The organism is Streptomyces sp. B5E4 (assembly GCF_039871555.1).
In the GTDB taxonomy this organism is placed as follows: domain Bacteria; phylum Actinomycetota; class Actinomycetes; order Streptomycetales; family Streptomycetaceae; genus Streptomyces.
The window spans coordinates 56472-113043 of the sequence record NZ_JBDPMI010000027.1; the positions used below are offsets into that span (position 1 = coordinate 56472).

52 protein-coding genes and 2 pseudogenes (2 of these 54 only partly in view) are annotated in these 56572 nt (G+C 73.2%); 33 read left to right on the top strand and 21 right to left on the bottom strand.

Features of this window, described 5'->3' with window-relative positions:
• Both ABGA99_RS27930 and ABGA99_RS27935 read right to left on the bottom strand, forming a co-directional pair.
• A protein-coding gene (locus ABGA99_RS27930; RefSeq protein ID WP_347583677.1) for a sensor histidine kinase KdpD crosses the window boundary here: on the bottom strand, positions 1-2525 show its 5' portion. It extends 25 nt beyond the left edge of the window; 2525 of the gene's 2550 nt are visible here — the first part of the coding sequence; the start codon lies at positions 2523-2525; the stop codon falls past the left edge of the window.
• Positions 2526-2887: 362 nt separating this feature from the next.
• Positions 2888-2965: pseudogene (locus tag ABGA99_RS27935) on the bottom strand (GNAT family N-acetyltransferase); the annotation flags it as partial.
• 586 nt (positions 2966-3551) lie between these two features.
• Here ABGA99_RS27935 and ABGA99_RS27940 point away from each other — a divergent pair.
• The 5 genes and pseudogenes from ABGA99_RS27940 to ABGA99_RS27960 form a co-directional block, all read left to right on the top strand.
• A complete protein-coding gene (locus ABGA99_RS27940) occupies positions 3552-4058 on the top strand; it encodes a hypothetical protein (protein WP_347580168.1) in 507 nt (168 codons plus the stop codon).
• A 92-nt stretch (positions 4059-4150) separates the two neighbouring features.
• The gene (locus ABGA99_RS27945; RefSeq protein ID WP_347580169.1) at positions 4151-4996 is read left to right on the top strand and encodes a DUF4097 family beta strand repeat-containing protein; all 846 of its coding nucleotides are present in this window, start codon (positions 4151-4153) and stop codon (positions 4994-4996) included.
• Positions 4997-5062: 66 nt separating this feature from the next.
• On the top strand, positions 5063-6046 hold the full coding sequence (locus ABGA99_RS27950) for an ATP-binding cassette domain-containing protein (protein WP_347580220.1): 984 nt from the start codon (positions 5063-5065) through the stop codon (positions 6044-6046).
• Positions 6043-6834 (top strand): ABC transporter permease, encoded by a 792-nt coding sequence (locus ABGA99_RS27955; RefSeq protein ID WP_347580170.1) that lies wholly within the window; start codon positions 6043-6045, stop codon positions 6832-6834. The genes ABGA99_RS27950 and ABGA99_RS27955 overlap by 4 nt, the downstream gene beginning before the upstream one ends.
• Positions 6835-7028: 194 nt before the next feature.
• Positions 7029-7206, top strand: a pseudogene (locus tag ABGA99_RS27960) (site-specific integrase); the annotation flags it as partial.
• 26 nt (positions 7207-7232) lie between these two features.
• Here the strand turns inward: ABGA99_RS27960 and ABGA99_RS27965 are convergent.
• The gene (locus ABGA99_RS27965; protein WP_173534870.1) at positions 7233-7793 is read right to left on the bottom strand and encodes a hypothetical protein; all 561 of its coding nucleotides are present in this window, start codon (positions 7791-7793) and stop codon (positions 7233-7235) included.
• A 126-nt stretch (positions 7794-7919) separates the two neighbouring features.
• Between ABGA99_RS27965 and hemL the strand changes: the two genes are divergently transcribed.
• From hemL to ABGA99_RS28010, 9 genes are all read left to right on the top strand, one after another.
• On the top strand, positions 7920-9284 hold the full coding sequence (gene hemL, locus ABGA99_RS27970; RefSeq protein ID WP_347580171.1) for a glutamate-1-semialdehyde 2,1-aminomutase: 1365 nt from the start codon (positions 7920-7922) through the stop codon (positions 9282-9284).
• Positions 9285-9303: 19 nt separating this feature from the next.
• Positions 9304-10014 (top strand): histidine phosphatase family protein, encoded by a 711-nt coding sequence (locus tag ABGA99_RS27975; protein ID WP_347580172.1) that lies wholly within the window; start codon positions 9304-9306, stop codon positions 10012-10014.
• Positions 10015-10144: 130 nt separating this feature from the next.
• Complete coding sequence (locus ABGA99_RS27980) at positions 10145-10744, top strand: TlpA disulfide reductase family protein (protein WP_347583678.1); 600 nt, start codon at positions 10145-10147, stop codon at positions 10742-10744.
• A 12-nt stretch (positions 10745-10756) separates the two neighbouring features.
• Positions 10757-11512 (top strand): cytochrome c biogenesis protein CcdA, encoded by a 756-nt coding sequence (locus ABGA99_RS27985; RefSeq protein ID WP_347580221.1) that lies wholly within the window; start codon positions 10757-10759, stop codon positions 11510-11512.
• Between the two features lie 3 nt (positions 11513-11515).
• Positions 11516-13438: a cytochrome c biogenesis protein ResB gene (locus ABGA99_RS27990; RefSeq protein ID WP_347580174.1), complete on the top strand. Its 1923-nt coding sequence runs from the start codon at positions 11516-11518 to the stop codon at positions 13436-13438.
• Positions 13435-14532 (top strand): c-type cytochrome biogenesis protein CcsB, encoded by a 1098-nt coding sequence (gene ccsB, locus ABGA99_RS27995; protein WP_347583679.1) that lies wholly within the window; start codon positions 13435-13437, stop codon positions 14530-14532. Before ABGA99_RS27990 ends, ccsB begins: the two co-directional genes overlap by 4 nt.
• An 82-nt stretch (positions 14533-14614) precedes the next feature.
• Positions 14615-14974, top strand: coding sequence for a cupin domain-containing protein (locus ABGA99_RS28000; RefSeq protein WP_347580176.1), 360 nt, complete (start codon positions 14615-14617; stop codon positions 14972-14974).
• Between the two features lie 5 nt (positions 14975-14979).
• Positions 14980-15273, top strand: a complete 294-nt coding sequence (locus ABGA99_RS28005; protein WP_347580177.1) for a hypothetical protein — start codon at positions 14980-14982, stop codon at positions 15271-15273.
• Between the two features lie 101 nt (positions 15274-15374).
• Positions 15375-16166 (top strand): phytanoyl-CoA dioxygenase family protein, encoded by a 792-nt coding sequence (locus ABGA99_RS28010; RefSeq protein ID WP_347583680.1) that lies wholly within the window; start codon positions 15375-15377, stop codon positions 16164-16166.
• 29 nt (positions 16167-16195) lie between these two features.
• Here ABGA99_RS28010 and thrS read toward each other — a convergent pair whose 3' ends face one another.
• Together thrS and ABGA99_RS28020 are read right to left on the bottom strand one after the other, a co-directional pair.
• Entirely contained in the window at positions 16196-17455 is a 1260-nt protein-coding gene (gene thrS, locus ABGA99_RS28015) for a threonine--tRNA ligase (protein ID WP_347583681.1), read from the bottom strand.
• Positions 17456-17617: 162 nt separating this feature from the next.
• Positions 17618-18619: a helix-turn-helix domain-containing protein gene (locus tag ABGA99_RS28020; protein ID WP_347583703.1), complete on the bottom strand. Its 1002-nt coding sequence runs from the start codon at positions 18617-18619 to the stop codon at positions 17618-17620.
• 114 nt (positions 18620-18733) lie between these two features.
• On the opposite strand from ABGA99_RS28020, the gene ABGA99_RS28025 reads away from it, so the two are divergent.
• Together ABGA99_RS28025 and ABGA99_RS28030 are read left to right on the top strand one after the other, a co-directional pair.
• The gene (locus ABGA99_RS28025) at positions 18734-19453 is read left to right on the top strand and encodes an alanyl-tRNA synthetase (RefSeq protein ID WP_347583682.1); all 720 of its coding nucleotides are present in this window, start codon (positions 18734-18736) and stop codon (positions 19451-19453) included.
• Between the two features lie 3 nt (positions 19454-19456).
• Positions 19457-19861 (top strand): cupin domain-containing protein, encoded by a 405-nt coding sequence (locus tag ABGA99_RS28030; RefSeq protein ID WP_347580182.1) that lies wholly within the window; start codon positions 19457-19459, stop codon positions 19859-19861.
• A gap of 10 nt (positions 19862-19871) precedes the next feature.
• Here the strand turns inward: ABGA99_RS28030 and ABGA99_RS28035 are convergent, their stop codons facing one another.
• The gene (locus tag ABGA99_RS28035) at positions 19872-20474 is read right to left on the bottom strand and encodes a TIGR03086 family metal-binding protein (RefSeq protein ID WP_347580183.1); all 603 of its coding nucleotides are present in this window, start codon (positions 20472-20474) and stop codon (positions 19872-19874) included.
• Between the two features lie 64 nt (positions 20475-20538).
• Here ABGA99_RS28035 and ABGA99_RS28040 point away from each other — a divergent pair, with 64 nt between their 5' ends.
• On the top strand, positions 20539-21348 hold the full coding sequence (locus tag ABGA99_RS28040; RefSeq protein WP_347580184.1) for a helix-turn-helix domain-containing protein: 810 nt from the start codon (positions 20539-20541) through the stop codon (positions 21346-21348).
• 128 nt (positions 21349-21476) lie between these two features.
• Here the strand turns inward: ABGA99_RS28040 and ABGA99_RS28045 are convergent, their stop codons facing one another.
• From ABGA99_RS28045 to ABGA99_RS28065, 5 genes are all read right to left on the bottom strand, one after another.
• Positions 21477-22073 (bottom strand): TIGR03086 family metal-binding protein, encoded by a 597-nt coding sequence (locus tag ABGA99_RS28045; RefSeq protein ID WP_347580185.1) that lies wholly within the window; start codon positions 22071-22073, stop codon positions 21477-21479.
• Positions 22070-23071, bottom strand: coding sequence for a sigma-70 family RNA polymerase sigma factor (locus tag ABGA99_RS28050; protein ID WP_347583683.1), 1002 nt, complete (start codon positions 23069-23071; stop codon positions 22070-22072). The genes ABGA99_RS28045 and ABGA99_RS28050 overlap by 4 nt, the downstream gene beginning before the upstream one ends.
• Before the next feature lie 121 nt (positions 23072-23192).
• Entirely contained in the window at positions 23193-24026 is an 834-nt protein-coding gene (locus ABGA99_RS28055; RefSeq protein WP_347580187.1) for an NAD(P)H-binding protein, read from the bottom strand.
• A gap of 148 nt (positions 24027-24174) precedes the next feature.
• Positions 24175-25473 carry an MFS transporter gene (locus ABGA99_RS28060; RefSeq protein WP_347583684.1) on the bottom strand — a complete coding sequence of 433 codons (1299 nt, stop codon included), beginning with the start codon at positions 25471-25473 and terminating at the stop codon, positions 24175-24177.
• On the bottom strand, positions 25470-26051 hold the full coding sequence (locus ABGA99_RS28065; protein ID WP_347583685.1) for a GNAT family N-acetyltransferase: 582 nt from the start codon (positions 26049-26051) through the stop codon (positions 25470-25472). The genes ABGA99_RS28060 and ABGA99_RS28065 overlap by 4 nt, the downstream gene beginning before the upstream one ends.
• A 542-nt stretch (positions 26052-26593) precedes the next feature.
• On the opposite strand from ABGA99_RS28065, the gene ABGA99_RS28070 reads away from it, so the two are divergent.
• Positions 26594-27343, top strand: coding sequence for an SDR family NAD(P)-dependent oxidoreductase (locus ABGA99_RS28070; protein WP_347583686.1), 750 nt, complete (start codon positions 26594-26596; stop codon positions 27341-27343).
• Positions 27344-27475: 132 nt separating this feature from the next.
• Here ABGA99_RS28070 and ABGA99_RS28075 read toward each other — a convergent pair whose 3' ends face one another.
• Entirely contained in the window at positions 27476-28678 is a 1203-nt protein-coding gene (locus ABGA99_RS28075; RefSeq protein ID WP_347580191.1) for a transposase, read from the bottom strand.
• A gap of 152 nt (positions 28679-28830) precedes the next feature.
• Between ABGA99_RS28075 and ABGA99_RS28080 the strand changes: the two genes are divergently transcribed.
• The 5 genes from ABGA99_RS28080 (at position 28831) to ABGA99_RS28100 (ending at position 34850) form a co-directional block, all read left to right on the top strand.
• The gene (locus ABGA99_RS28080) at positions 28831-30750 is read left to right on the top strand and encodes a glycoside hydrolase family 15 protein (protein WP_347583687.1); all 1920 of its coding nucleotides are present in this window, start codon (positions 28831-28833) and stop codon (positions 30748-30750) included.
• The gene (locus ABGA99_RS28085) at positions 30743-31351 is read left to right on the top strand and encodes a histidine phosphatase family protein (protein WP_347580193.1); all 609 of its coding nucleotides are present in this window, start codon (positions 30743-30745) and stop codon (positions 31349-31351) included. Before ABGA99_RS28080 ends, ABGA99_RS28085 begins: the two co-directional genes overlap by 8 nt.
• A gap of 167 nt (positions 31352-31518) precedes the next feature.
• Complete coding sequence (locus ABGA99_RS28090; protein WP_347583688.1) at positions 31519-32505, top strand: hypothetical protein; 987 nt, start codon at positions 31519-31521, stop codon at positions 32503-32505.
• Positions 32506-32641: 136 nt separating this feature from the next.
• Positions 32642-33325: a DUF3558 family protein gene (locus ABGA99_RS28095; RefSeq protein ID WP_347580195.1), complete on the top strand. Its 684-nt coding sequence runs from the start codon at positions 32642-32644 to the stop codon at positions 33323-33325.
• Between the two features lie 124 nt (positions 33326-33449).
• Positions 33450-34850 carry a DUF2637 domain-containing protein gene (locus ABGA99_RS28100; RefSeq protein WP_347583689.1) on the top strand — a complete coding sequence of 467 codons (1401 nt, stop codon included), beginning with the start codon at positions 33450-33452 and terminating at the stop codon, positions 34848-34850.
• A 28-nt stretch (positions 34851-34878) separates the two neighbouring features.
• On the opposite strand, the gene lysS is transcribed toward ABGA99_RS28100, so the two are convergent.
• Positions 34879-36600, bottom strand: coding sequence for a lysine--tRNA ligase (gene lysS, locus ABGA99_RS28105; RefSeq protein ID WP_347583690.1), 1722 nt, complete (start codon positions 36598-36600; stop codon positions 34879-34881).
• A 129-nt stretch (positions 36601-36729) separates the two neighbouring features.
• Here lysS and argS point away from each other — a divergent pair, with 129 nt between their 5' ends.
• The 3 genes from argS to ABGA99_RS28120 all read left to right on the top strand — a co-directional run bounded on the left by argS (position 36730) and on the right by ABGA99_RS28120 (position 40446).
• Positions 36730-38511: an arginine--tRNA ligase gene (gene argS / locus ABGA99_RS28110; RefSeq protein ID WP_347583691.1), complete on the top strand. Its 1782-nt coding sequence runs from the start codon at positions 36730-36732 to the stop codon at positions 38509-38511.
• Between the two features lie 91 nt (positions 38512-38602).
• Positions 38603-39445 (top strand): alpha/beta hydrolase, encoded by an 843-nt coding sequence (locus ABGA99_RS28115; protein ID WP_347583692.1) that lies wholly within the window; start codon positions 38603-38605, stop codon positions 39443-39445.
• A 5-nt stretch (positions 39446-39450) separates the two neighbouring features.
• Positions 39451-40446 (top strand): zinc-binding dehydrogenase, encoded by a 996-nt coding sequence (locus ABGA99_RS28120; protein ID WP_347583693.1) that lies wholly within the window; start codon positions 39451-39453, stop codon positions 40444-40446.
• Between the two features lie 23 nt (positions 40447-40469).
• Here the strand turns inward: ABGA99_RS28120 and ABGA99_RS28125 are convergent, their stop codons facing one another.
• Positions 40470-41084 (bottom strand): XRE family transcriptional regulator, encoded by a 615-nt coding sequence (locus ABGA99_RS28125; RefSeq protein ID WP_347580201.1) that lies wholly within the window; start codon positions 41082-41084, stop codon positions 40470-40472.
• Positions 41085-41139: 55 nt separating this feature from the next.
• On the opposite strand from ABGA99_RS28125, the gene ABGA99_RS28130 reads away from it, so the two are divergent.
• The 4 genes from ABGA99_RS28130 to ABGA99_RS28145 all read left to right on the top strand — a co-directional run bounded on the left by ABGA99_RS28130 (position 41140) and on the right by ABGA99_RS28145 (position 45227).
• The gene (locus tag ABGA99_RS28130) at positions 41140-42237 is read left to right on the top strand and encodes an NAD(P)/FAD-dependent oxidoreductase (RefSeq protein ID WP_347583694.1); all 1098 of its coding nucleotides are present in this window, start codon (positions 41140-41142) and stop codon (positions 42235-42237) included.
• A gap of 41 nt (positions 42238-42278) precedes the next feature.
• On the top strand, positions 42279-42929 hold the full coding sequence (locus tag ABGA99_RS28135; RefSeq protein ID WP_347583695.1) for a class I SAM-dependent methyltransferase: 651 nt from the start codon (positions 42279-42281) through the stop codon (positions 42927-42929).
• A gap of 121 nt (positions 42930-43050) precedes the next feature.
• On the top strand, positions 43051-44553 hold the full coding sequence (locus ABGA99_RS28140; protein ID WP_347580204.1) for a hypothetical protein: 1503 nt from the start codon (positions 43051-43053) through the stop codon (positions 44551-44553).
• A 14-nt stretch (positions 44554-44567) separates the two neighbouring features.
• Positions 44568-45227 (top strand): NUDIX hydrolase, encoded by a 660-nt coding sequence (locus ABGA99_RS28145; RefSeq protein ID WP_347583696.1) that lies wholly within the window; start codon positions 44568-44570, stop codon positions 45225-45227.
• Between the two features lie 69 nt (positions 45228-45296).
• Here the strand turns inward: ABGA99_RS28145 and hemB are convergent, their stop codons facing one another.
• The 6 genes from hemB to ABGA99_RS28175 all read right to left on the bottom strand — a co-directional run bounded on the left by hemB (position 45297) and on the right by ABGA99_RS28175 (position 51934).
• The gene (hemB, locus tag ABGA99_RS28150) at positions 45297-46313 is read right to left on the bottom strand and encodes a porphobilinogen synthase (protein ID WP_347583697.1); all 1017 of its coding nucleotides are present in this window, start codon (positions 46311-46313) and stop codon (positions 45297-45299) included.
• Between the two features lie 147 nt (positions 46314-46460).
• The gene (locus ABGA99_RS28155; RefSeq protein WP_347583704.1) at positions 46461-48089 is read right to left on the bottom strand and encodes a uroporphyrinogen-III synthase; all 1629 of its coding nucleotides are present in this window, start codon (positions 48087-48089) and stop codon (positions 46461-46463) included.
• A 101-nt stretch (positions 48090-48190) separates the two neighbouring features.
• A complete protein-coding gene (gene hemC / locus ABGA99_RS28160) occupies positions 48191-49237 on the bottom strand; it encodes a hydroxymethylbilane synthase (RefSeq protein WP_347580207.1) in 1047 nt (348 codons plus the stop codon).
• Positions 49234-50697 (bottom strand): glutamyl-tRNA reductase, encoded by a 1464-nt coding sequence (locus tag ABGA99_RS28165; RefSeq protein ID WP_347583698.1) that lies wholly within the window; start codon positions 50695-50697, stop codon positions 49234-49236. The genes hemC and ABGA99_RS28165 overlap by 4 nt, the downstream gene beginning before the upstream one ends.
• Positions 50694-51506 carry a redox-sensing transcriptional repressor Rex gene (locus ABGA99_RS28170; RefSeq protein WP_347580209.1) on the bottom strand — a complete coding sequence of 271 codons (813 nt, stop codon included), beginning with the start codon at positions 51504-51506 and terminating at the stop codon, positions 50694-50696. The genes ABGA99_RS28165 and ABGA99_RS28170 overlap by 4 nt, the downstream gene beginning before the upstream one ends.
• 143 nt (positions 51507-51649) lie before the next feature.
• A complete protein-coding gene (locus ABGA99_RS28175) occupies positions 51650-51934 on the bottom strand; it encodes a glutaredoxin family protein (RefSeq protein WP_347583699.1) in 285 nt (94 codons plus the stop codon).
• A 192-nt stretch (positions 51935-52126) separates the two neighbouring features.
• On the opposite strand from ABGA99_RS28175, the gene ABGA99_RS28180 reads away from it, so the two are divergent.
• The 3 genes from ABGA99_RS28180 (at position 52127) to ABGA99_RS28190 (ending at position 55692) form a co-directional block, all read left to right on the top strand.
• Positions 52127-53104, top strand: coding sequence for an HAD-IB family hydrolase (locus ABGA99_RS28180; protein WP_347580211.1), 978 nt, complete (start codon positions 52127-52129; stop codon positions 53102-53104).
• A gap of 338 nt (positions 53105-53442) precedes the next feature.
• Positions 53443-54249: an ECF subfamily RNA polymerase sigma factor, BldN family gene (locus tag ABGA99_RS28185; protein WP_347580212.1), complete on the top strand. Its 807-nt coding sequence runs from the start codon at positions 53443-53445 to the stop codon at positions 54247-54249.
• 231 nt (positions 54250-54480) lie between these two features.
• On the top strand, positions 54481-55692 hold the full coding sequence (locus ABGA99_RS28190; RefSeq protein ID WP_347583700.1) for a DUF5667 domain-containing protein: 1212 nt from the start codon (positions 54481-54483) through the stop codon (positions 55690-55692).
• A gap of 10 nt (positions 55693-55702) precedes the next feature.
• On the opposite strand, the gene ABGA99_RS28195 is transcribed toward ABGA99_RS28190, so the two are convergent.
• Positions 55703-56572 carry the 3' portion of a lysophospholipid acyltransferase family protein gene (locus tag ABGA99_RS28195; protein WP_347580214.1) on the bottom strand. 312 nt of this gene lie beyond the right edge of the window, so 870 of the gene's 1182 nt are visible here — the last part of the coding sequence; its start codon lies beyond the right edge, outside the window; its stop codon occupies positions 55703-55705.

Here is a 56572-nt window from a genome sequence, read left to right on the forward strand (position 1 = left end):
TCGGCCGGTACGGGCTTGTGTCCCGGTGCGGCGCGGAGGGTGAGGACCATGGTCAGGCCCCCACCCGGGGTGTCCTCCGCGGTCAGAGTGCCCCCGACGGCCTCCGCGAAGCCGCGGGCCACCGCCAGGCCCAGGCCCACGCCCGCGTCGCGCGGTGCGTCGCCGTACCGCTGAAACGGCTCGAAGATGCGGTCCTTCTCGCTGTCGGGTACCCCCGGACCGCGGTCGACGACGCGCAGCTCGACCCGGTCGCCGAGCGCGCTCGCCCGGATGGTCACGCGCCGGCCGCGCGGTGTGTACTTGGCCGCGTTCTCCACGACGTTCGCGACCGAGCGCTCCAGCAGCCCCGCGTCGACGCGCACCATGGGCAGTGTCTCGGGGATGTGCAGCGCCACGTCGTCCCTCGGCACGCCCGCAAGTGCCCGGGGAACCACCTCGTCGAGGTCGACGGAGCGCAGCAGCGGCGTGACGGTGCCGGTCTGGAGCCGGGACATGTCGAGGAGATTGCCGACGAGGGCGTTGAGCCTGTCCGTGCTCTCCTCGATGGCCGCGAGCAGTTCGGCCTCGTCCTCCTCCGACCAGGCCATATCCGGTGAGCGCAGCGAGGTGACGGCGGCCTTGATGGCGGCGAGCGGGGTGCGCAGGTCGTGGCTGACGGCGGCGAGCAGCGCGGTGCGGATGCGGTTGCCCTCGGCCAGTTTGCGGGCCTCCAGCGCCTGTGCCGACAGCCGCTGCCGGTCCAGCAGCGACGCGGCCTGCGCGGCGAAGGCGCCGAGGACCCGCCGGTCGTCGGCGGGCAGCTTGCGGCCGGTGAGGGCGAGGACCATGGAGTCGCCGACGGGCATGTCGGCGTCGGCATGCTCCGGGCTGTCCAGGTGTCGGGTGGTGACGCCGACCCGGCCCGCGCAGACCCACCGGTCCTCGGCCGGCTCCCGCTCGAAGAGCGCGGCGGACTCCATGGCAAACGTCTCCCGTACCCGCTCCAGCAGCGATTCGAGCGACGCCTCGCCGCGCAGCACGCTGCCGGCCAGGAGCGAAAGGATCTCGGACTCGGCGCGCAGCCGGGCGGCCTGGGAGGTGCGACGTGCGGCGAGGTGCACGACCGAGGCGACGCTGACGGCGATGGCGAAGAAGACGACGATGGAGACGATGTTGTGGGCCTCGTCGATGGTGAACGTGCGGACGGGCGGGGTGAAGTAGTAGTTGAGCAGCAGCGAGCCGAAGGACGCGGAGGCCAGCGCCGGCAGCATGCCGCCGAGCAGTGCGGCGACGACGGTGACCATCAGCATCGCCAGCACCTCGTTGGCCAGCCCGAGGGTGCTGTCGAGCCTGAGCATCACCGCGGAGAGCAGCACGGGCCCGGCGGCACCGACGAGCCAGCCGGCGACGATACGGCCGCGGCCGAGGCGGGCGCCGCGGGCCATCGGCAGCCCGCGGCCCTTGGCGACCTCGCCGTGGGTGACGATGTGCACGTCGAGGTCGGGCCCGGACTCGCGGGCGACGGTCGCGCCGACGCCGGGGCCGAAGGCGTACTGCCAGGCCTTGCGGCGGCTGGAGCCCAGCACGATCTGGGTGGCGTTGACGCCGCGGGCGAACTCCAGCAGGGCGTCCGCCGCGTCGTCGCCGATGACGTGGTGGAACGTACCGCCCAGACCTTCGACAAGGGTGCGCTGGGCCTCCAGTTCCCTGGGTGAGCCGGCGGACAGGCCGTCGCTGCGGGAGATGTGGGCCGCCATGATCTCCCCGCCGGCACCCTTGGTCGCCAGGCGCTTGGCCCGGCGTATGAGTGTGCCGCCCTCCGGTCCGCCGGTCAGGGCGACAACGATGCGCTCGCGGGCCTGCCAGGTGTCGCGGATGTGGTGCTCGCTGCGGTATTCGCGCAGGTAGTCGTCGACGCGGTCGGCGACCCAGAGCAGGGCCAGCTCGCGCAGGGCGGTGAGGTTGCCGGGGCGGAAGTAGTTGGACAGCGCGGCGTCGACCTTGTCCGGCGCGTAGATGTTGCCGTGCGCCATCCGGCGGCGCAGCGCCTCGGGCGACATGTCGACCAGCTCGATCTGGTCCGCCTTGCGTACGACTTCGTCGGGTACGGTCTCCCGCTGCCGGATGCCGGTGATGTTCTCCACCACGTCGCCCAGGGACTCCAGGTGCTGGATGTTGACCGTGGTGATGACGGTGATGCCGGCGTCGAGGAGTTCCCTGACGTCCTGCCAGCGCTTCTCGTTGCGGGAGCCGGGGATGTTGGTGTGCGCCATCTCGTCGACGAGCACCACTGCGGGACGCCGGGCCAGCACGGCGTCGACGTCCATCTCCTCGAAGGCCGCGCCGCGGTAGTCGAATTCCCTGCGCGGAATCTGTTCGAGCCCGTGCAGCAGCACCTTGGTGCGCGGCCGCTCGTGGTGCTCCACGAAGCCCACAGCGATGTCCGTACCGCGCTCCAGCCGGCGGTGCGCCTCGGAGAGCATCGCGTAGGTCTTGCCGACGCCCGGCGCCGCGCCCAGGTAGATCCGCAGTTTGCCGCGTCCCATGGCCCCTCGTCCTGTCCGGCTGTCCCGCGCCCCGGCAGGCCGGCCGTCGTGTACGAGCGGACGGTGGCCGAGGACGGACGAATCCAGACAACCGCGCCGCCACGGCGCAGTGCCCGTCGTTGACGTCTCCCTGACGGCAACGCGCCGTGCTTTGACACACCCCTGACGGGCGTACGTCGCCCCCGCCCGTGCCCACGGGCGTACGCCTCGGCCCGCAGTCAGGACGAGCGCGCCCGCACGGCCCCCGACCGGTCGGCGCCCACGGCCGCGCCCACGGCGAAGTGGGCGTAGTCGCGAACGAGCGGGAAGCCGGTCGTCCACGCCGGGACCATGGTCATCCGCAGATCCCGCGAGCAGGTCCAGGAGGCGGCCCGCCCGCGGTCGCGGACATCGCCGCACAGGGCGGTGGCGCAGGACGTGGCGAGCCCTCGGCGGCGGTGCTCGGGGAGGGTGACCGCGGCGGATCCTGTCCACCGTCGCCTTCTCCCTCGCCACGGGCAACGGCCAGACCTCGATGGGCAACGCCGGCCCGCACGGCCTGACCGAACGGATCTCTGCCTACACCAGCAACGCCAACAGCAACGGCAGCGCGATGGGGGGCTTCAACAGCGCCACCGACTTCCACAACCTGCTCATGTCGGTCGCCCTGCTGATCGGCCGCTACGGCCCCCTCGCCTGCGTCCTCGCCCTCGCGGGCCTCCTGGCCCGGCAACACCCCACAGCGGTCACGGTGGGCACCCTGAAGGCTCAGGGCCCCAACTTCGTCGTCCTGACCACGGCGGCGGCCCTGCTGCTGGCGCTGCTCAACGTCCTGCCGGCGCTGTCGCTGGGGCCGATCACCGCGGGGGTGACCAGACGGGGCGGGTACGTGGCACCACTCGGCGCCACAGGACGCCAGATGGCGCCACTCTGGCTCAGGAGGCTGGCGGCACATTTATGCAGGTGGAGTCGCACGCATCGAGATGATGTCACGAGGTGCGCCATTCCGACTTGCATCTTGAGCCAAGTTGGTGCCATAGTGGCGCTATGGACCTCACCCCGTATGTCGAGACCCTGCACCGCGAACTCGCGGTCGCCGCCGAGGCCGGGGGTGAGGAAGCCCGCGAGCTGGCCGAGCGGCTCACCGCGCCGCTGGAGTCGGCGACCCGGCTGATCATGCTCAACGTGCTCTCCGCCGCGATGGACGAGATCACGCGCGAACTGGCCCCCGGTTCCGTTGACGTACGGCTGCGCGGGCTGGACCCCGACTTCGTGGTCACGCCGCCGCCCGCCGACGGAGCTGTCGCCGAGCCCGCCCCGGCCCTGGCGCCGCCCCCCGTCGACGGGGACGACGACGGCGGCACCGCCCGCGTCAACCTGCGACTGCCGGCCCGGCTCAAGGCGCGCGCCGAGGAGGCGGCGGTCCGCGAGGGCCTGTCGGTCAACGCCTGGCTCGTACGGGCCGTGGCGGCCGCGGTCGACGGCGGCGCACGGCCACGGGCGGCGGAGAAGACCCAGACGATCGGTCAGAGCTTCACGGGCTGGGTGCACTAGCCGCCCCCGCCCGCACCACACCACACCACGAACTCACCCGCCGCGCCCCACCTTCGTGGCCGGCCCCCCAGACCGATGAGGACGGTACAGCCATGCCTTCTTTCGACACCCCGGAACCGATCTCCGTCATCGCTCACGTGGAAGCGGGTTCCCTCCGCTTCACCGCCGGCGAGCGCCCCGACACCCTCGTGGAGGTGCGGCCGCGCGATCCGAAGAAGGACCTGGACGTGCGGACCGCGGAGCAGACGGAGGTCACGTACGCGAGCGGCACCCTGACCGTGCGCACGCCCAAGCCGCGCTACCTCCTCGGCCGTACCGGCACCGTCGACATCGCGGTCGAACTGCCCGCGGGCTCACGTATCGACGTGACCGGCCGCTGGGCCCAGGTGCTCGGCGAGGGCCGGCTCGGCGAGACCCGGGTGAAGACCGCGTCCGGCGACACCCGCCTCGACACCACCGGCTCGCTGCAGTTGACCGCGGCGCACGGCTCGATCAACGTGGACCGGGTCGAGGGCAGGGCCGAGATCACCACCAGCACCGGCAGCCTGCGCGTCGGCACCGTCGAGGGCCCCGCGGACCTGAAGAACGCGCACGGCACGACGACGGTCGGCGCCGTGACGGGTGAGCTGCGAGTGCGCGGCGGGCACGGGGACATCGACATCGCGAGCGCCGAGGGCTCGGTCGCCGCGACCACCGCCTACGGCACCCTGCGCGCGGCCGATGTGGCCCGCGGCAACGTCCAGTTGGAGACCTCGTACGGTGCGATCGAGGTCGGTATCCGCGCGGGCACGGCCGCCTGGCTCGACGTCAGCTCCGGCTCCGGGCAGGTGCGTAACACGCTCACCGCGTCCGAGGCGCCGGCGAAGACCGAGGAGACGGTCGAGGTCCGCGCCCGTACCCGCAACGGCAACATCGACATCCGCCGCGCCCGCGCCTGAACGCAAGCCCTCACCCACTCCGCCCCCAGCCCCTGAAAACGGGAGGACTCCATGCCTATATCTGTCATGCCCACGTCCAAACGGCAGGACGGTCCGCAGCCGCCCGCCGCGGTCTCCGCCCTCGGCCTGCGCAAGTCGTACGGCGACAACAACGTCCTCGACGGCATCGACCTGCTCATCCCCGCCGGGTCGGTGTTCGCGCTGCTCGGCCCGAACGGGGCCGGGAAGACGACCGCCGTGAAGATTCTCTCCACGCTCATCGCCGCAGACGGCGGGCAGGCCCAGGTGGCGGGCCACGACATCGCCACATCACCGGACGGGGTGCGCGCCGCGATCGGCGTGACCGGGCAGTTCTCCGCCGTCGACAACCTGATCACCGGCGAGGAGAACATGCTCCTCATGGCGGACCTGCACCACCTGCCCAAGCACGAAGGGCGACGGGTCACCGCCGAGTTGCTGGCGCGCTTCGACCTCGTCGACGCCGCGAAGAAGCCCGCCCAGAGCTACTCCGGCGGCATGAAGCGGCGCCTGGACATCGCGATGACGCTGATCGGCAACCCGCGGATCATCTTCCTCGACGAACCGACCACCGGCCTCGACCCGCGCAGCCGGCACAACATGTGGCAGATCATCCGCGAGCTGGTCGCCGACGGCGTGACCGTCTTCCTCACCACCCAGTACCTGGACGAGGCCGACGAACTCGCCGACCGCATCGCGGTCCTCGACGGCGGCCGGATCGTGGCGGAGGGAAGCGCAGAAGAGCTGAAGCGACGCATCCCCGGCGGCCACGTCCGGATCCGCTTCACGGAACCGGCGGCGTACCACGCGGCTTCCGCCGCGCTGCGCGACGCGGTCCGCGACGACGACGCGCTGGCGCTCCAGATCCCCAGCGACGGCAGCCAGCGCGAGCTGCGCACCGTTCTCGACTCACTGGACGCGGCCGGCATCGAGGCCGACGAACTGTCCGTGCACACCCCCGATCTCGACGACGTGTTCTTCGCCCTGACCGGCGCCACCATCCCCCACCAGACCGAGGAGGCCGGGCAATGAGCTCTCTCTCCCTCGCCGTACGCGACTCGTCCACGATGCTGCGCCGCAACCTGCTGCACGCACGGCGCTACCCGTCCCTCACACTCAACCTGCTGCTGACACCGGTCGTCCTGCTCCTGCTTTTCGTCTACGTCTTCGGCGACGTGATGAGCGCGGGCATGGCCGGCGGCGTCGCCGACCGCTCCGCGTACATCGCCTACCTGGTGCCGGGCATCCTGATGATGACGGTCGGCGGCACCGTGGTCGGCACCGCGGTGTCCGTCGCCAACGACATGGCCGAGGGCATCGTCGCCCGCTTCCGCACCATGCCCATCCACCGCGGCTCGGTGCTCGTCGGCCACGTCGTCGGCAGCGTGCTGCAGTCGGTCGTGAGTGTTGCCCTCGTCGGCGCCGTCGCCGTGGCCGCCGGCTTCCGCGCAACGGATGCCACCCCCCTGGAGTGGCTGGGGGCCTTCGGGCTGACCGCGCTGGTCGCCATGGCGCTCACGTGGATCGCGGTGGGAATGGGCATGGTCAGCCCGAACGCCGAGGCCGCCAGCAACAACGCCCTGCCGCTGATCATCCTGCCCTTCATCTCCAGCGCCTTCGTCCCGGTCGAAGCCATGCCGGGCTGGTTCCGGCCGGTCGCCGAATACCAGCCCTTCACCCCGGCCATCGAAACCCTGCGCGGCCTGCTGCTGGGCACCGAGATCGGCCACCACGGATGGCTGGCCGTCCTCTGGTGCCTGGCCCTGACCGCACTCGGCTACCTCTGGTCCACGTCGGTGTTCAACCGCGACCCGAGATAACCGATACGGCCGGGCGACCGACCGGCCCGTCTCGGGGTAACGACGAGGTCCCGCCCAGTGACAGGCCGCTGGGCAGGGCCCCGCTTCATCTGGTGGCGAAAGATTCGACCACCCCCTGCACGCGACGGGCGGTGCCACGACGGCAGCGCTCACGCCGGTCACGGAGCAATCGCGCCATGGCTTGCGGGCGAGACTGGAAGCGCGCGCTCGTCGTCGCCGAAGTCATCCCGCCCCGCGAGCGCGGGGCGAAGTACATGGCCGCCCGACGACGGCATGCATGCCCTCCGGCACACGTACGCCTCGGTGCTCCTCGACGCCGGGGAGAGCATCAAGGCGCTCTCCGAGTACCTCGGGCACTCCGACCCCGGCTTCAGACCGTGAGCCCACTCAATCGCAGGTCAGGGCCACACTAGGCAGTATGGCTGGTGGCCTGCCTCATGCAGCCTGTCGGCGAATTCCTGCCATTCGTGGAGCATCCGGTAGACGTCGAAGGCGTCGCGGGGGCCACCCCTGTCGGGGACCGTGGACCAGATGAAGGCGGCGGCGCCGACTTCTTCCTCGCCGATGCCGCGGAGGGGGTCGACCACCGTCATGGGCAGGCGGACCACCGCGTAGTCGGGGTGGAGGACGACGAGTTCCAGGGGCGGGACCTTGTGGAGCGGTATGCCCTCGATGCCGGTGAGGACCATCGCGGACATCGTCTCGGGCTTCACCTTGGCGAAGAGCCCGCCCTGGCCGAGTTCGTCGCCGCCGAGTTCCTCGGGGCGCATGGAGATCGGCACGCGGGCCGCCGTCGCGCCGTCGGGCGCGCCGAAGTACTTGTATGTCACGCCGCCCGACCGGCCGTCGTTTTTGTTCACGCCCTCGCCGCCGTGGTTCACCCGACGATGGCGTCCTGACCTGGCGCGCCGGGGCCCTCGGTCATCGGTCCCTTCGCCCAGTTCGCCACCGCGATGCATATCTCCACCCGACTGCTCTCAGATGTGCACTGCCCCCGCCGCGCAACCCGATCATCGTCTCAGCTACATCCCCAGCAGCGGGCCCGCGAAACACCCCGACGCGGGTCGCCTTGCGACTCTGAGACCATGGCTTGCGTGACTTATCCGTACCAGGCTCCAGTCTCGCAGAAGCTCTACGACCGTGCGGCCGCCGTGACGCCCGGCGGCGTGAACTCTCCGGTGCGCGCGTTTCGCGCCGTGGGCGGTACGCCCCGGTTCATGGTGTCGGGGAAGGGTCCGTACCTGACGGACGCCGACGGTCGCGAGTACGTCGACCTCGTGTGTTCGTGGGGACCGATGATCCTCGGCCATGCGCACCCCGAGGTGACCGCCGCGGTGCAGGAGGCCGTCGCGCGCGGGACGTCGTTCGGTACCCCCGGTGCCGGCGAGGTCGCGCTCGCGGAGGAGATCGTCTCCCGGGTCACCCCTGCTGAGCAGGTACGACTCGTTTCCTCGGGCACCGAGGCAACGATGTCGGCGATCCGGCTGGCGCGCGGGTTCACCGGCCGGACGAAGGTCGTGAAGTTCGCCGGCTGCTACCACGGGCACGTCGACGCGCTGCTCGCCGCGGCCGGCTCCGGGGTCGCCACCCTCGGGCTGCCGGACACGCCCGGGGTCACCGGCGCGCAGGCCGGCGAGACGCTCGTACTGCCGTATAACGATTTGGCAGCCGTCCGCGCGGCGTTCGAAGAGCACCCCGACGACATCGCCTGCGTGATCACCGAGGCGTCCCCCGGGAACATGGGTGCGGTGCCGCCGCTGCCCGGTTTCAACCAGGGGCTGAGGGACCTGTGCGCCGAGCACGGCGCGCTGTACGTGTCCGACGAGGTGATGACCGGCTTCCGCACCTCCAAGGCCGGCTGGTACGGAGTCGACGGCGTGACCCCGGACCTGATGACCTTCGGCAAGGTCATGGGCGGCGGCTTCCCCGCCGCCGCGTTCGGCGGCCGGGCGGACGTCATGGCGCGGCTCGCGCCGGCCGGGCCCGTGTACCAGGCGGGCACGCTCTCCGGGAACCCCGTCGCCACCGCCGCCGGGCTCGCGCAGCTCCGCCTGCTGGACGACGCGGCGTACGACACGCTGGACGCCGTCTCGCGGCAGCTCCGCGGGCTGGTCACGGAGGCGCTGGCCAAGGAGGGCGTGGCGCACCGGGTGCAGACGGCGAGCACCATGTTCTCCGTCTTCTTCACCGACGCCGACTCCCCCGTCACCGACTACGAGGGGGCGAAGGCGCAGCGTACGGAGCAGTTCACGGCGTTCTTCCACGCCATGCTCGCCGAGGGCGTGTACCTGCCGCCGTCCGCCTTCGAGTGCTGGTTCGTCTCCACCGCTCTCGACGAGGGTGCGATGGAGCGGATCGCCCGGGCGCTGCCGGTCGCGGCCCGCGCGGCGGCCGAAGCGGGCGCCGACACGGGCGCCGAAGCCGGGGGCGGGTCACGGGGTGGAGAGTAGGACGTCCAAAATGGCTGACATGCGCGGTAAAGATGAAGAGAATCTCACCGTCGTGCACGTGGTTCGCCACGGCGAGGTCCACAACCCGGACGGCGTCCTCTACGGCCGCAACCCCGGCTATCACCTCTCCGACCTGGGCCGGCGGATGGCCGAGCGCGTGGCCGAGTACCTTGCCGCGCGCGACGTCCGCTACGTCGTCGCCTCCCCGCTGGAGCGTGCGCAGGAGACCGCCGCGCCCGTCGCGAAGGCGCACGGCCTGGAGGTCGCCACCGACGACCGGCTCATCGAGGCGGCCAACGTCTTCGAGGGCAAGGCGTTCGGCGTCGGGGACGGCGCGCTGCGCAAGCCGGCGAACTGGAAGTACTTCACCAACCCGTTCCGCCCCTCCTGGGGCGAGCCGTACATCGAGCAGGTCGTACGGATGACGGGCGCGCTGCAGTCAGCCCGCGAGGCCGCCCGCGGCCACGAGGCCGTCTGCGTCAGCCACCAACTGCCCATCTGGATCCTGCGCAGCTTCGCCGAGGGCCGGCGGCTGTGGCACGACCCGCGGTCGCGGCAGTGCACGCTGGCGTCGCTGACGACGTTCACGTTCGACGGCGACGACATCGTCTCCGTCGGCTACGGCGAGCCGGCCCGCGACCTGGTGCCGCCGCACCTCCTCGCGGGGGCGCAGCGCAAGTTCGGCCGCGGCGCCATCCGCGGCGCGGCCGCCAACGCCCCGCGGGCGTAGTGCACGGGCGGCGGGCGCCGCGCCCGCCCCGGCCCCGTACGCGGCCTCTCTGAGCAGCCCCTCTACCCCGCCGTGCGGCACTAGAGGGGGGTGGAGAAGATCCCTCTCCGGGCCATGCGAAACTTTTCACATGATTTCTGCGAGGAGGCTCCACCGCCGGACCCTCGCGGCCGCAGCCGCGGTCGTCGTCGGCGCGCTGGCGCTGACCGCGTGCGGCGAGGACGCGACGTCGTCCGGTGGCAGCACCCAGTTCGTCAGCGGCACCGGCCAGCTCAACGTGGTCAAGGCGAGCGACCGGCTCGCCGCGCCGGACATCTCCGGCGAGACCACCGACGGCGAGCAGCTCGCGCTCGCCGATTACCGCGGCAAGGTCGTCGTCCTCAACGTGTGGGGCTCCTGGTGCGCCCCCTGCCGCGCCGAGGCGCCGAACCTGCGCAAGGTCTCCGAGGACACCGCCGACCGCGGCGTGCAGTTCGTCGGCATCAACACCCGCGACCTCGACGTGGCCAACGCCCAGGCGTTCGACCGCTCCTTCAAGATCGAGTACCCGAGCCTGTACGACCCGTCCGGGAAGCTGATCCTGAAGTTCCCCGAGAACAGCCTCTCGCCGCAGGCCATCCCCTCCACGCTCATCCTCGACCGGGAGGGGAAGATCGCCGTACGGGCCCTCAAGCCGCTCTCCGAGAAGGAGCTGCGCAAGGCGCTCGAACCGGTCATCGAGGAGAAGTGACCTGAGGCCATGATGGAGCCGAACCAGACCGTGCTGACGGGGGCCCTGCTGCTGGCCCTGCCCATCGCGGTGCTCGGCGGCCTGGTCTCCTTCTTCTCTCCCTGCGTGCTGCCGCTCGTCCCGGGCTATCTCAGCTACGTCACCGGGGTCAGCGGCACCGACCTGGAGAACGCCCGCCGCGGCCGGGTGGTCGCCGGCGCCGCGCTCTTCGTCCTCGGCTTCACCGCGGTCTTCGTCTCGACGGGCGCCTTCTTCGGGAGCGTCGGCAACAACCTGCTGGAGCACCGGGAGACGATCTCCAAGGTCGTCGGTGCGCTGACGATACTGCTCGGGCTGACGTTCATGGGCGGCCTGGGCAGCAGGCTCGGCGGCTTCACGCAGCGGGAGTTCCGGATCCACAAGCGGCCCGCGGTGGGTCTCGCCGGGGCGCCGATGCTCGGCATGGTCTTCGGCATCGGCTGGACGCCGTGCATCGGGCCGACGCTGATGTCGGTGCTCGCGCTCTCCACGCACGAGGCCAGCGCCGGCCGCGGCGCGCTGCTCACGGTCGCGTACTGCCTGGGCCTGGGGCTGCCGTTCATCTTCGCCGCCCTCGCCTTCCGGCGTGCGCTCGGGGCGTTCGCCTGGGTCAAGCAGCACTATGTGTGGGTCATGCGAATCGGCGGCGGCATGCTCGTCGTGACCGGCATCCTGCTGCTCACGGGCGCCTGGGACCGCATCATCAACGAGATGCAGGTCTGGACGTCGAACTACACGGTGGGGATCTGAGCCATGACCACGACCGACGAGCGCGAGCTGACGGCCGCCGCGTCCCAGTTGTCCACGGCGCCGGTCGACGACTCGCCGCAGAGCCCGGTGCCGCAGGGCGGTTCGTTCGGACGCGAGCTGGTGGCGTGGGCACGCTGGTTCTGGCGGCAGCTCACGTCGATGCGGGTGGCGCTGATACTGCTGTTCCTGCTGTCGCTCGGCGCCATTCCCGGCTCGCTGATCCCGCAGAACTCGGTCGACGAGATCGCGGTCGGCCAGTTCCGCGAGCGGCACGGGACGCTGGCGCCGATCTACGACAAGCTCCAGCTCTTCGACGTCTACAGCTCGGTGTGGTTCTCGGCGATCTACATCCTGCTGTTCATCTCGCTCGCCGGCTGCATCATCCCGCGCTCCTGGCAGTTCGTCGGCCAGCTCCGCGCCCGCCCGCCGCGCGCCCCGCGGAACCTGACGCGGCTGCCCGCGTACACGACCTGGGAGACCGAGGCCGACGCGGCCGAGGTGCGCGAGGCCGCGGAACGGATCCTGCGGCGGCGCCGGTTCCGCTACGCCGCGGCCCCGGCCGGCGACGAGGGCGCGATCTCCGCCGAGAAGGGCTATGTGCGCGAGGCCGGCAACCTGCTGTTCCACATCGCGCTCTTCGTCCTCCTCGTCGCCTTCGCCACCGGGAACCTCTTCCGCGTCGAGGGCGGCAAGCTGATCGTCGAGGGCGACGGGTTCGCCAATACCCTCACGCAGTACGACGACTTCCAGGACTCCGCCTTCGGCGCCGACCTCGACTCGTTCGGCTTCACGCTGGACGACTTCACGGCGACGTTCGAGAAGGACGGGCCGCAGCGCGGCACGGCGCGCGAGTTCTACGCCGAACTGACCTGGTGGAAGGGCGCGGCGGGCGAGCAGCACCGGGCACGTGTCGAGGTCAACCACCCGCTGCAGATCGACGACACCAAGATCTTCCTCATCGGCCACGGCTACGCGCCGGTCGTCACGGTCCGCGACGGCCAGGGCGACGTGGCGTTCAGCGGCCCGGTCGCGTTCCTCCCGCAGGACGGCAACCACACCTCCACCGGCGCGATCAAGGTCCCGGACTACCGGGACGAGAACGGCGAGCAGACCCAGATCGCCTTCCAGGGCTTCTTCACCCCGACGTTCGGCGGCTACAGCAGAGAGGGCATGGTCTCGCAGTTCCCGGGGCCCGAGTACCCCGCGCTGTTCCTCAACGCCTACCGCGGCGACCTCGGCGTGGACTCCGGCGTGCCGCAGAACGTGTACCAGCTCGACACCGAGCGGCTGAAGCAGTTCAAGGACAAGAACGGCGAGCCACTGAAGAAGGCGCTGCGGCCGGGCGACACGTTCACGCTGCCGAACGGGGCGGGTTCGCTGAAGTTCGAGCGGCTGGAGCGGTGGGCCAGCTTCCAGGTCTCCCAGCAGCCCGGCAACTACTGGGCGCTGGGCGGGTCGATCCTCGCGATCGTCGGCCTCGCCGGGTCGCTGTTCATTCAGCGCCGGCGCGTGTGGCTGCGTACGACGCCGGGGGCGGACGGCCGTACGGTCGTGGAGCTGGCAGGGCTGGGGCGCAGCGAGAGCGCGCGGCTGCCGGAGGAGCTGGCGGACCTGGCGGTGGCGCTGCAGACGGAGGGGGCGCCGGCGGTGGCCGCCGCGGACGACACCGGGAAAACCGAGATCACCGACGACAGAGCGGACACAGCGGACACGGCGGACACGGCGGCGGACGGGGAGCGGCCCGGCGGCACCGCGGACAAGTCCGGCGCGGCCGGGGGTGGGTCCACGGCGGCCGGTGCGAAGTCCGTAGAGTCCGAAGCCACAGCGGAGGCCAAGCCGGAAGCCACGGCAGAAGAGACCGAGTCAGAAGAACCCGACGAGCCCGAAGGGCCCGAAGCCAAGCCCGATGAAGGAGCGCGCGCGTGAACATCGCTGCCGCGGCCGACCAGAACCTGGCGGACATCAGCAACGTCCTCATCTACTCGGCGATGGCCGTCTACGCCCTCGCCTTCTTCGCGCATGTCGGGGAGTGGGTCTTCGGCAGCCGTAGCCGCGTGGCCACGACCGCCGCCGCGCTCACCCCGCGGCAGGCGGCAGGCGCGGACGCGCCCGCCGTGTCCGTCACGGTCAAGCAGCGCGGCGGCGGCACCACCGTGCTGGAGCGCCCGAAGGTCGTCACCCGCGGTTCCTCGGGCACGCGCGACGTCCCCGACGGGCCGGGCGCCGCGGGCGGCGACGAGCAGGGCGACCTCTACGGCCGCGTCGCCGTCTCCCTCACGGTGCTGGCCTTCGCGCTGCACGCCGCCGGGGTACTGACGCGCGCCCTGTCGGTGCAGCGGGCGCCGTGGGGCAACATGTACGAGTTCTCCACGACCTTCTCCATGGTCGCGGTGGCCTCGTACCTCGGCTTCCTGGCGGCCCGCAAGAACATCCGCTGGATGGGCCTGCCGCTGGTCACCACGGTCCTGCTCGACCTGGGCCTGGCGGTGTCGGTGCTCTACACCGAGAGCGACCAGCTCGTGCCGGCGCTCGACTCGTACTGGCTGTGGATCCACGTCTCGCTCGCCATCGCCTGCGGGGCGCTGTTCTACCTCGGCGCGGTCGCGACGGTCCTCTACCTCTTCCGCGACCGCTACGAGGCGAAGCTCGCGGACACGAAGGGCCCGCAGCCCGGTTCGTTCGCGCGCTCGGTGCTGAGCCGGATGCCGGCGGCGGCGTCGCTGGACAAGTTCGCGTACCGGGTGAACGCGGCGGTCTTCCCGTTCTGGACCTTCACCATCGTGGCGGGCGCGATCTGGGCCGAGAGCGCCTGGGGCCGCTACTGGGGCTGGGACCCCAAGGAGGTCTGGTCGTTCATCACGTGGGTCGCGTACGCCTGTTACCTGCACGCCCGCGCCACGGCCGGGTGGAAGGGCCGCAAGGCCGCGTATCTGGCGATCGTCGCGTTCCTCTGCTTCCTCTTCAATTACTACGGCGTCAATATGTTCGTCGACGGTCTGCACTCGTACTCCGGTATCTAGAACCCGCCCGCGAACCTCGCTCTGGTTGCTGCCCTGGGCGCGTGCAGCGCACACTGGAAGGGTGAAGGAGGGAGGTATCGCGATGCTGGAAGTGAAGACCACCGAGAAGCCCGACGAACGTCGCGACTTTCCGCGCGGTCACCTCGAAGCCGTACACATGACCGGCCTGGATTTCGCGGTCGCCACGTTCGAGCCCGGCTGGCGCTGGACGGAGTCGGTGAAACCCCTGGCGGGTACCGAAACCTGCATGGTGCACCACAACGGATACGTCGTTCAGGGCCGCATGCACATCCTCATGGACGGCGGCCAGGAGTCCGAGGTGGGGGCCGGGGACGTCTTCGTATGCCCGCCGGGGCACGACGCCTGGGTCGTGGGTGACGAACAGGTCATCCTCTACGACTTCGCCGGCGGCATGGCGACGGAGTACGCGAAGGGAAGCTGAGGACGATGACGTTCGTGCAACTCATCGAATACGAATCGGAGCGCGGCGAAGAACTGGACCGCGCCATGGACGAATGGATGACGGCGACCGAGGGCAAGCGCACGATGTCGCGGGAAATGCACGGCCGGGACCGGGGAGACACCCGGCATTACGTGGACATCGTCGAATTCCCGTCGTACGAGCAGGCGATGATCAACAACGACCTTCCGGAAACCAAGCGCATCGCGGAACGCTTCCGCGAGCTGTGCAGCTCCGAGCCCAGGTTCGTCAACCTGGACGTCGTCGGCGACCGCTCCTGACGCGGGCACCCGCCGGCAGATGAGCTGCCCGGCCGCTGCGGTGCGCCCGCAGTCACGACGGCCTCTGGCCCCGGGCGGCCCCCCGCGGTCATCCTGGGGCCATGGTCACCTCCAACGGCTACGTCCTGGACGAGTCCCCGCACCGTCTCGGTGAGTTGAACCCCGTGCCGGACGCTGAGCGGGGTGATCGCGAGGCGCTGTGGGGGCGGCTGCGGCGGGACGGCTACCTGTGGCTCCGGGGAGCGCTCGGCCCCGATGCGGTACGGGAGTTCCGCCGCTTCTACTTCGCGCAGGTCGACCCCGAGCTGTCCCGCGGCGAGCAGCGCGCGGCGCTGTTCGGGCGGGTGGTGCCGGGGCCGGAGTACGCGGAGTTCTGCGTGCAGCCCGCGGTGCGGGACTGGTACGCGTGGTTCCTTGGCGGTGAGACCTTCCTGCACCGGCGCAAGATCCTGCGCCACACCCGGCCCGGCGAGGCCGGCGTCGGCACGGCCACGCAGGCGCACTACGACCTCGTCTATCTGCGCGAGGGTACGGACCGGGTGCTCAGCTCGTGGATCCCGCTCGGCGACTGCCCGGTGGAGCTGGGCGGGCTGGTGTACCTGGAGGGCAGCCATGTACGGGTCCTCGCGGAGGAGGCGGCGGGCACCCTGAAGCGCCCGGCCGCCTCCCTGACGGCCGACCTGCCGGCGCTGGCGGAGGAGCACGACGCCCGGTGGCTCCTGGCCGACTACGCGGCCGGAGACATGGTCGTCCACTCCGCGCACATGGTGCACGCCTCGCTGGACAACACCGCCGCCACGTACCGGCTGTCGACCGACATCCGCTACCAGCGCGCCGACCAGCCCATCGACTGGCGCTGGCAGGAGCACTGGCACGACCTCGACGGGCTCTGACCCGCCGGGCTCCCGGCCCGGCGGGCCGGTCAGCCGGCGGCCTCCTCCCGGGCCGGCCACAGCTCCGGACGCCGCGCCGCCACCGCCGCCGCCATCCGCGCCACGGCCTCCGCCACCGGCAGCGGCGCGGGACGCCGCCCGTCGCGCAGCCGCAGCGCCGCCGACCCGCCCGCCGCCTCCCGGGCGCCGACCACCACCTGGTACGGGGCCAGCCGCGCACCCCGGACCCGCGCCCCCAGGGTGCCCCGCTCGGGTCCCGCCAGCTCCGCCCGCAGCCCCGCCGCCACGCACCGCCGCAGCAGCGCCTCCGCCGGCGCCGCCTCCGCCTCCCCCACCGGCAGCACCACCGCCTGCACCGGCGCCAGCCAGGGCGGGAACGCCCCCTGGTGCACCTCCAGGAGCTGCGCCACCGCCCGCTCCGCGCTGCCGACGACGGAGCGGTGCACCATCACCGGGCGGTGCCGCCCGCCGTCCGCGCCCACGTACGCGAGGCCGAAGCGCGCGGGCTGGTGGAAGTCGACCTGCACGGTGGACAGGGTCGCCTCGCGGCCGGCCGCGTCGAGCACCTGCACGTCGATCTTCGGCCCGTAGAACGCCGCTTCACCCTCCTCGGCCTCGTAGTCGATCCCGGCCGCGGCGAGCGCGTGTTCCAGCAGCGCCCCCGCCCGCTGCCACAGCTCGGGGTCGCGCACGTACTTGGCGCCGGCGCCCGGCAGCGAGAGCCGGTAGCGGGCGGCGTCCAGGCCCATCGCCGCGTACGCCTCGCGGATCAGCCGCAGTGCGGCCAGCGCCTCGTCGGCGACCTGCTCCAGGGTGCAGAAGACGTGCGCGTCGTTGAGCTGGATGGCCCGGACGCGGGTGAGGCCGCCGAGGACGCCGGACAGCTCCGCGCGGAACATGCCGCCCAGCTCGGCGACGCGCAGCGGGAGTTCGCGGTAGCTGCGCTCGCGGGAGCGGTAGATGAGGGCGTGGTGGGGGCAGAGGCTGGGGCGGAGCACGACTTCCTCACCGTCCGGGCGGCCGTCGGGGTCGCCGCCCAGGCGCATGGGCGGGAACATGTCGTCGCGGTAGTGCTCCCAGTGGCCCGACAGCTCATACAGCTCGCGCTTGCCGAGCACGGGTGAGTAGACGCGCTGGTAGCCGGCGCGGCGCTCGACGTCGGCGACGTACTCCTCCAGCGCCTGCCGCACGGCGGCGCCGGCGGGCAGCCAGTACGGGAGTCCGGCGCCGATGAGGGGGTCGGTGCCGAAGAGGCCGAGTTCGCGGCCGAGGCGGCGGTGGTCTTTCACGGTGGGGCTCCTCGCGGGTCGGTGGGGGCGGTGGCCGCCCGCGGGGATGTGCATGCCGAAGCCCCGGGGCGATCGCCCCGGGGCTTCGGCTGGGTCGTGGGTCAGCGCGCCGGGACGGTGTCCGGCGTCGTCGTCTGCACAGCGCGCTTCATGCGGAGGAGGCTAGCAGGGGCGGGGCGCGGGTCCCGCCCCTTTTTCGGGTACGGAGCCGGAGCCGGGCCCGGGGGCCGCGGCGCCCGCCGGACCGAAGCGGGCCCGGTACGCCGACGGGCTCAGCCCCGTACGCCGCCGCACCTGCGTCCGCAGGTTCGCCGCCGTGCCCAGCCCGCTCGTCCGCGCCACCACCTCCAGCCGGTACTCGCCGCGCTCGATCAGCCGGCACGCCAGCGCCACCCGCTCCCCCGTCAGCCACGCCAGCGGCGTGGTGCCCAGCTCGCGGGCGAAGCGCCGGTGCAGCGTGGCGGGGCTGACGGCGGCGTACCCGGCCAGGTCGGCGACGGTCAGCGGCCGGTCGAGCCGCTCCACCGCCCAGGCGAGGACCGGGGCGAGCGAGGCGTCCGGCACCGCCGGCACCGGGCGCTCGATGAACTGCCGCTGGCCGCCGTCGCGGTGGGCGGCGAAGACGAGCCGGCGGCTGACGTGGTTGGCCACCTCGGCGCCGTGGTCGCGGCGGATCAGGTGCAGCCCCAGGTCCAGGGCGGCGGCGCTGCCGGCCGCGGTGAGCACGTCACCGTCGTCGACGAAGAGCACGTCACGCCGGACCCGTACGGCCGGGTGACGGGCGGCGAACCGGTCGGCCCAGCGCCAGTGGATCGCCGCCGGCCGGCCGTCGAGCACGCCGGCGGCGGCCAGGGCGTACGCGCCGGTACAGAAGCTGACGAGCCGGGCGCCGCGGTCGGCGGCGCGGCGGATGGCGGCGACGACGGGGGCGGTGGGCGGGGTGTCGTCGGGGCGGTTGGGAACGATCACGGTGTCCGCGGCGTCGGCGGCGGCCAGCCCGGGGACGCCGGAGAGCGTGAAGAAGCCGTCGTGCATGCGCACGCCGGGGGCGGGGGCGCAGAGCGTGAAGTCGTACCATTCGATGTCCAGCTCGGGGCGGCGCAGCCCGAAGAGCTCGGTGGCGATGCCCATCTCGAAGGGGTTCGACCCGGCGTCCACGAGCATGGCGACACGGTGCGGCCCGCGCGCCGTACGCCCCGGGCCCGGCTGCGAGGATCCTTGCGGCATGTGCGATTCATAGCACTCCCGGCCTTCGCCTGTCACGCGCAGGATGGGACCGTGATCGAACAGCACCACCTCTACCTTGAGGACACCTACCGCTTCACCGTCACCACCGCCGTCGTCGACGCGGGCGACGCCGGGGACGGCCCGTGGCTCGCCCTCGCCGAAAACGTCTTCCACCCCCAGGGCGGCGGCCAGCCCGCGGACACGGGCACGGTCGACGGCGTGCCGGTACGCCCGTACAAGGCGACGGGCACCGGCGCACCCCCGGGCGCCCGGGCGGCGCACGTCGTACGCCTCGGCCACCCCGGCGACCGCAACTTCGCACCCGGCGAGCTGGTCACCGCGGCCGTCGACCGCACCGCCCGGCTCCGCCACGCCGCCCTGCACACCTGCGGTCACGTCGTCGACGGCTTCGTCCGGCAGGCGGGCTACCGGCACCGGGTGAGCAACCACTTCCCCGGCCAGGCCCGCATCGAGTTCGACGCGGGCGACGGCCCGCGGCCGGACCTGGCGCGGCTCGCGGCCGAGGTCGAGGAGCGCACCCGGCAGGCGATCGACGCCGGCCTGAGGGTCGGCGCGGAGCAGCGGGACGGGCGCCGGCTCGTCACCGTCGCGGGGCTGCCCGCGGATCCGTGCGGCGGCACCCACGTGACGTCGCTCGACCGGCTCACGGGCTTCGCGCTGCGTTCGGTGAAGGTCAAGGGCGGGGTGCTGAAGGTCGGTTACCGCGTCGAGCACAAGGCCGGGCACATGGCCGGGCAGAAGGAGGACTGAACCGTGAACAGTGAGGCCGTCGAACCCGTGGCCCTGCGGGACGCGCTGGAGCGCATCGCGGAGCCGTGGAGCCCGCACGTCGTCGCGCGTGTCAACGACTACGACGTCAAGATCGCCCACGCCGAGGGCGAGCACCTGTGGCACGTACACGAGCACACCGACGAGTTCTTCCTCGTCGTCGAGGGCGAGCTGCGCATCGGCCTGCGGGAGCCGGGCGGCGGCGAGCGTACGGTCACGCTGCCCAGGGGCGCGGTGTTCACCGTGCCGCGCGGCGTCGAGCACCGGCCGGTGGCCGCGCCCGGCACGGCGATCATGATGTTCGAGCCGGCCGGCACGGTGAACGTCGGCGACCGCCACGAGGCGGTGCCGGCGCACATCCCGTCGACGACCGGCTTCGAGCTGGCGTAGCGCCCCGGGGTCAGCCGGCCGGGTGCCGCGGGTCGCGGCCCGTCGCGGCCAGGGCGCGGTCGAAGGCGGGAGCGTCCCGCGGTACGGGCACGGCGTCGGCGAAGCCGTCGTACTGCCGGTACATCTCGCCGTGGTCCTCCGCGACCCGCAGCACCAGCGCCGCCACCCCCGCCGACGCCCGGAACTCCTGCCCGGTCGCCCGCGCCACGTCCCAGCCGTGCACCGCCATCTCCTTGACGATCACCGCCGCCACCTCCGGCGCGGGCATCGCCAGGAAGCCGAGGTCGACGTCGCCCTCCCAGGCCGCGGGCGCCGCCCAGGCGGCGAGGGCCCGGTCGAGCTGCGCGGCGTACGCCTCCGCCCAGCCGGGCTCCGCGGCGAAGTCCCGCTTCGGCATCTCCTCGGGGAGCGGGGTGCGCAGGGCCCGGTGCTCCAGGCCGTGGGAGGTGAAGCAGACCCAGTGGTTGACGAGGGCGCGTACGTCCCACTCCGCGCAGGGCGTGGGGCCCGCCAACTGCTCCGGCCGTACCCCCCGGGCCACGCGCGCCGCCTCGGCGGCGCACTCCCTCATCAACGCGTACACCTCGGCGTTCCGGCTGTTCTCGCTGCTCATACGGGCGAACGTACGGCGGGCGGCACGGCCGGTCTTGAACAAACGCGACAGCTACGCTGCGCGTATGCCCGGCTCCGGATTCGACGACGCGCACGGCGTCCTGCACCCCGGCGAGCACGCCCGGCTCGCCTCGCTGGACCGACGCCGGCCCGGTGCGGCGCTGGCGCCTTTCGTCGACTGGTTCTGGCACGTGCGCTGGCAGTTGCCGGGCGCGGCCACGTACGACACGAAGGTCCTCACGCACCCGAACCTGCACCTGGTCTTCGAGAAGCCCGAGCCGCTGGTGTACGGGGTGCAGCGCGACCTGTTCGTGCGCCGGCTGGCGGGCGGCGGGCAGGTGCTCGGGGTGCGGTTCCGGCCGGGCGGCTTCCGGCCGCTGACGGCGGGGCCCGTCGCGGAGCTGGTGGACCGGCGGGTGCCGGCGGCGGAGCTGCTCGGTCCGGAAGCGGCGGAGGTGGGCCGGGCGGTGCTGGGGGCGGGCCGGCTGACGGAGATGTGCGCGCTGGCGGAGGACTTCCTGCGGACGCTGCTGCCGGCGGCGCCGGAGCCGGCTGCGCAGGAGGCGGCGGCCGTGGTGGCGCGGATCGCGGCGGAGCCGGGGCTGCTGCGGGTGGACCAGGTCGCGGCGGGGGCGGGGATGTCCGTACGGCGGCTGCAGCGGCTGTTCGCGGAGTACGTCGGGGCGAGCCCGAAGTGGGTGCTGCGGCGGGCCCGGATCCAGGAGGCGGCGGCACGGGCGGACGCGGGGGCGGCGCTGGACCTCGCGGCGCTGGCGGCGGACCTGGGCTACGCGGACCAGGCCCACCTGACGCGGGACTTCACGGCGACGGTGGGCGCGCCGCCGTCGCGGTACGCCGAGGGCACCCCGGACTGAGCACACGCGCCGCGCCGCCCGCGCCGGCCCCGTCACAGGCCGCCCCGGGCGGCGCCTCGCCCGCTCCCGTACGGAACGGGCCGACCCCGTCCCGTACGGCGCGGGCGGCCCCGTCCCGTACGCCCCCTTCAGCCCGCCCAGTCCGGCCTTCGGCCCGAGTACGCCACCAGCCGCTCCCCCGGCTCCGCCCCCTCCCGCACCCACTGCACCGCCGCGAACCGCACCGGCCTGTCCTCCGGCGCCACGAACAGCGGCGCCAGCTCCAGCAGTTCCTCCGCCAGCGCCGGCGGCACCTGCTCCCGCTGCCCGCTGGCCCGGGCCAGGTCCCAGCCGTGCAGCGTGAGCTCCAGCGCGCCCGTGCACGTCACCACCGCCGCCGCCAGCGGCAGGCTGCCGACGGTCACCAGCTCCCGCCGCCGCACCGCCGCCCACGCGCCGAGCAGCCGCCTGGCCCGGTCCCGTACCGCCCTGACCGGGTCGGCGAGGCTGTACGCGGCCTGCGGCTTGAGGGCGATGTGGCCGGTGTCCGCGGCCTCGTTGAGCGCCGCGAGGGAGTCGCCGACGTGCGCGAGGAGCTGGCCGAGGTCCCACTGCGCGCACGGCGTGGGCCGCCGCAGGTCGCCGGGGCCGACGCGGTGCAGCACGCCCAGGGCGTACGTCACCGACCGCTCCAGCAGCGCCACGCCGCCGAGCAGCGCCGTGGGCGCGCTCCCATCGGGCCTCATCGGCTCCCCTTGTCGGTCAGGACGGCCGGCAGGCCGGCGGTGGCGAACAGCGACGTGTCGAAGAAGCAGCCGACGTGCGCGACGGCGCGCCCGCCGGGCGCGAGGGTCAGCACGTGCAGCGCGAACGGATGATGGTCGCCGTCCGGGCCGCGGGTGTAAAAGGCGTAGCCCGGCTGCCCGTTGAGGCCCACCGGCAGCAGCCGGGCCTCCCCGGGCGCGTACGGGCACTGCACGGTGACGAGCGTCGCCACCTGATCCGGCCCGCGGAACCACTCGGGGACCGGCGGCATCTCCCAGATCACGTCCTCGGTGAAGAGGCGCACGATCTCCCGCACGTCCTTGGTCACGAACGCCTCGACATAGCGGTCCAGCAGCTCGCGCTGCGCCGCGTCGGCCGGCTCGGCGACCGACTCCTCACTCGGCGCGGCCTTCTCCACCTGCGCCCGGGCGCGCTGCAACGCGCTGTTGACCGACGCCGTCGACGTCTCCAGCAGCTCGGCGACCTCCGCCCCCTTCCAGCGCAGGACGTCGCGCAGCAGCAGCACCGCACGCTGCCGCGGCGGCAGGTGCTGGAGCGCGGCGACGAACGCGAGCCGCACGGACTCCCGCGACCCGACGACCGCCGCCGGGTCCCCCTCCGCCGGCTCGACCAGCACGTCCGGCACCGGCTCCAGCCACGGCACCTCGGCCCGCTCGGTGAGCTGCCCGGCCGGGTCGTCGCCGGGGCCGCCGAGCCCCGTGGGCAGGGGGCGGCGCTGCCGCCGCTCCAGGGCCGTGAGGCAGACGCGGGTGGCGATGGTGTGCAGCCAGGTGCGCAGCGAGGAGCGGCCCTCGAAGCCGTCGTACGACCGCCAGGCGCGCAGGTACGTCTCCTGCACCAGATCCTCGGCGTCGTGTACGGACCCGAGCATGCGGTAACAGTGCGCCAGCAGCTCGCGCCGGTAGGGGTCGGACAACCGGAGGAAGTCCTCCCCGGCCGCCGTGTTCACCGTAGCCATCGCCGATCCGCCCTCTCTGGTCGCTTCCGCGGCACCCGCTACCTGGACTGACTGCGTGATGCACGAAAACTCATCGCCGGAGGGGCGACCCGGAGCGGAAAAGCCCCCGGGGGAACGGGGATCAGGTGGCGAAGGCGTCGGCGTGGGCCTGCGCCCACTGCTCGAACGTACGGGGCTCGCGCCCGGTGATGTCGTACACCGTCGGCAGCACCGGCGACTCGTCCAGCGCGCCGCCGCGGTAGAAGTCGAAGAAGGCGTCCACGTACTCCTGCGGCATGGCCGCGGCCATCTCCGCGCGGGCCGTCGCGTCGTCCAGGCCCTCGAAGCGCAGCGGCCGGTCGAGCACGTCGCCGAGGACGTCGACCTGCTCGCCGGGCAGCAGCGGCTCGGGGCCGGACAGCTCGTAGACCTTGCCCTCGTGCCCGTCGCCGAGGAGCGTGTCGGCGACGACCTCGCCCACGTCGTACGGGTCGATGCAGGCGACCGGCACGTCGGCGAAGGGGCCGCGCACCACGTCGCCGGAGCGCAACTGCGGCCGCCAGCGCAGCGCGTTGGCGGCGAAGGCGCTGGGGCGCACGACGGTCCACGGGATGCCGGCGGCGCGGACGGCCTCCTCGGAGCGGATCATGTACGCGGTGACGGCGTTGCCCATGTCGCCGCTGCCGGCGGAGCGGCCGGAGAGCAGCGCGACGCGGGCCACGCCGGCGCGGACGACCTGGGCGAGGAGACCGGGCATGTCGCGGTGGCCGGGCAGCAGGAAGACGCCGTCGACGCCGTCGAGGGGCCCGGCCAGGGACGCGGGGTCGTCGAGGTCGCCGCCCACGGCGGTGGCGCGCGGGGGCAGGCCGGACAGCTCGCCGCCGCGGCTGAGCGCGCGGACCTCGGCGCCCTGCTCGGCGAGCGCCCTGACCACCTCGGATCCGACGTTGCCCCCCGCACCCGCGACCAGATACATCCGGCACTCCTTCCGGCCCGCCGCCCGCGCACTCCGCAGCTCGCAAGCTGACAGCCTCGCACGCCGGGACCGCCGCTGTGCAGCCTGTCCTACGCCATGGACGGGTGCACGGACGGGCGCGCGCGGGCAACGGGCGGGCGCACCGGACTCACTCCGCGGCGGCCTTCGCGGGGGTGTCGGGCGCCGGGATGTCAGGCGTCGTCGGCAGGGCCCTGACATGCCGCAGCCCGGACGGGAGAAGCCACAGGACAGCCAGCACGGCGCCCACCGTGCCGATCCACAGGGTCGGCCGCAGGCCGAGCACCGTGCCCAGGGTGCCCGCGAGCACGGCGGCGAGAGGCCGTACGCCGAAGTTGGCGGTCTGGACGACGGCCATCACCCGGGAGCGCAGCGTCGGCGGGATGACGGCGATCAGGTAGCTGTTGGCCGGGATGTCGAGAACCGCGGATCCGCAACCGGAGCCGAACTGCGCGACGGCGAGCACCATGACCACCAGCGGCAGCGGGCCCTCCACAAGGGGAATGAGCGGCATGGGCAGGCTGAACCCGAGGAATCCCGCGACGATCGCCGGGCCCACACCGATCCGCCGGACGACGCGCGGCGCGAGAGAGGACCCGGTCAGGCCGCCGAGCCCGATCATGGCGAACACCAGCCCCAGCGTTCCGGGGGACAGGCCCAGCTCGGAGGTCGCGTACAGCACCAGCAGCGTCATCAGGAACGTGTTGCACAGACTGAGCGTCGCGACCCCGGCCAGCAGCAGGCCCGGGGTGCGGTGCGCCGTCACCCAGCGCAGCCCGTCCGTCAGCCCGCTCCCCTCCTGCCGCGCGGGCGGCGCCTCCGTCGCCTCGATACGTCCCAGGCACACCGCCGAGACCAGATACGTCACCGCGTCGAGCACCAGCGCGAACGGGGCCGTCAGCACCTGGACCAGCGCCCCGCCCGCACCGGGTCCCGCGACGGCGGCGGCGGACCGGCTGCCGGTGAGCAGCGCGTTGCCGTCCACGTACCGGTCCGCGGTGAGCACGGAGGCGTAGACGTGGTGGTTGCAGACGCGGAACAGCACGGTGAGGGCGCCGACGACGAACTCGGTCACGTAGAGGTGCGTCATCGTCAGCGCGTCCATCGCATACGCGACGGGCACGGAGGCGACGGCCGCGAACCGGCCGAGGTCGGAGACGATCATCGCCCTGCGGCGGCTCACCTGCCGGTCCGCCCAGGCGCCGCCGGGGATCGACAGCAGGAGGGAGGGCAGCAGAGCGACAGCCGTCAGCCAGCCCATCTCGGCCGCACCGGCGTCGAGCAGCAGCACCGCGGCGAGGGGGATCGCCAGAATCGTGATCTCGTCGCCGATCAGCGAGATGCTGTGCGCGGACCAGTAGAGGCGGAACCCCCGCTCCCGCAGCAGCCCTGCCGGGGGCAGTGGGGTACGGGGGTCCGCGGCTTTCATCCCGCCTCGCCGTCGGTGCCGGCGGGCGGCAGGGTCAGCAGCATGATGCGGGATTCGGGCTTGTCGTCGGCGGGCCGCCAGTGGCCGATCCGGCGGTAGCCCCAGGAGGCGTAGGCCGCGTGGGCGGGTGCCGCCTCCTTCTCGGCGCGTACGGCGAGCGTGACGCGCTCGACGCCGAGGCCGTCGCGGAGTTGCTCATGCAGCCGGGCGGCGATGCCCCGGCGCCGGCTTCCGGCGCGTACGGCGAGTTCGACGACGGCCAGCGTGCGGCGGCCGTTCTCGGCCGCGAACTCCGGCGGCATCTCCTCGTCCATGGCCTTCCACCAGCCGGTGTCGGGCGGGAGGGGATAGCCGAAGGCGTAGCCGACGGGCCGGCCTTCGACGCGGGCGACGACGAGGCGGGCGCGGGGGAGGAAGACCTCCTGCGCGAAGCGGTCGACGAACTCGGCGGTCTCCCTGGGACCTTCGCAGTACGGCGGCTCGGCCCAGACCTCCTTGTACATCGGCAGCACGATGTCGAGATGGGAAGCACACTCCAGCCCTTCCCACCGCTGAACCGCGATCTCTCCGTGTCCCATGCGTGGTCCTCCGTCCCCCGAGACCGGACTGCTAGCCCCGACCGGAACCGACGGGGACGCAGCGCCGCCGACCGCCGATACCGGAGCCGGCCTTCGCGGTGGCGGGAACGCGGACGGGACGGCGGGTACCGACGCCGATACCGCCCTTCGCCGTGGTCGGGACCCGCTCGGTCCGGCGACGGCCACCGACAGCGGGCCCGCCGCCCCTCGCCGTGACCGGGACGCCCGCCTCCTGACGCGTCCCCATGCCGGGGCCGCCCTTCGCGGTGGCCGGGCGGCGCGAACCGACACCGGGGCCGCCCTTCGCCGTCGCCGGACGGCGCCCCCCGACACTGGGGCCGCCCTTCATCGTCGTGGCGACAGTGCTCGTCCCGGGTTCCAGGAGCGTGATCATCTGTACCGTCCTTCCGACATCGGATACGAGACGCCACACCCTCCCCCACCCACCTGGGCGGAACCTTGTACTCACCTGGAATCCCCAGCCCACACCCCCTGCACCCCGCCCCGCCCGCACCCCCCGCCCACCTGCTTATCCTTGCCGTATGCCTACCGCAGTCGTCACCGGCGCGAGCAGCGGCATCGGCGCGGCCACGGCCCGTCAGCTCGCCGCCGCCGGTCACCATGTCGTCCTGACCGCCCGCCGCAAGGACCGTATAGACGCGCTCGCCGCCGAGCTGACCGAGGCCGGGTACGCGGCCACTCCGTACGCCCTCGACGTCACCGACCGCGCCGCCGTGGACGCCTTCGCCGCCTCCCTCGACGGCTGCGACGTCCTCGTGAACAACGCCGGCGGCGCCCTGGGCACCGAGCAGGTCGAGGCCGGCGACCCCGCCGACTGGCGGGCGATGTACGAGGTGAACGTCATCGGCACGCTCAACCTCACCCAGGCGCTGCTGCCCGCCCTCGTCGCCTCCGGCGACGGCACGGTGGTCATCGTCACCTCCACCGCGGGCCACGCCGTCTACGAGGGCGGCGGAGGCTACGTCGCCGCGAAGTTCGCCGAGCACAGCATCGCCGCCACCCTGCGGCTGGAGCTGAACGGCCGGCCCGTACGGGTCATCGAGATCGCCCCCGGCATGACCCGCACCGAGGGCTTCGCGGTGACGCGGATGCGCGGCGACGCGGAGAAGGCCGCCGCCGTGTACGCGGGCGTGAAGGAGCCGCTGACGTCGGAGGACGTGGCGGACACCATCACCTGGGCCGTGACCCGCCCGGCGCACGTGAACGTCGACCTCCTCGTCGTACGGCCCCGGGCGCAGGCCGCGAACTACAAGGTGTACCGCGAGCCGTAGACCCCCCGGGCACGGCCCCGGCACCCGAATGGCCGCGCCGCGGCAGCCGTCGCGTGCCGGGTGCGGGAGAGTCGTCGTGGAAGGAAGTGCCGTCTTGAGTCCTCTCCTCCCCGAAGAGAGGAGATTCGTGGCTCACGCTGCTCGTTCGTCCAGCGGACACACGAGTCTTATGCGATCAGCACCAACCGGGTTGAGACCAGCCCGGACCAGCATCACGTGAGCAGAGTTCTTGTCCCGGGGGGACACGGCTCCGCACGCAGTGCAGGTATACGTTCGTTCTGAAAGAGGGAGTGCATGCTTGGTTCTCGTCATGCACTGAGCGCAGTCCATCGTAGTGTGCGCGGGATCGACGAGCCGCAGATCACGGCCGTGTTTGCGGGCCATCTCGACGAGCGCGGCCTTGGTCGCACCGATCGCCCCGTCCGCGACCTTGCGCGCCATCGATGTCTTGGTCAGGAACTTCAGGCGGAAGTCCTCCACCGCGAGTGCGTCATGACCGCGGACGACCTGCTTGGCCCACTTGCGGGCCGTGTCCTGGCGCTGCCGCGCTACCTTCCGGTGTGCCTTCGCGGCATGGAGCCGCGCCCGCTGGTAGCCCCGCGACTGCGCCCTGCCCCTCGGCCGGCCGCGTCGGGCCATCTGCCGCTGATAACGCGCCAGGCGTTGCGCAGCGGCCCTGCCGTGCTGCGGGTGTGGCAGATCATGAGCGTCGCAGGTGGTGGTGGCGACCTCCCTGACACCCCAATCGATGCCGATCACCCGCCCAGTGGCAGGCATCTGTTCGCTCACGGCGGGCACGACGAACGAGCAGTACCAGGCGCCGGTGCCGTCCTGGTACACGCGTACCGACGACGGAAGCCCGGGCAGCTCACGCGACCACACCGGACGCACCACGATCCCGCCGGCCAAGCGGAGGCGACCGTCTTCGAGCCGGAACCCGCGCCGGGTGTAATTCAGCGACGACCGCGTGTCCCGCTTCCTCTTGTAGCGGGGCATTCCGGCCCGCCGCCACACGGGCGCCCCCTCCCGGATGTCCTTCAACGCCTTCGATCGGGACTTGCCAAAGTCCCGGATAAGTTGCTGCTGCGGCACCGAGGGCCCCGCCGCCAACCACGGCGTCACACGACGGGCCCGGGTGAGCATCCTGTCCAGCCGGGCTGGCCCGCACTCCTCGCCGTCGGCGTGAGCCTTCTTCGAGCGGGCCACGCACTCGTTCCAGATCCACCGGCACCGCGCCCACTCCGCCTCCAGGGCCGCGGCGGCGGTCGACGACACGCGCAGCCGGTACGTATAGCGGGCACGCCCGGCGTCGTCGGCTACCGCTGCTGTCGTCACGATCCCGAACCTACGGGGAAGGACTGACAATCCATGCCGACTGCATGGTCGACACCGTGCCTCCCTGGCCGCGGAACGTCTGTCCCCACCCTGCTCCGCAGGGGTCCGGTCCACCTCCGCCCTGAAGGACCTGGCGCCCTCGGACAACTCCGGTGACCCCGGGCCCGTACCCGCCGATCGCGGACCACGGCATCATCGGAGACCTGCAGACCGTCGCGCTGGTCTCCGCCGACGGCGTGGTCGACTGGCTGTGCGCGCCGCGCGTCGACTCCCCCAGCGTCTTCGGCGCCCTCCTCGACGCGGAGCGCGGCGGGCGCTTCGCGGTCACCGCCGACGCCCCCGACGCCGTCCCCCGCCAGATCTACCTCCCCGGCACCGCCGTCCTCGTCACCCGCTTCCTGTCCACCGGGGGCATCGGCGAGGTGCTGGACTTCATGCCGGTGGACCGTCCGGAGGAGGCCACGGACACGCACCAGGTGATCCGGCTCGTACGGGCCCTGCGCGGCCCGATGCGCTTCACGCTCGACTGCAGCCCCCGCTTCGACTACGGCCGTGACCCGCACCGGCTCGAACTCGACGGCCGCACCGCCCGTTTCCGCGCCGCCACCGCCGACGGGCACCTCCAGCTCCTCGGCCCGGTCGGCGCGCTGACCCGCGACGGCGACGACGTGCGCGCCGTGCTGGAGCTGGCGCAGGGCCGCACCGCGGCGGCGGTGTTCACCGTGTCCGCCCCCGGCGCCGAGCCGCCCCCGTCCGCGTACGAGCAGGGCGTGCACCGCGAGCTGAGCAAGGTACGGGCCTACTGGCACCGCTGGACCGCCCGCTGCACCTACCGGGGCCGCTGGCGCGAGGTGGTCACCCGCTCCGCGATCACGCTGAAGCTGCTGACGTACGCCCCGACCGGCGCCCCCGTGGCCGCCGCGACCATGGGGCTGCCGGAGCAGATCGGCGGCGAGCGGAACTGGGACTACCGCTACACCTGGATCCGGGACGCCTCCCTGTCCGTGGGCGCCCTCCTCGACCTCGGCTACGCCGCCGAGGCGGACGCCTACCGGCGCTGGCTCGGCGATCTCCTCGGCGCCGCCCACGCCGCGCGCTCGGCCACCGGCAGCGCCGAGGCCGCCGACGGCGCCGGCGGCATCCCCCGCGGCACCGTCACCGGCGAGCCGCTGCAGACCATGTACCGCGTCGACGGCGACCCCCACCTGCCCGAGGAGATCCTGCCGCACTGGGAGGGCTACCGCCGCTCCGCCCCCGTACGCGCCGGCAACGGCGCCGCCGACCAGCTCCAGCTCGACATCTACGGCGAGGCCGTCTACGCCCTTGCCCTAGCCAGCCGCACCGCAGGCCCCGCCGGCTACGACGCCTGGCGCTCTCTCGCCGCCCTCCTCGACTGGCTCGCCGACCACTGGGACCGCCCCGACGAGGGCATCTGGGAGACCCGCGGCGGGCCCGAGGACTTCACGTACAGCCGGCTGATGAGCTGGGTCGCCTTCGAACGCGGCATCCGCATGGCCACGGACCTCGCCCGCCCCGCCGACGTCACCCGCTGGACCGCCGCGCGCGACGCGATCTTCGAGCAGGTCATGGAACGCGGCTTCAGCCCGCGGCGGCAGGCGTTCGTCCAGCACTACGGCGCCGACGTGCTCGACGCCTCGCTGCTGCTGATGCCGCTCGTCGGCTTCGTCGCGCCGCGCGAGCCGCGCTGGCTGTCGACGCTGCGGGCGATGGAGGCGGAGCTGGTCACCGACAGCCTCGTGCACCGCTACGACCCGTCCGCCGCCCCCGACGGGCTGCGCGGCAGCGAGGGCACGTTCTCGCTGTGCAGCTTCCTGTACGTGTCGGCCCTCGCCGGCGCGGGGCACGTGGACCGGGCGCGCTACGCGTTCGACAAAATGCTCACGTACGCCAACCACGTGGGGCTGTTCGCCGAGGAGATCGGCCCCACCGGTGAACAACTCGGCAACTTCCCGCAGGCGTTCACCCACCTCGCGCTCATCTTGGCCGCACTGGCCCTGGACGAGGCGCTGGACGCCGCGGAGAAAGAAGGAGGCACAGCTCTCCATGGGTGACCTGCTGCTCGTACGGCACGGCGAGACGGAGTGGAGCCGCGACGGCCGCCACACGGGCCGTACGGACCTGCCGCTGACCGACGCCGGCGAGGACCAGGCCCGCGCGCTGGCCCCGCTGCTCGCCGGGCGGCGCATCGCCACCGTGCTCTGCAGCCCGCTGCAGCGCGCGGTGCGCACGGCGGAGCTGGCTCTGCCCGGCGGCCGCGGCGCGGTGCTGGAACCGCGGCTCCAGGAGTGGGACTACGGCGGCTACGAGGGCCTGACCACCCCGGAGATCCGCGCCGAGCGCCCCGGCTGGGACCTGTGGCACGACGGCGTTCCCGCGGGCGGCCCCGGCCACCCCGGCGAGACCCTGGCGGCCGTCGGGCACCGCTGCGACGAGGTACTGGCCGTCGCGGACGCGGCGCGGCAGGAGACGGACGGCGACGTGCTGCTCGTCGCCCACGGGCACGTCCTGCGCGTCCTCACCGCCCGCCGGCTGGGCCAGCACCCGGCCGCGGGCGCGCTGTACCGGCTGGAGACCGCCACGCTGTCGGTCCTCGGTACGGAACACGACAGACCCGTACTTCTCGGGTGGAACATCCCGGCCCGCAGCGCGTGATGACGCAGGACATGCCCACCTCCCGCACCCATGCGACAAGATAAGCGGGTCATCCGCCTTACGGCGGACACCCGACCGGACGAACCGGCAGGACGTGCGATAAACATGGTGGTCGTCCGCCACCTGCGGACGGCACCATGTCCTGGAGTCGGAAGGAGCCTTCTCCCGTGCAGCGAAGGGCACTCGCGCCGGCCGTGACGACGGCCGCCGTGCTCGCGGTCGTCCTGGCGGGCTGCACCGGCTCGGACGAGGGCAGCGGCGCGGTCGACAGCCAGACCGGTGGCGCCGGCGCCAGCTCGGCGACGGTGCCCTCGGGGAGGTACAGCACGCTGCCCGAGCCGTGCACGGCGCTCGGCGCCGGGACGCTGGAGGACCTGCTGCCCGGGGCGGCGGACGAGGAGAGCGACGAGGACGCCGAGAACTCCGAGGACGCCGAGGACGCCCTTGCCGGCGAGCCGGACCTGACGTACGACGCCGACCGTCAGGTGGGCTGCCGCTGGGAGCGGGAGACCACGGAGGGCGGGCACAAGCTGGAGTTGCAGTTCGAGCGGATCGTGTCGTACGACGACGAGGTCAGCGACGACCAGCAGGCCGCCCAGGTCTACGCCGAGCGGGCCGAGGAACACGACGTCGACGTGAGCAACGGCCGGCCCGACCTGCCCGACAAGGCGGAGACCGGCAACGCCTCGGGCGGCGTCCCGGCCACGGGCCGGAGCAGCCCGCCGGACGGCGGCAGGGACGGGGACGCCGGCGCGAGCGATGAGCCGGGGTCGGGCGGGGACAGCGCCGAGGCGGGCGGCGAAAGCTCCGAAGAAGGCACGAACGGCGGCACGAACGGCAGCACGGGCGGGAGCCCGGACGACGGCACCGCCTCCGGCACCGACTCCCCCGACGACGACTCCAGTCCCGCCGAGACCATCGCCCCCCGCCTCCTCGACGGCATCGGCGACGAGTCGTTCCTCGACGACAGGACCGCCGGCGGGGACACCGGGGTGCAGCGCGAGGTGACAGTGGTGTTCCGCACGTCGAACGTCGTGGTGACCGTCACGTATGACCAGTGGCACACCGCGGACGTCGAGCCGCCGGACAGCGCTGAGCTGCAACAGCGCGCCCAGCAGGTGGCCGACCAGCTCGCCGACCGGCTCGCCGACTGACGTCCCGGCCGCCCCGGTCGCCCGTACGCCGTCGGCGCCGGCGGGTACGCTCGCAAGCCGGCGCTCGCGAGGCGCCTGGCCCAGGGGCGTCGTGCCCCCACCACGCGCCGCCCGACGACCGAGTGATGAAGGACCCATGCACCGCTCTACGACCCGCATCCCCCGAGTCCTGGCCGCTGCGGCCGTGCCCGTGATACTCCTCACCGCCGGCTGCTCCTCCGGCGACGACGGCGGCGACAGCGGCAAGCCGGGCAGCGCCGCACCGTCCACGGAGAGCAGCGAGCCGCAGGTCGAGCCGGCGAAGTTCGCCAAGCTGCCCGACCCCTGCGCCGCGCTCGCGAAGGACAGCATCAAGGACCTGGTGCCGGGCGCGAAGAACACCGCCGGCAAGGCGGGCAAGTCCGCCGACACCTCCCAGCGCAGCAGTTGCGCCTGGGACGGCCTGGACGGCTACCAGTGGCGCTGGCTCGACGTCTCCTACCAGCGCTACGACTCCGACCCGGCCGTCGGCAGCGGCGCCGACCGCGCCGCGGAGTACTACGGCAAGCAGGTCAAGGCCGCCGAGGCCGTCGAGAACGCCAAGGGCATGAAGTCCTCGGCGCCGTCGGGACTGGGCCAGAAGGCCGCGGGGTTCACGTACGAGACGACCGAGGACAAGCAGGACTACCGCAAGCAGACGGTGGTCTCCCTGCACGAAAACGTCGTCGTCACCGTCAATTACCACGGCGCCGGCTTCCAGGGCTCGGATCAGCCCAAGTCCGCCGACCTGCTGAAGGACGCCGAGAAGGCGACCAAGGAGGCCCTGGCCGCGGTGAAGTGAGCGAACCTGCATACGCAAGCCCGTACAGCCGTGCGAGGCTAGCGTGGCTCCGGGCCGGGCCCGGGGCGGCCGGTGATCGCCAGCGGAGAGGGAACGGCGCGTGGACAGGGCTCCTGCGATACGCATGAACCGAACGCACCGCATACTCGTCACCGTCGTCGTCCTCGGCGCGGTGGTGATCGCGGCGATCGGCTTCGCCGGGTCCTACGCGGCCGTGCGCGACCTCGCCGAGAAGAAGGGCTTCGGCGACTTCGCGGTCTTCTTCCCCATCGGCATCGACGCCGGCATCGTGGTGCTCCTGGCGCTCGACCTGCTGCTGACCTGGATCCGCATCCCGTTCCCGCTGCTGCGGCAGACGGCCTGGCTGCTGACGGCGGCGACGATCGCCTTCAACGGCGCGGCGGCGTGGCCCGACCCTCTCGGGGTCGCCATGCACGGGATCATCCCGGTGCTGTTCGTGGTGGCGGTGGAGGCCGCGCGGCACGCGATCGGGCGGGTCGCGGACATCACCGCCGACAAGTACATGGAGGGCGTGCGCGTCTCGCGCTGGCTGCTGGCCTTCCCCTCCACGTTCCGGCTCTGGCGGCGGATGAAGCTGTGGGAGCTGCGCTCGTACGAGGAGGTCATCCGCCTCGAACAGGACCGCATGGTCTACCGCGCCCGGCTGCGCGCCCGCTACGGGCGCGCCTGGCGGCGGAAGGCGCCGGTGGAGGCGGTCATGCCGCTGAAGCTGGCGCGGTACGGGGTGCCGCTGGCGGAGACGGCGCAGGCGGGGCTGGCGGCGGCGGGCATCGACGCACCGCTGCGGCCGCAGACGCCGCAGGCGGAGCTGGCGCCGGGGGGCGCGGGGGCGGCCGAGCCTGTGCCGGTCACCCGGGCGGCGCAGGTCGCACAGGTCCCGCAGACGGCGCAGGTCATGCAGACCGCACAGGCCGCACAGGACGTACGAACCGCACAGACCGCGCAAGCCGTGCCGCCCGTGCAGACCGCACCGCCGAGGCGATCCGCACCGCCCACCCAGGTCGCGTATCCGCCCGCGGCCGCCGCCCCGCAGGCCGAGCAGGCGCCCGTCCCCGTGGCGGAGCCCGAGCCGCTGCCCGCCCCCGAGGCCGTCGCGACGATCCCGGGACCCGCACCCCGCCGTGACCTGCGCGCCCCCGTCGCCGTCAACGGCCACCCGCGGTCCGCGCCGCAGGCGCCGTCCTTCGTCGCCCCGCCGCCCCCGGACCCCGAGCCCGAGCAGGAGCCCGAACCCGAGCCGGTGCCGGAGCCCGTCGCCACCGAGGACCCCACCGAGGTCCTCGGCCTGCCGGACGGCGTGCCGTACGACGACGCGCTCTTCGGCTTCTACCGCCAATACGTGCTGGACGAGGGCCGCTTCCCCTCCCCGCGCCCGTTCGCCCGCTACCTGCGCGACGTCCACGGCGTGCAGCACGCCGACGGCCGCGCGCTCAGCGAGCGCTACCTGCGGACGTACCTCCCCGAGCTGCGCGAACGGTACAACCAGGGCATGGGCACCGCCTGACCGGCAGGCGGCGCCCCACCCCGCGGCGTCAGCCGCCCAGCAGCTCCCGCACCCGCTCCTGCCCCACCGCCAGCAGCAGCGTCGGCAGCCGCGGCCCCGTGTCGCGGCCCACCAGCAGCCGGTACAGCAGCGCGAAGAACGCGCGCTGCTCCGTCTTCAGCTCCGGCGTCGGCCTCGCGTCCGCGGGCAGCCCGGCGCGCAGCTTCGGCACCCCGTACAGCAGCGTCGTCAGCCCGTCCAGCGACCAGTGCTCGTCGAGCCCGGCGAGCAGCAGCCGCAGCAGCTCCCGCTCGTCGGCGCCCAGCGACGCCAGCAGCTCCGCGTCCACGTCCTTGCGCACCTGGGTGCGCTGGTCGGCCGGGACCTGCGTGGTGATCCAGCGCTCCGCCTTGTCCAGCCGCGGCCGCACCTCGGCCAGCGACGTCAGCGGGTGCTCCGGGTCGACCTCGGCGAGGATCCGCAGCGTCTGCTCGTCGTCGCCCGCGGTCACGTCGGTCACAGAGGCGAGCATGCGGTACGGCAGCGGGCGCGGCGTCGCCGGCAGCGGCCCGGCGGCGGTGCCCGCGGCGCGCTCGTACGCCGCGACGTCGCCCGGCTGCGCCGTGCCCGCGCCGACCTTGCGGACGAGGGCGTCCCACTCGTCGTACGTCCGCTGGATCTCCTGGTCGAAGGCGACCTTGAACGACTGGTTCGGCCGGCGCCGCGCGTACAGCCAGCGCAGCAGCATCGGCTCCATGATCTCCAGCGCCTCGGCGGGGGTCGGCACGCCGCCCTTCGACGAGGACATCTTGGCCATGCCGCTGATGCCGACGAACGCGTACATCGGACCGATGGGCCGCTCCCAGCCGAAGATCCCGACCAGCTTGCCGCCGACGTTCCAGGAGGAGCCGGGCGAGTGGTGGTCGACGCCCGAGGGCTCGAAGACCACGCCCTCGTACGCCCAGCGCATCGGCCAGTCGACCTTCCACACGAGCTTGCCGCGGTCGTACTCCGCGAGCCGCACGGTCTCGCCGTGCCCGCAGGCGCAGGTGTACGTCAGCTCGGTGGTCTCGTCGTCGTACGCGGTGACCGTCGTCAGGTCGCGCTCGCAGACCCCGCAGTACGGCTTGTACGGGTAGTACGCGCCGCCGGCCGTCAGGCCGTCGTCCTCGTCGGCGGCGCCGGAGCCCTCGGCCGCGGCCAGCTCCGCCTCGTCCACCGGCTTCTGCTGCTGCTTCTTCTGCTGCTTGGGCTTGGTACGGAACTCGGCGAGGACCGCGTCGATGTCGGCGCGGTGCCGCATCGCGAAGAGGATCTGCTCGCGGTACGCACCCGCCGTGTACCTCTCCGTCTGGCTGATGCCGCGGTACGTCACGCCCATCTCGGCGAGCGCGCCCTCCATGGCCGCCTTGAAGTGCGCGGCCCAACTCGGGTGCGGGCTGCCCGCGGGCGCGGGCACGGAGGTCAGCGGCTTGCCGATGTGCTCCGCCCAGGACTCGTCGACGCCCTCGACGCCGACGGGCACCTTGCGGAAGCGGTCGTAGTCGTCCCAGGAGATCACGTGGTCGCAGGGGATGCCGCGGCGGCGGATCTCGTCGGCCACCAGGTGCGGGGTCATCACCTCGCGCAGGTTGCCCAGGTGGATCGGGCCCGACGGGGACAGGCCGGAGGCACAGACCACCGGTTTGCCGGGGGCGCGACGCTCCGCCTCGGCGATGACCTCGTCGGCGAAACGGGAGACCCAGTCGGCGGCCTCGGCGGTGGCACCCACAGTCCTGACTTCCTCTCTCTGCGCGCCTCTGCAGCGCTGGCGGGACCATTCTCCCAAACAAAATCGTCTTGCCCTGCATGGGATACTGAGGGCTCATCCCACCTCCAGAAGGAAGCGGCGATCACGAACATGGCCTCAGTCCCGTCCCTCGCCACCCGGGTCCGGCAGCGCGTCGCGGACGCCCTTGCGGCAGCACTGCCGCAGGAGGCGGCCGCCGACCCCCTGCTGCGACGCAGCGACCGGGCGGACTTCCAGGCCAACGGGATGCTGGCGCTGGCCAAGCGGCTGAAGACCAACCCGCGCGAGCTGGCCGGCCAGGTCGCCGCGCAGGTCGACGCGGGCGACGTGCTCGCGGACGTCGAGGTCTCCGGGCCGGGCTTCCTCAACATCGCGGTGACGGACGCGGCGATCACGTCGAACCTCGCCGCGCGCGCCGCGGACGACCGCCTCGGCGTCCCGTACGCGGACGCCCCCGGCACGACCGTCGTCGACTACGCCCAGCCGAACGTCGCGAAGGAGATGCACGTCGGGCACCTGCGCTCGGCGGTCATCGGCGACTCGCTCGTACGGGTGCTGGAGTTCACCGGCGAGACGGTGGTCAGGCGGCACCACATCGGCGACTGGGGCACGCAGTTCGGCATGCTCATCCAGTACCTGGACGAGCACCCGCACGAGCTGGACCACGGCGGGACGGACGGCGCCGCCGTCTCCGGCGAAGAGGCCGCCTCGAACCTCAACCGGCTCTACAAGGCCGCCCGCGCCGTCTTCGACGCCGACGACGCCTTCAAGGAGCGGGCCCGGCGCCGGGTCGTCGCGCTCCAGTCGGGCGACCCGGAGACGCGGGCGCTGTGGCAGCGGTTCGTGGACGAGTCGAAGCTGTACTTCTTCTCCGTCTTCGACAAGCTCGACATGGAGGTCAGGGACGCCGACATCGTCGGCGAGTCCGGCTACAACGACATGCTGGACGAGACCTGCGAGCTGCTCGCGGACGCGGGCGTCGCGGTCGACTCCGAGGGCGCGCTGTGCGTCTTCTTCGACGACATCAAGGGCCAGGACGGCCAGCCGGTGCCGCTGATCGTCCGCAAGTCCGACGGCGGCTACGGCTACGCGGCCACCGACCTGTCCGCCATCCGCGACCGGGTGTTCAACCTCAAGGCGCAGACCCTGCTCTACGTCGTGGACCACCGGCAGTCGCTGCACTTCCGGATGGTCTTCGAGACGGCCCGGCGCATGGGCTGGCTCGACGGCGACGTGACGGCGATCCAGCTCGCCTTCGGCACGGTCCTGGGCAAGGACGGCAAGCCGTTCAAGACCCGGGCGGGCACGACCGTACGGCTGGAGGACCTGCTCGACGAGGCGATCGACCGCGCCTCGTCGGTCGTCCGGGAGAAGGCCGACAAGGCGGTGCCGCCGCTGACGGAGGCGGAGATCGCGGAGCGCGGCACGCAGGTGGGCATCGGCGCGGTCAAGTACGCGGACCTGTCCACGTCCGCGGCCCGGGACTACAAGTTCGACCTGGACCAGATGGTGTCCCTGCACGGCGACACCTCGGTCTACCTCCAGTACGCGTACGCGCGTATCCGCTCCATCCTCCGCCGCGCCGGTGACACCGCCCGCCCGGCGGCCCACCCGGAGCTGCCGCTCGAAGCGGCCGAGCGGGCCCTCGGCCTGCACGTGGACGGCTTCGCGGCGGTGGTCGCGGAGGCGGCGGAGGAGTACGCGCCGCACAAGATCGCGGCGTACCTCTACCAACTCGCGTCGCACTTCACGACCTTCTACGAGCACTGCCCGGTCCTGAAGGCGGACACCCCCGCCCAGGTGGAGAACCGCCTGTTCCTCAGCGACCTCACGGCCCGGACCCTGCACACCGGCATGTCCCTCCTGGGCATCCGCACCCCCGAGCGCCTCTGACGGCCCGCCCACCCCGGCACTCCGCCCCGGCATTCGCCGGCGGGTGCGGCCGGGGCGGGGTCGGTGGGACCGCTCCCGTACGCTGATCGTCATGAGCGACTGGGAGTTGACGCGGACCTTCGCCAGTTCCGCCGGCGAGGTCCGCTGGGACCGGCTCGGTCCGGACGGGAGCGCCGGGGCGCGGCCCGTGGTGCTGCTGCACGGCACGCCGTGGTCCTCGTACACCTGGCGCGCCGTCGCCCGCGCGCTGGCCCGCAGGCGCGCGGTCTACGTGTGGGACATGCCCGGTTACGGGCAGTCGGAGAAGGCCGCCGGGCAGGACGTCTCGCTCGGCGCCCAGGGGCGGATCTTCGCCCAACTGCTCACCCACTGGCAGTTGGACGGCCCGCTGGTCGTCGCGCACGACTTCGGCGGTGCCGTCGCGCTGCGCGCGCACCTGCTGCACGGCGCCGCGTACCGCGCGCTGGCCCTGGTCGACCCCGTCGCCCTCGCCCCGTGGGGCTCGCCGTTCTTCCGTCTCGTACGGGACAACGCGCCCGTCTTCGAGCAGCTCCCGGCGGCACTGCACACGGCGCTGGTCCGCGAGTACATCACCACCACCGGCGGCCCCGGCCTCCACCCGGCCGTCCTCGACGCCCTCGTGGCCCCCTGGACGGACGACGCGGGCCGCCCGGCCTTCTACCGCCAGATCGCCCAGGCCGACCAGCGCTACACCGACGAGATCCAGCCCCGCTACGGCGAGATCGCCCTGCCCACGCTCCTGTGCTGGGGCACGGACGACACCTGGATCCCGGTCGCCAAGGCCCACGAACTGCACACCCTCATCCCGCACGCCGGGCTGGAGCTGTTCGAGGGCGCGGGCCACCTGGTCCAGGAGGACGCCCCGGCCGAACTGACCGCCGTCCTGCAGACGTTCCTCGCCGAACAGGAGTGAGCACGATGCGTGCCGTTGTGGTGGAGAAGCCCGGACCCGCCGATTCGCTGAGCGTGACGGAGAAGCCCGCGCCGGCGCCCGGCCCCGGTGAGATATCGGTCGACGTCGCGTACGCCGGCGTGGGGTTCGTGGACACGTTGTTCCGCGCGGGCGCCTTCGAGCTGCCCCTGCCGTTCGTGCCGGGGATCGAGGCCACCGGGCACGTGCGGGAGGCGGGGCCGGGCGTCACCGGGTTCGAGCCGGGCGCGCCGGTCGGGGTGCTGCTCAACGACTTCGGCCGCGGTCCGCGGGCCGGCGGGTACGCCGAAGTGGCCGTCGCGCACGCCTCGATGGCCACCGTGCTGCCCGCGGACGCCGACCTGGCCCGGATGTGCGCCCTGCTGATCAACGGGGTCACGGGGTGGCTCGCGCTGCACGACCTGGCCCGCGTCACCGACCGGGACACCGTGCTGGTGCTGGGCGCCGGCGGCGGGCTCGGCAGCATCACCGGGCGGCTGGCCGCCGCGCACGGCGTGCGCCGGGTCGTCGGCGTGTTCGGCAGCGAGGCCAGGAAGCCGGCGGGCGGCGGCGAGTGGACGGACATGGTGCTCGCCGCGGACCTGGCGTCGGTCGTCGCGGAGATCACCGGGGCGGACGGCGGCGGCGGTGTCGACGTCGTCATCGACCCGGTCGGCGGCGATCTCCGTACCCGCGCCTTCGACCTGCTGGCGCCCTTCGGCCGGCAGGTGGTCGTCGGCAACGCCAGCGGCCAGGACCCCGCGCTGTCGGGCGACGCGGTCTGGCTGCACAGCCGGCAGCTCCTCGGCCTGAGCCTCGGCGGCGTCGCCCACGCCGTCCCGGAGCAGGTCGGCGCGGCCCTGTCGGCGGTGGTCGACCTCGTCCACCGCGGTGTCGTACGGGAGCCGGCACCCGCCGTGCTGCCCCTGGACCGCGCGGCCGAGGTGCACGCGGCGCTGGAGAACCGGACGGCGCCGGCGAAGACGGTGCTGGCCGTCCGCTGAGCCGGCGGGCGCGCGGAGGGTCTTCAGGACGACGACCTGGGGCGGGCGCGCAGGTGGGCGCGTTCGCCCTGGCCGCCGAAGAGGCTGAGGAACTCCACCGGCTCGTCGTCCGCCGCACCGAACCAGTGCGGTACGCGGGTGTCGAACTCGGCCGCCTCGCCGGGTTCGAGGATCAGGTCGTGTTCGCCGAGCACGACGCGCAGCCGGCCGTTCATCACGTACATCCACTCGTAGCCCTCGTGGGTGCGCAGGTCCGGCTCCCGGCGCCCGCTGCCCGCCGGCAGGATCAGCTTGAACGCCTGGATGCCGCCGGCGCGGCGGGACAGCGGCAGCATCGTCATGCCGTTGCGGGTGACCGGGCGCAGGTGGATGCGCGGGTCGCCGGTGGGCGGGGCGCCGACGAGTTCGTCGAGCGTGACGCCGTGGGCGCGGGCCAGGGGCAGCAGCAGCTCCAGCGTGGGGCGGCGGCTGCCGGACTCCAGCCGGGACAGGGTGCTCACCGAGATCCCGGTGGCCGCGGACAGCTCGGCGAGCGTCTGCTCGCGCTGGCGGCGCAGCTCGCGCAGGCGGGGGCCGACGGCGGCGAGGGCGGTGTCCGGCTCGCCGCCGGGGTCGGGGGTGCTGTCGGTGTCAGCCATACGAACAGTTTGCCATAACGGCAACAGCGTTTGCGTATGTGGCGGTGCCGGCCGCATGGTCGTCGGCATGGAGGTGGTCGACGTGACCGAAAGGACCGGGAGGGCCGGGATCGCCGAGTGGGCCGAGGCCGGCGCATGGGCGGAGGGCCCCGAGGCGGGCGACGAGCCGGCGGAGAGCTACGAGGTCGTGGTGGTCGGCGGCGGCGCCGCCGGGCTGACCGGTGCGCTGATGCTGGCCCGCTCCCGCCGCTCCGTGGCGGTGATCGACGCGGGCGCCCCGCGCAACGCCCCGGCGGACGGCGTACACGGGCTGCTGGGCCGCGAGGGCATGCCGCCGGGCGAGCTGCTGGCGCGCGGCCGGGCGGAGGTGCGCGGGTACGGGGGCCACGTGGTGTCCGGCGAGGTCACCGGGGTGACCCGGGATCCGGAGGCCGGCCCCGGCGACGGCGGGACCGCGGAGGGCGACGGCGGGTTCGTCGTCACCCTCGCCGGCGGCAGGTCCGTACGCGCCCGGCGGCTCCTCGTCACCACCGGTCTCGTCGACGAGCTGCCGCCCGTCGCCGGACTGCGTGAGCGCTGGGGCCGGGACGTCCTGCACTGCCCGTACTGCCACGGCTGGGAGGTCCGCGACCAGGCCATCGGCGTGCTGGCCACCGGGCCCATGGCCCTGCACCAGGCCATGCTGTTCCGGCAGTTGAGCGCCGACGTCACGTACTTCGCCCACACCACGGAGCCGCCGGCCGGCGAGGACGCCGAGCAGTTGGCCGCCCTCGGCGTGCGCGTCGTCACCGGCGAGGTCGCGGGCCTGGAGGTGGCCGCGGACCGGCTCACGGGCGTACGCCTCACGGACGGCACCGTCGTCCCCCGCCAGGCGCTCGCGGTGGCCCCGCGCATGGTGGCCCGCGCCGGGCTCCTGACGGCCCTCGGCCTCACGCCCGTCGCCCACCCGTCCGGCATGGGCGAGCACATCCCCGCCGACGCCACCGGCCGCGCCGGCGTACCGGGGGTGTGGGTCGCGGGCAACGTCACCGACATGACCGCCCAGGTCCACGCCGCCTCGTCGGCCGGCGCCATGGCAGGCGCGCAGATCAACGCCGACCTCGCCGCCGAGGACACCCGCCGGGCGGTCGCCGCCCGCCGGGTCGGCGTGTGACGTACGTACCGACCGAGACGACGACAGAGAGGGACACCGGGATGACGAACGCGACGGAAGAGTTCGGCGAGGCGTACTGGGAAGAGAAGTACCGCGCCCGCGACGCGATCTGGAGCGGCCGCCCCAACACCCAGCTCGTGGCCGAACTCACCGGCCTGCCGCCCGGCACCGCCCTGGAGGCCGGCTGCGGCGAGGGCGCCGACGCCATCTGGCTCGCCGAGCACGGCTGGCGGGTGACGGCCGTGGACATCTCCGCCACCGCGCTGGACCGCGCCCGCGCCCACGCCGAGGCGCGCGGCCCAAAGGTCGCGGGACGGATCACGTGGGTACGGGCCGACCTGACCGACGCCACCCCCGACGGCGCCCCCTTCGACCTGGTCACCACCCACTACGTCCACACCACCGCCTCCCGCCAGGCGCTCTTCGGCCGCCTCGCGGCGATGGTGGCCCCCGGCGGCACCCTGCTCGTCGTCGGCCACCACGAGACGGACCCCCGCGCCGCGGACATCGCCGAAGCCCACCCGGGCGTGCACTTCACCGCGGAGGACGTGGCGGCGGACCTGGCCACGGAATCCTGGGACATCGCCGTGGCGGAAGTCCGCACCCGCCGGGCCCCGGAAGGCCACGAACCCCACTCCCCCGACCAACCGGCCGAACACCACGACGCGGTACTGCGCGCACGGCGGCGCTGACGGAGGCGGGGCCCCGCGCACAGCGCGTCCCCCTCTCGGGGATACGGCTGTCGCACGTCCTGCGATACGGAAGGATGATCGAGCGGGACGATCCGACGGCGACCGGGCAGGGGTGGGGACGATGGCGACGCGACAGTGGGAGTTCCAGGACCTCCGCGACCGGTACCCGGTCATGGCGCAGGCGCTGGACAACCAGTGGTTACCGCCCTCCGCCGCGGCGTCCCGGCAGGCGGCGACCGCCTCCCCGGGCCGGGACGACGCACACCTGGCCGCGGCCTCCGCGGAACTGCGCAGGGCCTTGGTCAACAGCGGCACGCTCGTCGCCAACCGCGCCTACTTCCTCAACAATCCGGCGCTGTACGAGAACTTCGCCGCCGGCGCTCCCGCCGACGAGCGTCGTGCGTTCGCCCGTCTGCTCGATGACGGCAGCCTCGTTCCCTTCCTGCTCGGCGAGCGCGACCCCGCGGAGCGGCCGGCGCACCTCGACCGCGACCGCGTGCACCGGTTCAGCATCGACGAGCGGATCCACCGGAGCTGGCAGCGGCTGCTGGAAGAAGAGGCGGAACCGGCATGCGTCCGGCTGTCCTGGGACGACGACGCGAACCGCGTGGCGACGCGGCGGATCGGGGAGTACTTCGGCCGTAACGTCGTCACCCTCAACAGGCTCGACCCGGTGCTGCTCGCCGAGGACCTCGGCATCCCGGTCGCGCAGGCGGACGCCATGCGCCGCGGCATCCTCACCGACATCGCCCGCTGGTCCGTCGACCAGGATCCCGACACGGCCCTTACCCGCAACGCGGTCTACGAGAACTTCTTCACCCGCCCCGGCACCCAGCCGCACGAGCGACTGCTGCGCGACAGCGACCACATCCTGCCCGCCAAGCAACTCGTCGACCTGCTCTACAACATCGGCGTGCCGGTCGCCGCCGACATCGTCGCCGCCACCCCGCCCCAGTCCCCGCCCCGCAGCGCCCTGCAGGAACTGACCGCGGCCGCCGCCGACCCGGTCGCCGACCCCGAGGCGCTCGGCAAGCTGCTGCGCGGCGTCTTCGCCGACGCCCTGCACCGGGCGGTCGACGGGCCCCACTCGTACGGCAGTCTCTCGCTCGCCGAGATCGTCGCCCTGCGCCAGGAGGAGGAGTGGCGTGCGTACATCGACGCGCTCAGCGGCTTCGTCACCTCCGGCTTCACCGCCGACCTGGTGCCCTCCCCCCACGACTTCGCCGCCGCCACCGCGCAGATCGCCCGGCTCCACGCCCGGATGCTGCGCCGGGCGCGGAAGATCAGCCGCGGGCCCGGAGCCTTCCGGCGCGAGATCGGCGTCATGCTGGTACTCGAATCGCCAGGCGTGGTCCTGCGGATACTCGCGGGCGAGGCCTCCCTGCTCAGCGGCTCACTCGACGCCGTCGGCGTGGTCGCAGGACCGCTGGTGATGCGCATGGTGTTCACGGAGGCCCGCGCGTCCCGGGGCGGCCTCGGCCACAGCATCACCCTGCCGGCGCTGCGGCTGCGCAGCCTGCGCAAGGACTGGGAGACGATCCTCCGTGCCTACGGCCAGGAGACCCGTCCCGCCGCGGGCAGCACGGTGGCGAGCGAGGCGGACCAGCAGGTGACCGCACCCTAGCGAGCGGAGGACGGATGACGGTCGAAAAAGACGACCCGCTGGAGCACTACCTGAAGCTGCGCCGCGACCGCCCCGGGCTGTTCCTGAACGAACCCGGTGGAATCGAGATCCTCGACGGCGTGACGGCCGTGGACGGTGTTCCGGTCGGGGTGGTCTACCGCGACCCGTACGTGACGATCGTGCGCGATCCGGTCCGCTTCCCGGACGGCAGGCGGGGCACGTACATCCGGCTGCTCGACTCGCCCGGTTCCCCCGGCGTCGTGACGCTGCCGCTGCTCGGCGGCGGCGCGGAAGTGGTCCTCCTTGAGCACTACCGCCACGCCACCCGCGCATGTCACGTGGAGGTGCCGCGCGGCTTCGGCACGCCGGGGCTGAGCGACGAGGAGAGCGCGGCCAAGGAGATCACGGAAGAGATCGGCGCGACGGCCCGGGAGATCGTCCCGCTGGGGCGGCTGCACCCGGACACCGGTCTCGTGGGCGGGCACACGGAGCTCTACGCGGTACACATCGACGGCTACGGTGAGCCCGCCCGGGGGGAGGGAATCCGCCGCGTGTTCAGCGTGCTCCCCGCGGAGGCGGAGGACCTGGTGCGCACGGGGCGGATCACCGACGCCTTCACCATCGCCGTGCTGGCCCGCGCCCGCCTGGCGGGGCTGCTGGAGGGCGTGGCGTGAAGGGGCCGCGCGGGCCGGGGGGACGGCCCGCCCCGGGCGCCACCCCGGCTGCCGCGCGGCCCCCGCGCGTCAGCCGCGGAGCTGCCGGGCGGCGTCCATGGCCCAGTACGTGAGGATGAGCTGTGCTCCGGCCCGCCTGATCCCCGTCAGCGTCTCCATCATCGCCGCGTCCCGGTCGACCCAGCCGCGCTCCGCCGCCGCCTCGACCATCGCGTACTCGCCCGAGATCTGGTACGCCGCCACCGGCACGTCCGACTCGTCGGCGACCCGGCGCAGCACGTCCAGGTACGGTCCGGCCGGCTTGACCATCACCATGTCGGCGCCCTCCGCGAGGTCGAGGGACAGCTCCCGCAGCGCCTCGCGGGCGTTCGGTGGATCCTGCTGGTACGTCTTCCGGTCGCCCTGCAGCGAGGAGTTGGTCGCCTCGCGGAAGGGCCCGAAGAAGGCGGAGGAGTACTTCACGGTGTAGGCGAGGATCCCCGCGTCCTGGTGGCCCGCCCGGTCCAGGGCCTCGCGGATCACCGCGACCTGGCCGTCCATCATGCCGCTCGGCCCCAGCACGTGCGCCCCGGCGTCCGCCTGCACCACGGCCATCTCCGCGTACCGCACGAGCGTCGCGTCGTTGTCGACCCGGCCGGCGGCGTCCAGCACCCCGCAGTGCCCGTGGTCGGTGGTCTCGTCCAGGCACACGTCGGACATGATCACCAGGTCGTCCCCGACCTCGGCCCGCACGTCGCGCAGCGCGACCTGGAGGATGCCGTCCGGGTCCGTGCCGGCCGAGCCGATCGCGTCCTTCTTGTGCTCCTCCGGCACGCCGAAGAGCATGATCCCGCCGACGCCCGCGGCGACGGCCTCGGCGGCGGCCTTCTTCAGGGAGTCGCGGGTGTGCTGCACGACGCCGGGCATGGACGGGATCGGCGCCGGCTCGTCGATGCCTTCGCGGACGAAGGCGGGCAGGATCAGCTCCGCCGGGTGCAGCCGGGTCTCGGCGACCATGCGCCGCATCGCGGGCGTGGTACGCAGCCGCCGCGGGCGGACGACGGGAACGGTGACAGGGCCGGGGTGCGGGGCGTCGGTGCCGGACACGTGTGTGCTTACCTCCGTGGTGCTCCGGGGCGGCCGGTGGCCGGCCCGGCGAGGGAGGGCACATGCGAACGCGCCCCCACACCGGGCCGCGGGGGCCGGGTGGATTCCACCGTACGCCCCCGCGATGACACCTCCCGCAGGCCCCTGTCAGGTCGTGGTCGTCGTCCGCGCCCGCCGTCGCGGCCTGCGCTCGCTGGGCCGGGTGACGTGCTCCCCGGCCTCGACCGCCGCCTCCCGGCGCCGCGCGCCGTACTCCGCCAGCGCCTCGGCCAGCCGGTGCACGGACGGCTCCGGCGCCATGACGTCGACGCGCAGCCCGTGCTCCTCCGCCGTCTTCGCCGTGGCCGGGCCGATACAGGCGATGACCGTGACGTTGTGCGGCTTGCCGGCGATGCCGACGAGGTTCCGTACCGTCGAGGACGAGGTGAACAGCACGGCGTCGAACCCGCCGCCCTTGATCGCCTCGCGGGTCTCGGCCGGCGGCGGCGACGCGCGCACCGTGCGGTACGCGGTGATGTCGTCGACCTCCCAGCCGAGGTCCTTCAGCCCTGCCACCAGCGTCTCGGTGGCGATGTCGGCCCGCGGCAGGAACACCCGGTCGATCGGGTCGAAGACCGGGTCGTAGGGCGGCCAGTCCTCCAGCAGCCCGTGCGACGACTGCTCGCCGCTGGGCTGCAGGTCGGGCCGTACGCCGAACTCCACCAGCGCCGCCGCCGTCTGCTCGCCGACCGCGGCGACCTTGATCCCGGCGAACGCGCGGGCATCGAGCCCGTACTCCTCGAACTTCTCCCGCACCGCCTTGACGGCGTTGACGGACGTGAAGGCGATCCACTCGTACCGCCCGGTGACCAGGCCCTTGACCGCCCGCTCCATCTGCTGCGGAGTGCGCGGCGGCTCGACGGCGATGGTCGGCACCTCGTGCGGCACGGCACCGTACGAGCGCAGTTGCTCGGACAGCGACGCCGCCTGCTCCTTCGTCCGCGGCACGAGCACGTGCCAGCCGAAGAGCGGCTTGGACTCGAACCAGGCGAGCTGCTCGCGACGGGCCGGCGCGCTCTGCTCGCCGACGACCGCTATCACCGCCTGCCCGGCGTCCGGCGACGGCAGTACCTTCGCGGACTTCAGCACCTGCGCGACGCTGCCGAGCGTGGCGCTGAACGTCCGCTGCCGCGTGGTCGTCCCCGCGAGCGTGACCGTCATCGGGGTGTCCGGCTTGCGTCCCGCGGCGACCAGCTCGCGCGCCGTCGCGGCGGTGGCCTCCAGGGACGTCTGCACCACGAGCGTGCAGTCGCTGGCGCCCGCCTCGCCCCAGATCTGCTCCGAGGCGGTCGCGGCGTCCACGACGCGCACGTCCGTACCCTCCGGGTCGTGCAGCGGTACGCCGGCGTACGCGGGCACGCCGACGGCGGTCGCGACACCGGGCACCACCTCGAAGGCGATGCCCTCCGCGGCGCACGCGCGCATCGCCTGCGCGGCACCGCCGTCGAGGCCCGGATCGCCCGCCACGGCATGCACGACCCGCCTGCCGGCGCGCGCGGCCTCCATGACAAGATGGCCTGCGTCAGCGGCCGTTGGCGGTTCGTCGTCCCCCGCGGCCGCCGACGTATGCGCCGCGGGCGCAGGCGCCGCCGACGTGTGCGGCATGACCGCGCCGGCGCGCGCGTGGGCGCGTACGACGGCGAGGACCTTGGGGTCGGCGATCAGGACGTCGGCGGCGGACAGCGCTTCCACGGCCCGCAGCGTCAGCAGTCCGGGATCTCCTGGTCCTGCGCCCAGGAACGTGACGTGCCCGCGGGCGGCGGGACCGGGCGGGCGGGCCGCGCCGGTCGCTGCGGTACGCGCCGACGCGCTGGCCTTACGGGTCGAAGGCGTGGGGCTCAAAGTCGCTCCCCCATCAGACCGGCCGCACCCTTGGCGAGCATCTCTTCTGCGAGCTCGCTTCCGAGTGCCACGGCGTCGTCGTACGACGCCGGCACGGGGCCGGTGGCGGACATCTGCACCAGAGCGGAGCCGTCGGGGGTGCCGACGACGCCGCGCAGGCGCATCTCGGTGACAGTCGACGCTGTGCCCGGACCGGCCCCGGAGGGACCCTCCGCGTGCAGGTCGGCGAGCGCGCCCACGGGCGCGCTGCAGCCGGCCTCCAGGGCGGCGAGCAGCGTCCGCTCGGCGGTGACGGCGACCCGCGTCTGCGGGTCGTCGAGCTCCGCGAGCTGGGCGGTCAGGTGCGCGCTCGACGAGGCGCACTCGACCGCCAGGGCCCCCTGGCCGGGGGCGGGCAAGACTGCGTCGAGGGGGATCAGCTCGGTGACCTCGGCCAGTCGGCCGAGGCGGCTGAGCCCCGCGGCGGCGAGCGCGACGGCGTCGAGCTCGCCCTTCTGGACGTACCCGATGCGGGTGTCGACGTTCCCGCGGACCGGGACCGTCTCGATCGCGCCCCCGAGGGAGCGGGCCCAGGCGTGCAACTGGCAGGCGCGGCGTGCGGAGCCGGTGCCTATACGGGGCCGGCCGCCGACGGCGAGCAGGTCCTCGAAGCCGAGGGCGTCGCGGGCGACGAGCACGTCGCGCGGGTCCTCGCGGGGCGGCACGGCGGCGATCACCAGCTCCTCGGGCTGCGCGGTCGGCAGGTCCTTCAGCGAGTGCACCGCGAGGTCCACCTCGCCGTTCACCACTGCCTCGCGCAGGGCGGCGACGAAGACGCCCTGGCCGCCGATCTCGGACAGGTGCTGCCGGGACACGTCCCCGTACGTCGTGATCTCGACCAGCTCGACGGCCCGCCCGGTCAGACGGCGGACCGATTCGGCAACCTGCTCGGACTGCGCGAGCGCGAGCTTGCTGCGCCGCGTACCCAGGCGCAACGGGCGCAGGAAGCGCGGGGCTTCCTGCGCCTCGGCCCCCTTCGCCGGCGTCGGCTTGGCTGCGGTCATGACGGCTCCCGTTCACTGCGTGCGCTGGCCGCCGCGCGGCCGGAGTCCGCGCGGCTGACTGCGTCGACGGTGGCCGGGTCGAGGTCGAAGAGCTCCCGCAGGGCGTCCGCGTACCCCGCTCCACCGGGGGTGGCGGCCAGCTCCTTGACCCGTACGGTCGGCGCGTGCAGCAGCTTGTCCACGACGCGGCGCACGGTCTGCGCCACCTCGGCCCGCTGACGTTCGTCGAGCCCGGGCAGCCTACCCTCCAAACGGGCGATCTCGCCCGCGACGACGTCCTGGGCCATGGTCCGCAGCGCGACCACGGTGGGCGTGATGCTGGCGGCGCGCTGCGCGGCCCCGAAGACGTCGACCTCCTCGGCCACGATGGCCCGTACCTGGTCCACGTCGGCGGCCATGGGCGCATCGGCGGAGGCGCCGGCGAGTGCCTCGATGTCGACGAACCGCACCCCGGGCGTCTCGTGCAGTGCGTGATCGATATCACGCGGCATGGCCAGGTCAAGCAGAGCGAGCACGGCGCCGTCGGCGGCCGCGCCGCCGCTCGCGCCGCCGGCGCGACGGCGCAGTGCGTCGCGGACCTCGTCGGCCGTCAGCACCAGGCCCGTCGCGCCCGTGCAGGAGACGACCACGTCCGCCGTCACCAGCTCGTCCGCGATCTCCTCCACCCGTACGGCACGGGCCGCCGGGGCGTCCACGGGCCCGCTCTGCGACGGGATCGGACCCGCCGCGGGCGACCCCGTACCCCAGCCGCCCGCGACCGCGGACCCCGCGTTCAGGCTCGCCGCCAGGCGCTCCGCACGCTCGTACGTGCGGTTGGCGATCACCAGCTCCGCCGCCCCCGCCCGCGCCAGCGTCGTCGCCGCCAGGGACGACATCGAGCCCGCGCCGATCACCAGCGCGTGGCGTCCCGCCACCCACTCGGCCACCGGGGCGCCGGCCGCGAGCTGCGTCAGCCCGAACGACACCAGCGACTGCCCGGCCTTGTCGATGCCCGTCTCGCTGTGCGCCCGCTTGCCGACCCGCAGCGCCTGCTGGAACAGGTCGTTCAGCGTCCGGCCCGCGGTGTGCATCCGCTGCCCGAGCGCCAGCGACTCCTTGATCTGGCCGAGGATCTGCCCCTCGCCGACGACCATGGAGTCCAGCCCGCAGCCCACCGTGAACAGGTGGTGCACGGCGCGGTCCTCGTAGTGCACGTACAGGTGCGGCGTCAGCTCCTCCAGGCTCGCGCCCGCATGCTGCGCCAGCAGCAGCGACAGCTCGGCGACGCCCGCGTGGAACTTGTCCACCGCGGCGTACAGCTCGATCCGGTTGCACGTGGCCAGCACCGCCGCCTCCGTGACCGGAGCGGCCGCCACCGCGTCCGTGAGCAGCTTCGCGCGCGCGTCAGGCGCGAGCGAGGCCCGCTCCAGCACGCTCACGGGCGCGCTGCGGTGGCTGAGGCCGACGACGAGGACACTCATGCGGGCATCACGGCGGGCACGTCCCCGTCGGGCCCCTGCCCGGTGCGCTTCTTCGCGGCGGCGGCGGGGCCCGCCGCGGCGTCCGCCTCCGGCGTACCGCCCTGCGCCGCCGCGGCCGCCGCCTCGGCCTCGCGCAGCTCGGCCTCCTCGCCGGCCTTGCGCTGCTCGTGGAAAGCGAGGATCTGCAGCTCTATCGAGAGGTCCACCTTGCGGACGTCGACGCCCTCGGGGACGTTCAGCACGGTCGGCGCGAAGTTGAGGATCGAGGTGACGCCCGCCTCCACCAGCCGGTTGCAGACCGCCTGCGCGGCGCCCGCGGGGGTGGCGATGACGCCGATGGAGACGCCGCTCTCCTTGATCAGCGGCTCCAGTTCGTCGGTGTGCCGCACGGTCAGGCCCGCGACCTGCTTGCCGGTCATGGCCCGGTCGGCGTCGATGAGCCCGGCGACGCGGAAGCCGCGGGAGGCGAAGCCGCCGTAGCCGGCGAGGGCGGCGCCGAGGTTACCGATACCGACGATGACCACGGGCCAGTCCTGGGTCAGGCCCAGCTCGCGGGAGATCTGGTAGACGAGGTACTCGACGTCGTAGCCGACGCCGCGGGTGCCGTAGGAGCCGAGGTACGAGAAGTCCTTGCGCAGCTTCGCCGAGTTGACGCCGGCGGCGGCGGCCAGTTCCTCGGAGGAGACCGTGGGCACGGAACGCTCCGAGAGCGCCGTGAGGGCCCGCAGATACAGCGGGAGCCGGGCGACGGTGGCCTCGGGGATCCCTCGGCTTCGGGTCGCCGTTCGGTGAGTTCGGCCAGTTGCCACAGTGCTCCTGACGCTAGCGCGGTGCCGCGTACGGCCCGCCGGGGCGAAACCGCACTGATGAGAGAAGGCTATGCCTTTGTGAACGCGTGCACAAAGATGGTGTCCGCTTTGTCCGGGCAAAGTGACGGGCGTCACCCCGCGCGTCATGACCGCAGCGCCCGCCGCAGCCTCTCCGGGTCGACCCGCCAGAAGTCGTGCTGCTCACCGTCCACGAGGACCACCGGGATCTGCTCCCAGTAGCGCCGGTACAGCTCCTCGTCCCGGGTGATGTCCCTCTCCTCCCAGCCCGCGCCCAGCTCCGTACAGACGGAGACGACGACCTCGCGCGCCTCGTCGCACAGATGGCAGCCGGGCTTGCCGATGAAGGTCACGGTCCGGTCGGCGGGGGCGGGCGCGGAAGCGGCGGTCCTACGTCGCAACAGGCTCATGTCATTGATTGTGCCGCCCTGCACGGGCATCCGGAGCCGCCCGTAAGCGAGCAGAACAGGGCAGAGAGCGCGCGTACAGCGAACAAAGCCGGGCAGAGAGCGTATGGAGCCGGGCAGAAGCCACCCGGGAGTTCACGCGTGCGTCCACGGAGGCCCGGCCCCTCGACACCGGTTGGCCCGCCGTACGCCGTTATGCTCATCAGTATGGCCGCATTCGGATGGCTCAGCCGCAGACGCCGCGCGACCGCGCGCAGCGTCGCCGCCGGCGAGGCGGCGGCCGAGGCGGCGCGCAAGACGTCACAGGAACTGGAGCACGCGGAAGCCGTACGCACGGAAGGCGTCACGGCGGACGGCGGGGCAGCGAAAGAGGATGAGGAACCGGACTTCCCCGTCCACGGGGACGTGCACGCGGCGGCCTTCTTCGACCTCGACAACACGATCATGCAGGGTGCCGCGCTTTACCACTTCGGCCGCGGGCTGTACAAGCGCAAGTTCTTCCGCACCCGCGATCTCGCCCGGTTCGCCTGGCAGCAGGCGTACTTCCGCCTCGCCGGCGCCGAGCACTCCGGGCACATGGAGGACGCGCAGTCCAGCGCTCTGTCCATCGTGCAGGGCCATCGCGTCGCCGATCTCATGGAGATGGGCGAGGAGATCTACGACGAGTACATGGCCGAGCGCATCTGGCCCGGCACCCGCGCGCTGGCGCAGGCGCACCTCGACGCCGGCCAGAAGGTGTGGCTCGTCACCGCCGCCCCCGTCGAGACCGCGACGATCATCGCCCGCAGACTCGGCCTGACCGGCGCGCTGGGCACGGTCGCGGAGTCCGTCGGCGGCGTCTACACCGGCCGGCTCGTCGGCGAAGTGCTGCACGGCCCCGCCAAGGCCGAGGCCGTACGGGCCCTCGCCGCCGCCGAGACGCTGGAGCTGGTGCGCTGCGCCGCGTACAGCGACTCGGCCAACGACATCCCGATGCTCTCCCTCGTCGGCCACCCGTACGCGATCAACCCCGATGCGCGGCTGCGCAAGCACGCGCGCGAACACGGGTGGCGGCTGCGCGACTACCGTACGGGCCGCAAGGCGGCGAAGGTCGGCATCCCGGCCGCGGCGGGCGTCGGCGCGGTGGCCGGCGGCGCGGTCGCGGCCGCCGCCCTGCAGCGCCGCCGCCGTTGACAGCGGACGCACGTGTACGCCCCCCGGCCGGAGCCCCCGGCCCCGCCGTCAACGGGGCGCAGCCGGCCTGCCTGTGACCGATTCTTCCGGGAAACACACAACACGCCCGTGAACCAGGCAGTTCGTGTCACTTACCGATCAAACTCAATCCGACGGCCGATACTTGAGGGGGCGTCAATAGGCTACGGATCGGACGGAAACGGTGATTTGAGCAACTGGAGGTAGCGCGCCCGACACGAAGCGTTATTCTCCTCAGACGCAATCCGGTGCCCGCACATACCTACGTCGGTCAACGGTCCCGCACTGAACGTGATGGAAGCACTGCCTCTGGGAGTCCCGTGTACTCACACGTCGGGGTTGACGCCTCAGGCCTGGCTACGCTGCGCGCGCAGGTGATCGAGCAACTGCGCCTCTTCTCGCCCGCCCTGGCCGTCGCCGGCCCCGCCGCGAGTCCCGCCGCCGGCCCGGTCGTGGGCCCCGCCTACGTCCTCACCGACGGCAGCGCCGCGGTCGGCAGCAGACGCCGGCAGGGCGGCGGTGCGGGCACCCGCGAGCGTAGCGGCAGGCAGACCAGGCAGCCGCAGCCCTCGACCGGCGACAGCCGCCGGATGATGGACCTGGTCGAGCGCGCCCAGTCCGGCGAGACCGAGGCGTTCGGCCGGCTCTACGACCAGTACGCCGACACCGTCTACCGCTACATCTACTACCGCGTCGGCGGCCGGGCGACGGCCGAGGACCTCACCTCGGAAACCTTCCTGCGCGCCCTGCGCCGGATCGGCACGTTCACCTGGCAGGGCCGGGACTTCGGCGCCTGGCTGGTGACGATCGCGCGCAACCTCGTCGCGGACCACTTCAAGTCCAGCCGGTTCCGGCTGGAGGTCACCACCGGCGAGATGCTGGACCCCAGCGAGACCGAGCGCAGCCCCGAGGACTCCGTGCTGGAGTCGCTGTCCAACACCGCGCTGCTGGAGACCGTGCGCAAGCTCAACCCGCAGCAGCAGGAGTGCGTGACCCTCCGCTTCCTGCAGGGGCTTTCGGTGGCCGAGACCGCCAAGGTGATGGGCAAGAACGAAGGCGCGATCAAGACCCTGCAGTACCGGGCGGTGCGCACCCTCGCCCGGCTGCTGCCGGACGACGCCCGCTGACGGGAACCGATCTCCCTTGACTTCTCCGATACCCGGGCCGCCCGCGCCCATCGAAGTAGTATCAACGCCACCGCGTAACCCGACTGCCCTGCCCGTCGTTGAGCGGGTAGCAGGGCTTCTTCGGTCGCGAGTTGTCCACCCCGGCTCATCTCTTCGAGGGAAATGGGTCAAGGAGTACAACTATGCGGGCGGGATAGGGAGTCCCACACAGAGACCCCGAGTCGACAGGAGGTGCCGCCCGTGATCGGATCCGTATCGGCACACCGGCGGGCGAACGCCTTCGCCCAGGCCCTTGATGAGGAGTCTCGGGCGCAGCAGGCGGAAGCGCTGGCGGCAGATCCCGAGCAGGCACGACTGCTCGGCCTCGCGGGGCAGCTCGCCTCGGTGCCGGGGCCGACCCTCGACCCCGAGGTCAAGACCGTCCAGCGGACCCGGCTCATCGCCGCCATGGAGGCGATGCTCGCCGAGGACACCGCGGAGAGCACCGAGGCCCCGCTGATCCCCGCGCCCCGCAAGCGCGGCGCCCACCGCGCGGCAGGACCGCTGTCCCGGCTGCGCCCGCACTCCCGCCTCTCCCGCGGCGTGGCCATCGGCGGCGCCGGTGTCGGCGTCGCCGCCGGCGCGTTCAGCGCCGCCGCCGCGGTCAGCTCCGACGCACTCCCGGGCGACACCCTCTACGGCCTCAAGCGCGGCATGGAGGACCTGCGCCGCGGCATGGCCGACGACGACACCGAGCGCGGCCGCATCTACCTCGACCAGGCCTCCACGCGGCTGAACGAGGCGCGGCGCCTGATGGAGCGCGGCCGCGCCGGCGACCTCGACGCGGAGTCGATGAGCGAGGTCCGCGAAGCCCTCGACAACGTACGGCACGACGCCGTCGAAGGCCGCAAGCTGCTGCGCGGCGCGTACGACGAGGACGGCTCGCTCGGCCCCATGCAGACCCTCTCCACGTTCTCGCAGAAGAACGAGCGCAATTGGCAGCAGCTTCGCGACCGGCTCCCCGTCGAGCTGGGCGAGCTGGGCGACGAGGTCAGTTCCGTGTTCGACGCCATAAGACATGACGTCGCCCCGCTGTCCTCGCTGCTGCCGGGACCCGACGACGACACCTCCCCCAGCGGCACCTCGCCGGGCACCGCAAGCACCGGCGGCGGCCACACCGACACCGACCCGGCCGAGCCCGCCCCGTCGTCCACGGCCACCGCCGACGGCGAGGTCGGCGACGACGGCGAGCCGAAACCCAGCACCACCGAGGAGGGCGGGCTGGTCGGCGAGGACGGACTGATCGGCGGCATCCTCCCCGACGACGACGAGCCGGGCGACCAGGAGTCCGGGGACAGCAGCTCCACGCCCACGGAGACGCCCGGCAAGAAGAACCCCGAGATCACCCTCCCGCCCCTGCTGCCGCTGCCCGACCTGGGCCTCGACTTCGGCGAGGAGGAATAGCGGGTAGGGGTCAGAAGAAGACCGACCGCCGCTCGACGAGCAGCTTGTACAGCGTGTGCTGGATCGTCTCGCGCACCTGGTCGGTCAGGTTGAACATCAGCATCGGGTCGTCCGCCGCCTCCGGCGGATAGCCGTCCGTGGGGATCGGCTCGCCGAACTCGATCGTCCACTTCGTCGGCAGCGGTACGGCCCCGAGCGGGCCCAGCCACGGGAACGTCGGCGTCACCGGGAAGTACGGCAGCCCCAGCAGCCGCGCCACCGTCTTGGCGTTGCCGAGCATCGGATAGATCTCCTCCGCGCCGACGATCGAGCACGGCACGATCGGCGCCCCCGCCCGCAACGCCGTCGAGACGAAGCCGCCGCGGCCGAAGCGCTGCAGCTTGTAGCGATCGGCGAACGGCTTGCCGATCCCCTTGAACCCCTCCGGCATCACGCCGACGACCTCGCCCCGCGCCAGCAGCCGCGAGGCGTCGTCGGCGCACGCCAGCGTGTGCCCGCCCTTGCGGGCGAGCTGGTTGACGAACGGCATCATGAACACCAGGTCGGCCGCGAGCAGCCGCAGATGGCGGTCGGCGGGGTGGTGGTCGCGGACGGCGACCTGGGCCATCAGCCCGTCCCACGGCACCACGCCGGAGTGGTTGGCGACGACGAGCGCGCCGCCGGTGTCGGGGATGTTCTCGACGCCCTTGACCGTCACCCGGAAGTACTTCTCGAAGACCGGGCGGAAGAGCGGCACGAGCACCTGGTCGGTCAGCTCCGCGTCGTAGCCGAACTCGTCGACCTCGTAGTCGCCCGTCAGCCGCCGCCGCAGGAAGCCCAGCGCGTCGCCGGCCCTGCGCTCCCAGCCGCCGCCCAGGAGCCGCGGCAGCGCGTCCATGAG

Coding starts and splice junctions, on each gene's coding strand:
- ABGA99_RS28050 (WP_347583683.1), bottom strand. CDS start 23,071: ATGGCTACGGTGAACACGGCGGCCGGGGAGGACTTCCTCCGGTTGTCC.
- ABGA99_RS28070 (WP_347583686.1), top strand. CDS start 26,594: ATGCCTACCGCAGTCGTCACCGGCGCGAGCAGCGGCATCGGCGCGGCC.
- ABGA99_RS27940 (WP_347580168.1), top strand. CDS start 3,552: ATGGACCTCACCCCGTATGTCGAGACCCTGCACCGCGAACTCGCGGTC.
- ABGA99_RS27980 (WP_347583678.1), top strand. CDS start 10,145: ATGATTTCTGCGAGGAGGCTCCACCGCCGGACCCTCGCGGCCGCAGCC.
- ABGA99_RS28120 (WP_347583693.1), top strand. CDS start 39,451: ATGCGTGCCGTTGTGGTGGAGAAGCCCGGACCCGCCGATTCGCTGAGC.
- ABGA99_RS28060 (WP_347583684.1), bottom strand. CDS start 25,473: ATGAAAGCCGCGGACCCCCGTACCCCACTGCCCCCGGCAGGGCTGCTG.
- ABGA99_RS28180 (WP_347580211.1), top strand. CDS start 52,127: ATGCTCATCAGTATGGCCGCATTCGGATGGCTCAGCCGCAGACGCCGC.
- ABGA99_RS28115 (WP_347583692.1), top strand. CDS start 38,603: ATGAGCGACTGGGAGTTGACGCGGACCTTCGCCAGTTCCGCCGGCGAG.
- ABGA99_RS28055 (WP_347580187.1), bottom strand. CDS start 24,026: ATGTATCTGGTCGCGGGTGCGGGGGGCAACGTCGGATCCGAGGTGGTC.
- ABGA99_RS28010 (WP_347583680.1), top strand. CDS start 15,375: ATGGTCACCTCCAACGGCTACGTCCTGGACGAGTCCCCGCACCGTCTC.
- ABGA99_RS28005 (WP_347580177.1), top strand. CDS start 14,980: ATGACGTTCGTGCAACTCATCGAATACGAATCGGAGCGCGGCGAAGAA.
- argS (WP_347583691.1), top strand. CDS start 36,730: ATGGCCTCAGTCCCGTCCCTCGCCACCCGGGTCCGGCAGCGCGTCGCG.
- ABGA99_RS28140 (WP_347580204.1), top strand. CDS start 43,051: ATGGCGACGCGACAGTGGGAGTTCCAGGACCTCCGCGACCGGTACCCG.
- ABGA99_RS27975 (WP_347580172.1), top strand. CDS start 9,304: ATGCGCGGTAAAGATGAAGAGAATCTCACCGTCGTGCACGTGGTTCGC.
- ABGA99_RS28085 (WP_347580193.1), top strand. CDS start 30,743: ATGGGTGACCTGCTGCTCGTACGGCACGGCGAGACGGAGTGGAGCCGC.
- ABGA99_RS27955 (WP_347580170.1), top strand. CDS start 6,043: ATGAGCTCTCTCTCCCTCGCCGTACGCGACTCGTCCACGATGCTGCGC.
- ABGA99_RS28130 (WP_347583694.1), top strand. CDS start 41,140: ATGGTCGTCGGCATGGAGGTGGTCGACGTGACCGAAAGGACCGGGAGG.
- ABGA99_RS28135 (WP_347583695.1), top strand. CDS start 42,279: ATGACGAACGCGACGGAAGAGTTCGGCGAGGCGTACTGGGAAGAGAAG.
- hemL (WP_347580171.1), top strand. CDS start 7,920: ATGGCTTGCGTGACTTATCCGTACCAGGCTCCAGTCTCGCAGAAGCTC.
- hemC (WP_347580207.1), bottom strand. CDS start 49,237: ATGACCGCAGCCAAGCCGACGCCGGCGAAGGGGGCCGAGGCGCAGGAA.
- ABGA99_RS28045 (WP_347580185.1), bottom strand. CDS start 22,073: ATGAGGCCCGATGGGAGCGCGCCCACGGCGCTGCTCGGCGGCGTGGCG.
- ABGA99_RS28100 (WP_347583689.1), top strand. CDS start 33,450: ATGAACCGAACGCACCGCATACTCGTCACCGTCGTCGTCCTCGGCGCG.
- ABGA99_RS28165 (WP_347583698.1), bottom strand. CDS start 50,697: ATGAGTGTCCTCGTCGTCGGCCTCAGCCACCGCAGCGCGCCCGTGAGC.
- ABGA99_RS28145 (WP_347583696.1), top strand. CDS start 44,568: ATGACGGTCGAAAAAGACGACCCGCTGGAGCACTACCTGAAGCTGCGC.
- ABGA99_RS27990 (WP_347580174.1), top strand. CDS start 11,516: ATGACCACGACCGACGAGCGCGAGCTGACGGCCGCCGCGTCCCAGTTG.
- ABGA99_RS28020 (WP_347583703.1), bottom strand. CDS start 18,619: ATGCTCGTGGACGCCGGGTCGAACCCCTTCGAGATGGGCATCGCCACC.
- ABGA99_RS28095 (WP_347580195.1), top strand. CDS start 32,642: ATGCACCGCTCTACGACCCGCATCCCCCGAGTCCTGGCCGCTGCGGCC.
- ABGA99_RS27950 (WP_347580220.1), top strand. CDS start 5,063: ATGCCCACGTCCAAACGGCAGGACGGTCCGCAGCCGCCCGCCGCGGTC.
- ABGA99_RS28000 (WP_347580176.1), top strand. CDS start 14,615: ATGCTGGAAGTGAAGACCACCGAGAAGCCCGACGAACGTCGCGACTTT.
- ABGA99_RS28175 (WP_347583699.1), bottom strand. CDS start 51,934: ATGAGCCTGTTGCGACGTAGGACCGCCGCTTCCGCGCCCGCCCCCGCC.
- ABGA99_RS28040 (WP_347580184.1), top strand. CDS start 20,539: ATGCCCGGCTCCGGATTCGACGACGCGCACGGCGTCCTGCACCCCGGC.
- ABGA99_RS27945 (WP_347580169.1), top strand. CDS start 4,151: ATGCCTTCTTTCGACACCCCGGAACCGATCTCCGTCATCGCTCACGTG.
- ABGA99_RS28035 (WP_347580183.1), bottom strand. CDS start 20,474: ATGAGCAGCGAGAACAGCCGGAACGCCGAGGTGTACGCGTTGATGAGG.
- ABGA99_RS28125 (WP_347580201.1), bottom strand. CDS start 41,084: ATGGCTGACACCGACAGCACCCCCGACCCCGGCGGCGAGCCGGACACC.
- ABGA99_RS27965 (WP_173534870.1), bottom strand. CDS start 7,793: ATGCATCGCGGTGGCGAACTGGGCGAAGGGACCGATGACCGAGGGCCC.
- ABGA99_RS28065 (WP_347583685.1), bottom strand. CDS start 26,051: ATGGGACACGGAGAGATCGCGGTTCAGCGGTGGGAAGGGCTGGAGTGT.
- ABGA99_RS27985 (WP_347580221.1), top strand. CDS start 10,757: ATGGAGCCGAACCAGACCGTGCTGACGGGGGCCCTGCTGCTGGCCCTG.